52 protein-coding genes, 1 tRNA gene and 2 pseudogenes (1 of these 55 cut by a window edge) are annotated in these 56134 nt (G+C 55.2%); 23 read left to right on the top strand and 32 right to left on the bottom strand.

Annotation, left to right across the window (positions count from 1 at the left end):
* Both ileS and ribF read right to left on the bottom strand, forming a co-directional pair.
* A protein-coding gene (gene ileS / locus AXE65_RS03465; protein ID WP_068388151.1) for an isoleucine--tRNA ligase crosses the window boundary here: on the bottom strand, nucleotides 1–2402 show its 5' portion. The gene continues 427 nt to the left of window position 1, outside the view; the window shows 2402 of its 2829 coding nt (coding positions 1–2402); its start codon is at nucleotides 2400–2402; its stop codon lies off the left edge, out of view.
* Nucleotides 2399–3337, bottom strand: a complete 939-nt coding sequence (gene ribF / locus AXE65_RS03460; RefSeq protein WP_068388148.1) for a bifunctional riboflavin kinase/FAD synthetase — start codon at nucleotides 3335–3337, stop codon at nucleotides 2399–2401. The genes ileS and ribF overlap by 4 nt, the downstream gene beginning before the upstream one ends.
* A 182-nt stretch (nucleotides 3338–3519) precedes the next feature.
* Here ribF and AXE65_RS03455 point away from each other — a divergent pair, with 182 nt between their 5' ends.
* From AXE65_RS03455 to fliS, 3 genes are all read left to right on the top strand, one after another.
* The gene (locus AXE65_RS03455; RefSeq protein ID WP_068388146.1) at nucleotides 3520–4746 is read left to right on the top strand and encodes a flagellin; all 1227 of its coding nucleotides are present in this window, start codon (nucleotides 3520–3522) and stop codon (nucleotides 4744–4746) included.
* 69 nt (nucleotides 4747–4815) lie between these two features.
* Complete coding sequence (gene fliD / locus AXE65_RS03450) at nucleotides 4816–6159, top strand: flagellar filament capping protein FliD (protein ID WP_068388143.1); 1344 nt, start codon at nucleotides 4816–4818, stop codon at nucleotides 6157–6159.
* A gap of 10 nt (nucleotides 6160–6169) precedes the next feature.
* A complete protein-coding gene (fliS, locus tag AXE65_RS03445; protein WP_068388140.1) occupies nucleotides 6170–6556 on the top strand; it encodes a flagellar export chaperone FliS in 387 nt (128 codons plus the stop codon).
* On the opposite strand, the gene cysQ is transcribed toward fliS, so the two are convergent.
* Genes cysQ through waaA form a run of 6 tightly spaced genes read right to left on the bottom strand, consistent with a single transcriptional unit; the run spans nucleotide 6515 to nucleotide 12098 of the window.
* Nucleotides 6515–7378, bottom strand: coding sequence for a 3'(2'),5'-bisphosphate nucleotidase CysQ (gene cysQ / locus AXE65_RS03440; protein ID WP_068388137.1), 864 nt, complete (start codon nucleotides 7376–7378; stop codon nucleotides 6515–6517). The genes fliS and cysQ overlap by 42 nt on opposite strands.
* Nucleotides 7375–7938: an ADP compounds hydrolase NudE gene (nudE, locus tag AXE65_RS03435; protein ID WP_068388134.1), complete on the bottom strand. Its 564-nt coding sequence runs from the start codon at nucleotides 7936–7938 to the stop codon at nucleotides 7375–7377. Before nudE ends, cysQ begins: the two co-directional genes overlap by 4 nt.
* Nucleotides 7939–7986: 48 nt before the next feature.
* Entirely contained in the window at nucleotides 7987–8619 is a 633-nt protein-coding gene (locus tag AXE65_RS03430; RefSeq protein WP_068388131.1) for a LysE family translocator, read from the bottom strand.
* On the bottom strand, nucleotides 8616–8804 hold the full coding sequence (locus AXE65_RS03425; RefSeq protein WP_068388128.1) for a YheV family putative zinc ribbon protein: 189 nt from the start codon (nucleotides 8802–8804) through the stop codon (nucleotides 8616–8618). The genes AXE65_RS03430 and AXE65_RS03425 overlap by 4 nt, the downstream gene beginning before the upstream one ends.
* On the bottom strand, nucleotides 8797–10821 hold the full coding sequence (locus AXE65_RS03420; protein WP_068388126.1) for a M3 family metallopeptidase: 2025 nt from the start codon (nucleotides 10819–10821) through the stop codon (nucleotides 8797–8799). The genes AXE65_RS03425 and AXE65_RS03420 overlap by 8 nt, the downstream gene beginning before the upstream one ends.
* The gene (waaA, locus tag AXE65_RS03415) at nucleotides 10821–12098 is read right to left on the bottom strand and encodes a lipid IV(A) 3-deoxy-D-manno-octulosonic acid transferase (protein ID WP_068388122.1); all 1278 of its coding nucleotides are present in this window, start codon (nucleotides 12096–12098) and stop codon (nucleotides 10821–10823) included. The genes AXE65_RS03420 and waaA overlap by 1 nt, the downstream gene beginning before the upstream one ends.
* 102 nt (nucleotides 12099–12200) lie before the next feature.
* On the opposite strand from waaA, the gene AXE65_RS03410 reads away from it, so the two are divergent.
* The gene (locus AXE65_RS03410) at nucleotides 12201–12530 is read left to right on the top strand and encodes a DMT family transporter (protein ID WP_079214027.1); all 330 of its coding nucleotides are present in this window, start codon (nucleotides 12201–12203) and stop codon (nucleotides 12528–12530) included.
* On the opposite strand, the gene secB is transcribed toward AXE65_RS03410, so the two are convergent.
* The 5 genes from secB to clpB form a co-directional block, all read right to left on the bottom strand.
* Entirely contained in the window at nucleotides 12527–13000 is a 474-nt protein-coding gene (secB, locus tag AXE65_RS03405) for a protein-export chaperone SecB (protein WP_068388116.1), read from the bottom strand. The genes AXE65_RS03410 and secB overlap by 4 nt on opposite strands.
* Before the next feature lie 32 nt (nucleotides 13001–13032).
* Nucleotides 13033–13290, bottom strand: a complete 258-nt coding sequence (grxC, locus tag AXE65_RS03400) for a glutaredoxin 3 (RefSeq protein WP_068388114.1) — start codon at nucleotides 13288–13290, stop codon at nucleotides 13033–13035.
* Nucleotides 13291–13299: 9 nt separating this feature from the next.
* A complete protein-coding gene (locus AXE65_RS03395; RefSeq protein WP_068388111.1) occupies nucleotides 13300–13713 on the bottom strand; it encodes a rhodanese-like domain-containing protein in 414 nt (137 codons plus the stop codon).
* A gap of 566 nt (nucleotides 13714–14279) precedes the next feature.
* Complete coding sequence (locus tag AXE65_RS03390; RefSeq protein ID WP_068388109.1) at nucleotides 14280–15806, bottom strand: fumarate hydratase; 1527 nt, start codon at nucleotides 15804–15806, stop codon at nucleotides 14280–14282.
* Between the two features lie 191 nt (nucleotides 15807–15997).
* Nucleotides 15998–18562 (bottom strand): ATP-dependent chaperone ClpB, encoded by a 2565-nt coding sequence (clpB, locus tag AXE65_RS03385; protein WP_068388106.1) that lies wholly within the window; start codon nucleotides 18560–18562, stop codon nucleotides 15998–16000.
* Nucleotides 18563–18718: 156 nt separating this feature from the next.
* Here clpB and AXE65_RS03380 point away from each other — a divergent pair, with 156 nt between their 5' ends.
* The 3 genes from AXE65_RS03380 to gabT all read left to right on the top strand — a co-directional run bounded on the left by AXE65_RS03380 (nucleotide 18719) and on the right by gabT (nucleotide 22801).
* A complete protein-coding gene (locus tag AXE65_RS03380) occupies nucleotides 18719–19777 on the top strand; it encodes an ABC transporter substrate-binding protein (RefSeq protein WP_068388103.1) in 1059 nt (352 codons plus the stop codon).
* Between the two features lie 125 nt (nucleotides 19778–19902).
* Nucleotides 19903–21351 carry an NADP-dependent succinate-semialdehyde dehydrogenase gene (gabD, locus tag AXE65_RS03375; protein WP_068388100.1) on the top strand — a complete coding sequence of 483 codons (1449 nt, stop codon included), beginning with the start codon at nucleotides 19903–19905 and terminating at the stop codon, nucleotides 21349–21351.
* A gap of 169 nt (nucleotides 21352–21520) precedes the next feature.
* Nucleotides 21521–22801 carry a 4-aminobutyrate--2-oxoglutarate transaminase gene (gene gabT, locus AXE65_RS03365; protein ID WP_068388093.1) on the top strand — a complete coding sequence of 427 codons (1281 nt, stop codon included), beginning with the start codon at nucleotides 21521–21523 and terminating at the stop codon, nucleotides 22799–22801.
* Between the two features lie 90 nt (nucleotides 22802–22891).
* Here the strand turns inward: gabT and AXE65_RS03360 are convergent, their stop codons facing one another.
* From AXE65_RS03360 to AXE65_RS03350, 3 genes are all read right to left on the bottom strand, one after another.
* Nucleotides 22892–23299 carry a PaaI family thioesterase gene (locus tag AXE65_RS03360; RefSeq protein WP_068388090.1) on the bottom strand — a complete coding sequence of 136 codons (408 nt, stop codon included), beginning with the start codon at nucleotides 23297–23299 and terminating at the stop codon, nucleotides 22892–22894.
* Between the two features lie 165 nt (nucleotides 23300–23464).
* Complete coding sequence (locus tag AXE65_RS03355) at nucleotides 23465–24397, bottom strand: CobW family GTP-binding protein (RefSeq protein ID WP_068388088.1); 933 nt, start codon at nucleotides 24395–24397, stop codon at nucleotides 23465–23467.
* A 14-nt stretch (nucleotides 24398–24411) separates the two neighbouring features.
* Nucleotides 24412–25317 (bottom strand): zinc ABC transporter substrate-binding protein, encoded by a 906-nt coding sequence (locus AXE65_RS03350; protein ID WP_068388085.1) that lies wholly within the window; start codon nucleotides 25315–25317, stop codon nucleotides 24412–24414.
* 56 nt (nucleotides 25318–25373) lie between these two features.
* Here AXE65_RS03350 and AXE65_RS03345 point away from each other — a divergent pair, with 56 nt between their 5' ends.
* The 3 genes from AXE65_RS03345 to znuB all read left to right on the top strand — a co-directional run bounded on the left by AXE65_RS03345 (nucleotide 25374) and on the right by znuB (nucleotide 27474).
* The gene (locus AXE65_RS03345) at nucleotides 25374–25829 is read left to right on the top strand and encodes a Fur family transcriptional regulator (protein WP_068388082.1); all 456 of its coding nucleotides are present in this window, start codon (nucleotides 25374–25376) and stop codon (nucleotides 25827–25829) included.
* A 70-nt stretch (nucleotides 25830–25899) separates the two neighbouring features.
* Complete coding sequence (znuC, locus tag AXE65_RS03340; RefSeq protein ID WP_068388080.1) at nucleotides 25900–26619, top strand: zinc ABC transporter ATP-binding protein ZnuC; 720 nt, start codon at nucleotides 25900–25902, stop codon at nucleotides 26617–26619.
* Between the two features lie 72 nt (nucleotides 26620–26691).
* Complete coding sequence (gene znuB, locus AXE65_RS03335) at nucleotides 26692–27474, top strand: zinc ABC transporter permease subunit ZnuB (protein WP_068388078.1); 783 nt, start codon at nucleotides 26692–26694, stop codon at nucleotides 27472–27474.
* A 230-nt stretch (nucleotides 27475–27704) separates the two neighbouring features.
* Here znuB and AXE65_RS03330 read toward each other — a convergent pair whose 3' ends face one another.
* The 5 genes from AXE65_RS03330 to prmB form a co-directional block, all read right to left on the bottom strand.
* On the bottom strand, nucleotides 27705–28904 hold the full coding sequence (locus tag AXE65_RS03330) for an MFS transporter (protein ID WP_068388075.1): 1200 nt from the start codon (nucleotides 28902–28904) through the stop codon (nucleotides 27705–27707).
* A 194-nt stretch (nucleotides 28905–29098) separates the two neighbouring features.
* A complete protein-coding gene (locus AXE65_RS03325) occupies nucleotides 29099–29581 on the bottom strand; it encodes a copper chaperone PCu(A)C (RefSeq protein ID WP_068388072.1) in 483 nt (160 codons plus the stop codon).
* Nucleotides 29578–30780, bottom strand: a complete 1203-nt coding sequence (locus tag AXE65_RS03320) for a multidrug effflux MFS transporter (protein WP_068388069.1) — start codon at nucleotides 30778–30780, stop codon at nucleotides 29578–29580. Before AXE65_RS03320 ends, AXE65_RS03325 begins: the two co-directional genes overlap by 4 nt.
* 10 nt (nucleotides 30781–30790) lie before the next feature.
* Complete coding sequence (locus AXE65_RS03315) at nucleotides 30791–31498, bottom strand: amidotransferase (protein ID WP_068388065.1); 708 nt, start codon at nucleotides 31496–31498, stop codon at nucleotides 30791–30793.
* A 37-nt stretch (nucleotides 31499–31535) separates the two neighbouring features.
* A complete protein-coding gene (gene prmB / locus AXE65_RS03310) occupies nucleotides 31536–32453 on the bottom strand; it encodes a 50S ribosomal protein L3 N(5)-glutamine methyltransferase (protein WP_068388062.1) in 918 nt (305 codons plus the stop codon).
* Nucleotides 32454–32542: 89 nt separating this feature from the next.
* Between prmB and AXE65_RS03305 the strand changes: the two genes are divergently transcribed.
* Both AXE65_RS03305 and ettA read left to right on the top strand, forming a co-directional pair.
* Nucleotides 32543–32619 (top strand) — tRNA-Ile (locus tag AXE65_RS03305).
* Nucleotides 32620–32659: 40 nt separating this feature from the next.
* Entirely contained in the window at nucleotides 32660–34324 is a 1665-nt protein-coding gene (gene ettA / locus AXE65_RS03300) for an energy-dependent translational throttle protein EttA (RefSeq protein WP_068388059.1), read from the top strand.
* Nucleotides 34325–34360: 36 nt separating this feature from the next.
* Here the strand turns inward: ettA and yghU are convergent, their stop codons facing one another.
* Nucleotides 34361–35185, bottom strand: a complete 825-nt coding sequence (yghU, locus tag AXE65_RS03295) for a glutathione-dependent disulfide-bond oxidoreductase (RefSeq protein ID WP_068388056.1) — start codon at nucleotides 35183–35185, stop codon at nucleotides 34361–34363.
* 198 nt (nucleotides 35186–35383) lie between these two features.
* On the opposite strand from yghU, the gene AXE65_RS13235 reads away from it, so the two are divergent.
* Entirely contained in the window at nucleotides 35384–35617 is a 234-nt protein-coding gene (locus tag AXE65_RS13235; protein WP_079214026.1) for a DUF4160 domain-containing protein, read from the top strand.
* 12 nt (nucleotides 35618–35629) lie between these two features.
* Entirely contained in the window at nucleotides 35630–36055 is a 426-nt protein-coding gene (locus AXE65_RS03290; protein ID WP_068388053.1) for a DUF2442 domain-containing protein, read from the top strand.
* Between the two features lie 28 nt (nucleotides 36056–36083).
* On the opposite strand, the gene AXE65_RS03285 is transcribed toward AXE65_RS03290, so the two are convergent.
* A complete protein-coding gene (locus tag AXE65_RS03285; protein WP_068388051.1) occupies nucleotides 36084–38231 on the bottom strand; it encodes a putative bifunctional diguanylate cyclase/phosphodiesterase in 2148 nt (715 codons plus the stop codon).
* A gap of 4 nt (nucleotides 38232–38235) precedes the next feature.
* A complete protein-coding gene (locus tag AXE65_RS03280) occupies nucleotides 38236–41289 on the bottom strand; it encodes a CHASE domain-containing hybrid sensor histidine kinase/response regulator family protein (protein ID WP_068388049.1) in 3054 nt (1017 codons plus the stop codon).
* Between the two features lie 224 nt (nucleotides 41290–41513).
* Here AXE65_RS03280 and AXE65_RS03275 point away from each other — a divergent pair, with 224 nt between their 5' ends.
* The 5 genes from AXE65_RS03275 (at nucleotide 41514) to holA (ending at nucleotide 47677) form a co-directional block, all read left to right on the top strand.
* Nucleotides 41514–42023 (top strand): TRAP transporter small permease subunit, encoded by a 510-nt coding sequence (locus tag AXE65_RS03275; protein WP_068388047.1) that lies wholly within the window; start codon nucleotides 41514–41516, stop codon nucleotides 42021–42023.
* Nucleotides 42020–43342: a TRAP transporter large permease gene (locus AXE65_RS03270; protein WP_068388045.1), complete on the top strand. Its 1323-nt coding sequence runs from the start codon at nucleotides 42020–42022 to the stop codon at nucleotides 43340–43342. The genes AXE65_RS03275 and AXE65_RS03270 overlap by 4 nt, the downstream gene beginning before the upstream one ends.
* A 132-nt stretch (nucleotides 43343–43474) precedes the next feature.
* Nucleotides 43475–46081: a leucine--tRNA ligase gene (gene leuS, locus AXE65_RS03265; protein WP_068388160.1), complete on the top strand. Its 2607-nt coding sequence runs from the start codon at nucleotides 43475–43477 to the stop codon at nucleotides 46079–46081.
* Nucleotides 46082–46094: 13 nt separating this feature from the next.
* Nucleotides 46095–46664: an LPS-assembly lipoprotein LptE gene (locus AXE65_RS03260; protein ID WP_068388042.1), complete on the top strand. Its 570-nt coding sequence runs from the start codon at nucleotides 46095–46097 to the stop codon at nucleotides 46662–46664.
* Complete coding sequence (gene holA / locus AXE65_RS03255) at nucleotides 46661–47677, top strand: DNA polymerase III subunit delta (protein ID WP_068388039.1); 1017 nt, start codon at nucleotides 46661–46663, stop codon at nucleotides 47675–47677. The genes AXE65_RS03260 and holA overlap by 4 nt, the downstream gene beginning before the upstream one ends.
* A gap of 187 nt (nucleotides 47678–47864) precedes the next feature.
* Here the strand turns inward: holA and imm9 (AXE65_RS03250) are convergent, their stop codons facing one another.
* The 8 genes and pseudogenes from imm9 (AXE65_RS03250) to AXE65_RS03215 form a co-directional block, all read right to left on the bottom strand.
* The gene (gene imm9, locus AXE65_RS03250; RefSeq protein ID WP_068388036.1) at nucleotides 47865–48356 is read right to left on the bottom strand and encodes an Imm9 family immunity protein; all 492 of its coding nucleotides are present in this window, start codon (nucleotides 48354–48356) and stop codon (nucleotides 47865–47867) included.
* A gap of 98 nt (nucleotides 48357–48454) precedes the next feature.
* Nucleotides 48455–48811, bottom strand: coding sequence for an Imm9 family immunity protein (gene imm9 / locus AXE65_RS03245; protein WP_068388032.1), 357 nt, complete (start codon nucleotides 48809–48811; stop codon nucleotides 48455–48457).
* A gap of 200 nt (nucleotides 48812–49011) precedes the next feature.
* Nucleotides 49012–49506 (bottom strand): Imm9 family immunity protein, encoded by a 495-nt coding sequence (imm9, locus tag AXE65_RS03240; protein ID WP_068388029.1) that lies wholly within the window; start codon nucleotides 49504–49506, stop codon nucleotides 49012–49014.
* Between the two features lie 39 nt (nucleotides 49507–49545).
* A pseudogene (imm9, locus tag AXE65_RS14400) lies at nucleotides 49546–49994 on the bottom strand (Imm9 family immunity protein).
* Nucleotides 49995–50226: 232 nt separating this feature from the next.
* Nucleotides 50227–50748 (bottom strand): hypothetical protein, encoded by a 522-nt coding sequence (locus AXE65_RS03230; RefSeq protein ID WP_068388024.1) that lies wholly within the window; start codon nucleotides 50746–50748, stop codon nucleotides 50227–50229.
* Nucleotides 50749–50861: 113 nt separating this feature from the next.
* On the bottom strand, nucleotides 50862–51344 hold the full coding sequence (imm9, locus tag AXE65_RS03225) for an Imm9 family immunity protein (protein WP_068388020.1): 483 nt from the start codon (nucleotides 51342–51344) through the stop codon (nucleotides 50862–50864).
* 131 nt (nucleotides 51345–51475) lie between these two features.
* Nucleotides 51476–52213, bottom strand: coding sequence for an ankyrin repeat domain-containing protein (locus tag AXE65_RS03220; protein ID WP_153015372.1), 738 nt, complete (start codon nucleotides 52211–52213; stop codon nucleotides 51476–51478).
* 120 nt (nucleotides 52214–52333) lie between these two features.
* Nucleotides 52334–53068 (bottom strand): ankyrin repeat domain-containing protein, encoded by a 735-nt coding sequence (locus tag AXE65_RS03215; protein ID WP_068388014.1) that lies wholly within the window; start codon nucleotides 53066–53068, stop codon nucleotides 52334–52336.
* Nucleotides 53069–53306: 238 nt separating this feature from the next.
* Here AXE65_RS03215 and arfA point away from each other — a divergent pair.
* The 4 genes and pseudogenes from arfA to AXE65_RS03195 form a co-directional block, all read left to right on the top strand.
* Nucleotides 53307–53438: pseudogene (gene arfA, locus AXE65_RS14130) on the top strand (alternative ribosome rescue factor ArfA); the annotation flags it as partial.
* A gap of 434 nt (nucleotides 53439–53872) precedes the next feature.
* Nucleotides 53873–54109 carry a 50S ribosomal protein L28 gene (gene rpmB, locus AXE65_RS03205; RefSeq protein ID WP_068388157.1) on the top strand — a complete coding sequence of 79 codons (237 nt, stop codon included), beginning with the start codon at nucleotides 53873–53875 and terminating at the stop codon, nucleotides 54107–54109.
* Nucleotides 54110–54120: 11 nt separating this feature from the next.
* Nucleotides 54121–54279, top strand: a complete 159-nt coding sequence (gene rpmG / locus AXE65_RS03200) for a 50S ribosomal protein L33 (RefSeq protein ID WP_068388011.1) — start codon at nucleotides 54121–54123, stop codon at nucleotides 54277–54279.
* 157 nt (nucleotides 54280–54436) lie between these two features.
* Nucleotides 54437–55930 carry an aldehyde dehydrogenase gene (locus tag AXE65_RS03195; RefSeq protein WP_068388008.1) on the top strand — a complete coding sequence of 498 codons (1494 nt, stop codon included), beginning with the start codon at nucleotides 54437–54439 and terminating at the stop codon, nucleotides 55928–55930.
* Nucleotides 55931–56134: the final 204 nt, after the last annotated feature.

The raw sequence follows: 56134 nt of genomic DNA, 5'->3' as shown, positions 1-56134 counted from the left end.
GTCAAGCCTTGGTACCAGAGCGCAAGATGCACGGATTCGCCGCGCTCGCCCGGCAGGTACTGCCAGATTTCATCGGCGGTAAAGGCAAGAATCGGCGCCATCCAGCGTACTAATGCCTCGGCGATATGCCAGAGCGCGGTTTGGCAGGAACGCCGTGCGCGGCTGTCGGCAGAAGTGGTGTATTGGCGGTCTTTGATAATGTCCAGATAAAAACCACCCATGTCCTGCACGCAAAAATTGTGCAGCTTGGAGTAGACATGCCAGAAGCGATACTCGCGATAGGCGTGCTCGATGTCCTGTTGCAACAAAAGGGCGCGGTCTACCGCCCAGCGGTCAAGCGCGAGCATTTCGGCAAAGGGCAGGGCGTTTTGGGCGGGGTCAAAGCCGCTGAGATTAGCGAGTAAAAACCGCGCGGTATTGCGAATGCGCCGGTAGGCATCGGCACTACGCGCCAAAATGGTTTTGGAGACCGCCATTTCGCCGGAATAATCCGTCGTCGCCACCCAAAGGCGCAAAATATCCGCGCCCAAGCTGTTGGTGACTTGCTGCGGGGCAATCACGTTGCCCAAGGATTTGGACATCTTGCGGCCGTTTTCATCCACCGTGAAACCGTGGGTTAAAAGCTGCCGATAAGGTGCTTGGCCGTCGATCGCGCAGCCGGTTAAAAGCGAGGAGTGAAACCAGCCGCGGTGCTGGTCGGAGCCTTCCAGATACAGGTCTGCCGCAGGACCGCTTACGTGCGCAAGCGGGTGCGAGCCGCGCAGCACGTGGTAATGGGTCGTGCCGGAATCAAACCAGACATCCAGCGTGTCGCTGATTTTTTCGTATTGCCCGGCCTCGCTACCGAGCAATTCTTGCGCATCGAGGGCAAACCAAGCCTCAATGCCGCTTTGTTCCACGCGCTCGGCGACCTGCTCCATTAATTCCAGCGTGTGCGGGTGCAATTCGCCGCTTTCTTTATGCAAAAACAGCGGGATAGGCACGCCCCAATTGCGCTGGCGCGAGATGCACCAATCGGGACGGCTGGCAATCATGCCGTGCAACCTGGCCTTGCCCCAAGCGGGGACAAAGTCCGTTTGTTCAATCGCCGCCAGGGCTTTTTCTCGCAAACTTGGCGTGCTGTCTTCGTTATCCATACGGATAAACCACTGCGCCGTGGCGCGGTAAATCAGCGGCGTTTTGTGCCGCCAGCAGTGCATATAGCTGTGTGTGATGCGCTCATGCTTAAGCAGTGCGCCGCTCTCGCGCAGCTTATCGATAATCGCGGAACCCGCCTTCCAGATAAATTGTCCGCCGAACAGCGGTAAAGAATCGGCATAAACGCCGTTACCCTGTACCGGACTGATAATGTCATCACTTGAAAGGCCGTAGGCTTTGGCGGTGCGAAAGTCGTCCTCGCCGTAGGCCGGGGCGGAGTGGACAATGCCGGTTCCGGCATCGAGGGCGACGTAATCGGCCAGATAAACCGGTGCAGTGCGCGGGTAGAACGGGTGGGCAAATTCGATGAGTTCCAGCGCCACGCCTTGGCATTGCGCGATTTTTTGGCCGGATAAGCCGTACCGTGCAAGGCATTCGCTCACCAGTTCTTCAGCCAGTAATAAAAAACGTTCGCCAATATCGACCAGCGCGTAATCGTATTCGGGGTGGAGATTAAGTGCTTGGTTGGCGGGAATGGTCCAGGGCGTGGTGGTCCAAATAACCGCTTGCACGGGTTTGTTGATGGAAGATAAGCCAAAAGCAGCGGCGAGTTTGGCGTTATCCACTGCGGTAAAACCCACGTCAATGGCATCGGATGGTTTATCGGCGTATTCGACTTCCGCTTCGGCCAGCGCTGAGCCGCAGTCAAAGCACCAGTTGACCGGTTTTAAGTCTTTAACCAGGTAGCCCGCCGCAATCATCTTGGCGAGTGCGCGGATTTCCCCGGCCTCGTTGGCAAAGTTCATGGTTTGATATGGGTTATCCCACTGCCCCTGCACGCCCAGGCGGATAAAGTCCGCCTTTTGTCCTTCAATTTGCTCTTTGGCGTAATCACGGCACAGCGTGCGCACTTGTTCGCCAGGCAGATGCTTGCCGTGCTCGACCTCGACCTTGTGCTCAATCGGCAGACCGTGGCAGTCCCAGCCGGGCACGTAAGGTGCGTCAAAACCGGCCAGCGTTTTGCTGCGCACAATGATGTCTTTAAGGATTTTATTAACGGCGTGACCGATATGAATGCTGCCATTGGCGTAGGGCGGGCCGTCGTGCAGGATAAATTTTTGGCGACCTTTGGCCTGCTCGCGGATTTTTTGGTAGAGATTAAGGTTTTCCCAACGCTCAAGCATTTGCGGCTCGCGTTGCGGCAAGCCCGCTTTCATCGGGAAATCGGTTTGCGGCAGGTTCAGGCTGTCTTTGTAGTCGGTCATCTTGGCGTTTTTTGCAAAAGGTAAGTATGGGCGGCGGCAATATCGGCAGCAATCGCCGCTTTGAGCGCATCAAGGCAGGCAAAGCGCTGCTCGTCGCGCAGTTTGTGGTGGAAGGTGACGGCGAGCCGCTTGCCATAAAGATTGGCGGAAAAGTCCAGCAGATGGACTTCCAGATGGGCGCGCCCGTCACCGGCAACGGTCGGGCGCGTGCCGATATTGGCAACGCCTTTGAGGTTTTTTCCGTTTAATTTAACGCTAACCACAAACACGCCATGTAGCGGCGCGTGCCTTCGGCAAAGCTGGATATTGGCGGTCGGCGTGCCGAGTGTGGCGGCGAGTTTTTGTCCTTCAATCACGCGGCCAGTTATCGCAAACGGGCGACCCAAAAGCGCCTTGGCCTGCGCAAAATCGCCCGCTGCAAGCGCGCATCTTACCCGGCTGCTGCTCACGCGCTCGCCTTCAAATAGCACGGTTTGTGCGGCTTCTACGGCAAACCCCTGTTGTTTGCCGATTTGTTCGAGCAGGGCAAAATCCCCGCGACGCTTTGCGCCGAAACGAAAATCGTCGCCCACCTCCAGATGCTTGACCGCCAAACCACGCGCGAGGACTTGCTGGATAAAGTCTTCGGCAGATAACTGGCTAAGACGGCGGTTAAAGGCGAGTATCAGCACTTGGTCGATATTAAGTGCGGCAAACTCGGTCAACTTGTCACGCAGTCTGGAAAGCCGCGCCGGTGCGTTTTCTGGGGAAAAATATTCGCGCGGCTGCGGCTCAAACAACACCACTGCGCTGGGTAAAGCAAAGTCGCGGGCGCGTTCGCAAAGGCGCGACAAAATCGCCCGATGGCCGATATGTACGCCATCGAAATTACCAATAGTGGCGACACAGCCCGAATGTCCTTCGCTTAAGTTGTAAAGGCCACGAACCCACTGCATAACGCGCTCAATAGACGGAAAAGCCCGCAATTATACGCAAAATGCCGCGGGTTTTTGCGCAAGAGAGTCTGTGTTTAAAGTTTGTAAGAGCCGCGCCGATAAGCGTCTTAAGTGATGCAACGTCTGCAAAGTAACGCCGTTGCATGCACCCTTTTATCTTTTAAACCATTGGAGCGTAACACGTGGCTTTAACCGTCAATACCAATATTGCTTCTTTAAATACCCAACGTAACCTGAACACTTCTTCTGGCGCTTTGGATACTTCCTTGCAGCGCCTGTCCACCGGCAGCCGTATCAACAGCGCCAAAGACGATGCCGCCGGACTGCAAATTGCCAACCGTCTGACCAGCCAGATTAACGGTTTGAATGTCGCGGTTAAAAACACCAAAGACGGTATCTCGATGGCGCAGACCGCAGAAGGTGCATTGCAACAGTCCACCAGCATTTTGCAGCGCATGCGTGATTTGGCGCTGCAAGCGGCTAACGGCTCTAACAGCGCCGAAGAGCGTAAAGCGCTGAACGCGGAAACCGCCGAGCTTAAAAAAGAACTCGACCGTATCGCCAATACCACCACCTTCGGTGGCAAAAAACTGCTCGACGGCAGCTTTGGCACCACCACCTTCCAGGTCGGCAGCGCGGCGAATGAAACCATCAGCGTCAAGTTCGACGAAATGAGCACTTCAGCGCTGAAAGCCAGCTACAGCACCGGCAGCATTAAAAAGGACGAAATTGCCGCTTCTGCCAGTGAAGGCGACCAGGCCGAGGCCAAAGCCTTTGCCATCAGCCTGACGGTAGGCGGCGAAACGCGCACCTTCAGCAGCCAATTGGGCGAAGGTGTAAGTGCAGAAGAGCAAGTACAGGGTCTAGCCAATCTGATTAACGATGCCAATATTGGCGTGGGCGCTTTTATCAATAAAGACGGCGATTTGGATTTGGTCACGGCCGCTGTGGCGGCTGACATCAAGCTTGAATACGCCTCCGCCAGCAACGTAGCTGATGCAGAAAAAGCGCTAAAGCCAGTCGATAAAGAGCCCGTGCCCGATGCCAAGTCAGACGCACTGGCTACTGAGGTGACATTGACCACGGCGACCAACAACCGCGTTAAAGACATCAACTTGGCGGATGCCAAGAGCGCCCAGGAAGCGGTCATTATTATCGACCAGTCGATTCAGGCGATTGACGCGCAGCGTGCGCAGTTGGGTGCGGTGCAAAACCGTTTTGAGAACACTATCGCCAACCTGCAAAACATTGGCGAGAACGTCTCTGCGGCGCGTGGTCGTTTGCAAGACACCGATTTTGCCGCAGAAACGGCGAATCTCACCAAAAACCAAATCTTGCAACAAGCCGGCACGGCGATTTTGGCGCAGGCCAACCAACTGCCGCAGGCGGTACTTAACCTGCTGCGTTAAGCGAGACTCCCCGCTCCCCGGCCTCTCCCAAGGGCCGGGGAGCGGGTGGCTTTTTAGGGAGGTAAGCAGATGAGTGGTATTGCAGGTATTGGTTCAGGCATCAATATCGATGAGATTGTTAAAGCCTCGGTCACGGCAGAAGCCGCGCCCAAGGCGGCGCAGCTTAAGCGCCTGGACGATACGGCGACGGCGAAAATTTCCGCGCTCGGTACATTAAAAGGTGCGCTGGCAGAATTTGCAGACGCGCTTGAAGCACTTAAATCAGCAAAACTGTTTAACCAGCGTAACGCCCGTGTTAGCGGCGGACAGGGCATTGAAGTTTCCGCAGACAGCAAAGCCAAACTCGGGCAGTATCAGTTGCAAGTTATTGAGCTTGCCAAAAGCAGCAAAATCGCCAGCGGCGCTGTTAAAGGTGGCGCGGATACCCCATTTAGCGAAGGCGGCAAAATAGACATTCATTTAGCCGATAAAGTCTATTCAATGGAGGTTAAAGCGGGAACTACGCTGGGCGAGTTACAACAGCAAATCAATACCCGGTTTAAAGACCAAGGCATTAGCGCGGGTCTTGTTAATGACCCGAAAAGCGGCGAAAGTCGTTTAATATTTTCTGCCAAAGAAGGCGGCGAGGGCAATGATTTACAGTTTTTGGTGAGTTCCAGCGATAAACAATTAAACGCATTGGGCGATAAAAAAGAAGTTTTACAACAAGCCAGCAATGCCCGTTTTACCATCGACGGCCTGCCAATGGAAAGTGCCTCCAACGACATTAAAGATGTTATTGAAGGGGTGAACTTTAAACTCACTGAAGTGACTGAAAAACCACTTACCCTAACGATCGAAAGTAATCAAGTCGATATTAAAAAGGCATTGCATACCTTTGTAGGCGCCTATAACAAATTACAGAGCACCTTCGGCGAATTAGGGCGCGTGGTGCCGGTTGAAGGCGGTGAGCCTTTGGTCGGCAAATTGACCGGTGATTCCACCCTGCGTCATCTGCAAAATGGGTTAAGTGCGACTTTTTCCACCGCCATGACCGGTGAGCTGCGCGTATTGGCGGATTTGGGCATTAGCTGCGAAAGAGACGGCAAGCTAAAAGTCGATGATAAAAAACTCGATAAAGCCTTAACCGAACAGTACCAAGCGGCCACTGCATTTTTAAGCGGTGAAAACGGCCTGATGAGCCGCCTTGAAAAAAGCATTCAAAGCTATAGTGAAAAAGGCGGCATTTTAGAAACCCGTATTAACGGCGAACAAAAAACCAGAGACAGCGTAAAAAACCAACTGGAAGCGCTTAATTTGCGCATGCAGTCGGTGGAGAAAAACCTCTACGCCAAATTCATCGCTATGGATCGCATGATCAGCCAATTGCAAAAAACCAGCGGCAGCTTGAATGGCCTGCTCGGCATGGTTTAGGAGTGAAGCGATGAACGCACTGCATGCGCTGCGTCAATACCAGCGCAATGGAACAGAGCTGCAAGTGCAGCAGGCAAGCCCGCACCGCTTGATTCAAATGCTGATGGAAGGCGCTCTGGCGCGCCTTGCCGAAGCACGCGGGGCGCTGGCACGCGGTGATATGGCGCAAAAAGGCGAGGCGCTGGGTAAGGCTATTGCCATTATCAGCGCTCTGCACGAGGGGCTTAACTTTAAGGTGGGCGGCAAACTCGCTGCCAATCTGGCTAAGCTGTACGACTATATGACGCGCCGCCTGCTTAAAGCCTCGCGTGAAGACGCAAAGACGCTGGAAGCGGCGCTCCTGGAGACCAGCGCGCTACTGTTGCGTATCAAATCCGCTTGGGATGCCATTGGTTGATAACGCATCCCGTGCAAGCTGCAATACCTCCTCACGCCAAGAGGCGGCAGCGGGCAGGGAGATAAAGCCGGGGTTGAGCAGACTTTCTTTGGGCGAATAGCTAAGCGGCTCGCCCTGTGCATCCACTACCAAGCCGCCTGCACCTTCGAGTACGCCTTGCGCGGCGGCGGTATCCCACTGTGAAGTGGGGGCCAGGCGCGGGTAGAGGTCGACTTTGCCTTCGGCCAGCAGGCACATTTTTAGCGAGCTTGAGGCTTTTTGCCGCTGCACGGCAAAGCGCATCTCGATGGCTTTGATCAAGGCATCTTGCGCGGGATTGCTGTGTGTGCGGTTGGTCGAAAGGGTAAAACCGGTGGCGGGCGGCTGGCCAATAAACAGCATCTGCGCGGCTTCTCCCGGCGGGCAAACAAAGCTGCCTAAACCCGCCCCGCCCCACCAGAGGCAGCCGCTCGTTGGCTGGCCGACCACGCCAAAGACCACGCGACCTTGCTCAATCAGCGCGACATTAACGGTAAATTCTTCGCTGCCTCGGATAAAACTGCGGGTGCCGTCCAGCGGATCAATCAGCCACCAGCGCTGCCAGTTTTTGCGCGTATCGAGCGGAATTTTGCAGTCTTCTTCCGACAAAATGGCAATATCCGGTGCGATTTGGCTTAAGCGTTGAACCAGCAGTTGATGGGCGGCTAAATCGGCCTCAGTCACCGGTGAGTCATCGGCTTTTTGCGTTACGGCAAGCGTACTGCGCCAGTAAGGCAAAATCGCCTCGCCGGCTTCTTTAACCGCCTGGATAACGGCGGGCAGTAAGGGATGGGGATGGCTCATAGTTCACCTCGCTGTTGTAATAAATCACGTGTCAGATAGAGCGCAGCCAAGGCGCGGCCATCGGTAAATTGTGGGTTGCTGAGCAGACTGTACAGGTTGTGCAGGCTGATTTTATCCAGGCGCATCGGCTCTGGCTCGTCACCGGGCAGGCGCTGCTGGTACAGGTCACGCGCCAGCACCACGGCAATGCGCTGGCTCATATAGGCCGGGGACAGGCCAAGGTCGGTTAAATATTCCAGGTTTCTGGCGGCAAAACCGGCTTCTTCTTGCAGCTCGCGGTTTCCCGCTGCCAAAAAATCCTCGCCCGGCTCAATCAAGCCCTTGGGCAGCGAGAGTTGATAATCCGCACTGCCTGCGCAGTATTCCTCGACCAAAAGGGCATGCTCGCGGTCGGCGAGCGCTACCACCATCACCGCCCCCGGTATTTGCCCGCTGCCTACCAGGCGTTCATAACTGCGCTCCACACCATTGGAAAAGCGCAATTCCAGTCGCTCCACGGTAAACAAACGACTTTTCGCCACTATTTGGCTGGAAAGGATTTTTGGGGGGGTGGGCGGCATGGCGAACTTCCTTATAGTCCGTGCGGGCAAAGCGGCATGGTAGCTGATTTATTCGACTATTCCGTTCGCAACCTGCCAAAACAGTCTGAGCGAAAACGCTATTAACAAAAAGCCCATTGCCGTTTCCAGCGTGCGTGATAGGCGCAAAAAGCGCTGGTGCAATTTAGGCTGGGTAAATAGCAGGCTGACCAGTACAAACCAGAGCGCGGTTGCCAGGCACATCCAAAGGCCATAGAGCAGGCGTACGGAAAGCGGCGTTTGGCTGCTGACCACGCTGGTAAACAGGGCGAGGAAAAAAAGCGGGGCTTTGGGATTGGTGGCGTTGGTCATAAAGCCCAAGGCAAAAGCGCGGGCGGGATGGGCGGCGCTGGCCTTATGGTTATCGGCCGTTTGTGCTGTGGTTTTGCACGGGCGGATAAACATCATCCCCAAATACAGCAACCAGCCCGCGCCCAAGAGTTCGGCGCTGCGCATCAGCCAGGCGCTGCTTTGCAGCAGTGCCGCGACGCCGATCAAGCTGTACAGCACATGTACGCAAATCCCCGCGCCAATGCCAAGGGCAGTCAATATGCCGATGCGCCGCCCAAAGTGCAGGCTCTGGCGCAAGATCACGGCAAAATCAGGCCCCGGCAGGGCAACGGCGAGCAGGTGCAAGGCGGCGACGGCGAGAAACTCGCTCATGGCACAAATTTAACCGGCTGCACTGGCTGTGGGGCAGGGGCGGGCGGCGGTGTTTCATCCAGTCGCCGGTAATGGCCGCAGCGTACGCATTCGCGCTGGTAAATGCCGTTTTCTTGCCAGACGCGGATGCTGTCCATTGCTGCGCAATCAGGGCAGACGGCACTGGCGATAAAGCGCTTAATCATCGGTTAATCCCGAGTGACGCAGTAGCGCGTCGATGGAAGGTTTGCGACCACGAAAGCGCACAAATAAATCCATCGCTTCTTCGCTGCCGCCGCTTGCCAAAATGGCACCCCGAAAGGCGCGTCCGGTCTCTGCATTAAACAGACCATCCTCTTCAAAACGGGCAAAAGCATCCGCCGAGAGCACTTCTGCCCATTTATAGCTGTAATAACCGGCGGCATAACCACCGGCGAAGATATGCGAGAAGCTGTTGGCAAAGCGGTTCCAGCTCGGTGGAATAAGTACCGCGATGCGCTTGCGCACTTCATCCAGCACTTGCTGCACGCTTTTGCCGTCTTGATTTTGGTGCAGTTCAAGGTCGAACAGGGAAAACTCCAACTGCCTTAGCATCATCAATGCGGACTGAAAATTGCGCGCGGCCAGCATGCTGCTGAGCAATTCAGTCGGCAGCGGCTCGCCCGTTTGATAATGGGAAGAAATCAGCGAAAGCGCCTCGCTCTGCCAGCACCAGTTTTCCATAAATTGGCTGGGCAGCTCGACCGCATCCCAAGCCACGCCGTTGATACCGGAAGCGTCCAATTGGTCAACTTCACTTAATAGATGATGCAGGCCATGGCCAAACTCATGGAACAGCGTGATGACGTCATCATGGGTTAAAAGCGCAGGTTTGCCCGTTGCCGGCGGGCTGAAGTTGCAGACCAGATAAGCATCCGGGCGTATCAGTGCGCCGTTTTTATCGCGGCGGCGGTCTCGCGCGTTATCCATCCAGGCGCCGCCGCGTTTGCCTTCGCGGGCGTACAGGTCAAGGTAAAAGCGGCCAATCGGCTCGCCTTTTTCGACTATGGCAAACAGGCGAACGTCTTGATGCCAGCGCTCAAAGTGCTGCAATTCGGTCACTTCAATCCCATAGAGCTTATGCACTATGGCAAACAGGCCAGACAGCACCTTATCGATGGGGAAATAAGCACGCAGCGCTTCTTGCGACAGGCTAAAACGGCGTTGTTGCAGTTTTTCGCTGAAGTAACTGATGTCCCAACTTTGCAGGTCGCTTTGGCCTGATGCTTCGGCAAAGGCTTTAAGTTCGGCTAAATCGTTTAGCGCAAAGGCGCGGCTGCGCTCGGCGAGGTCTTGTAAAAAGCCGATCACTTGCTGCGGCGATTCGGCCATTTTGCTTTGCAGGGAAAGTTCCGCGTAATGGGCAAAACCCAGCAGCTTGGCCTCTTCTTCGCGTAGCCTTAGGATTTGCTGCATCAGTGGGCCGTTATCGAATTGACCGGCATTTGGCCCTTGATCTGAGGCGCGGGTCGCGTGGGCGCGGTAGACGGTCTCGCGCAAGGCGCGGTTATCGGCGTAGGTCATTACCGCGTGGTAGCAGGGGTATTCCAGCGAAACCCGCCAGCCTTGCTGGTTTTTGCGCTCTGCGGCTTGCTGCATCTGCGCTTTGGCAAGCTCCGGCACGCCACAAAGCTCGGCTTCATCGGTAATCAGTTGATGCCAGTGTTCGGTCGCGTCGAGTAATTGATTGGAAAAACGGCTGGTGAGTTCTGCCAGCTCTTGCTGGATTTGCGCAAAGCGTTGTTGCGACTCTTGTGGCAAATCAATGCCGGACAGGCGAAAGTCGCGCAAGCTGTTTTTAACAATGGTTTGTTGGGCAAGATTTAAGCTTTTGTCCTGCGAAAGCGCTTGGTACGCCGCAAATAGCCGCTTGTTCTGCCCAAGTTCAGTGCTGTAGGCGGAAATTTTCGGCAGGCAGTTTTCATAAGCCGTGCGCAGTTCTTGGTTGTTGCATACGGCATTTAAATGCGAAACCGGACCAAAGGCACGGGAAAGCTTGGCGTCTAATGCTTCCAGCGGCTGTACCAGTGATTGCCAGGTCGGCGGATGGGGTTGGTTTTGCAGCAGTTCGTCGATATTTTTGCGGTTTTCGGCGAGGATGCTGTCAATCGCCGGTTCCACATGGCAAGGTTTAATGGCAGACCAAGGCGGTAGGTCAAAGTCGCTCAGCAAGGGATTGCTCATCAGGGTTCCTTCAAAAGTGAGTGCAGCCCATCGAGCAGGCGATTGAGTGCACCTTGATTGGCTATGAGTACGGATTGTGCGGCTTCTCGCATCTGCTGCGCCTGCTTTGGGTTATCCCATAAAGTGGCGAGCGCTGCGGCTAAGGTTTCGGCATCAGTGACGTATTGCAACGCGCCCGCTTGCTTAAGCTGCGCGGCAATGTCGGCAAAATTAAACAGGTAAACGCCTGATAGCAGCGGCTTGCCGAGCGCGGCAGGTTCCAGCAGATTATGTCCGCCGCGAGGCACCAATGAGCCGCCGACTAACGCCAAATCCGCCAGTGCGTAGAGAAATAGCAGCTCGCCCAGCGTATCGCCCAGCAGCAGTTGGGTGCTTTCGTCCACCGGCTCGCCTGCTCCGCGGCGTTTTACGCTAAAGCCTTGTTGCTGGCAAAGCGCATGAACGCTGGCAAAGCGTTCGGGGTGGCGCGGCACCAAAATCAGCAAGGCATCGGGACGCTTTTGCAGCAGTGTTTTATGCGCGGCGAGTGCGATTTCATCCTCGCCCGCATGGGTGCTGGCGGCAATCCATAGCGGACGGTTTTGTGCTTGCCAGTCGCCGCGCAGTGCTTGTGCGCGTTCGGCGATACCTTCGGGCGGGCGGACATCAAACTTGATCGAGCCGGTCACGTCTACCCGCTCAGGCAAGGCGCCCAGCGCCACAAAGCGCTCGGCCTCAACCTGGCTCTGTACGGCAAGCCAACTGAGTTCGCTGAGCATAGGGCGGGTTAGGCGAGCAAAGCGTGCATAACCGCGTGCTGAACGCTCGGACAATCGCCCATTGGCGAGCACAACCGGGATATTCAGACGAGCGCATTGGTGGATATGGTTAGGCCAGAGTTCGGTTTCCATCAAAATGGCAAGCCTTGGCCGTAGTCTGCCGATAAAACGGCGCGCCGCCCAAGGCAGGTCATAAGGCAGATAACAATGCTGCACGCGCTCGCCAAACAGGGCGCGAATCCGCGCGGAACCGGTCGGCGTCATGCAGGTTAGGGTAATCGGCAGATGCGGATAACGCTCAAGCAAAGTCTGAACCAAAGGTGCGGCGGCGATGCTTTCGCCCAAGGAAACCGCATGCAGCCAAATACCGTCGGGCTGGGTTTTGGGCAGACACAAGGCAAAGCGTTCAGGCACACGCTTGGCATAATCGGCCGCACGCAAAGCACGAAAGAGCAGCCTTAAGGCAATCAATGGCAGCGCCAAGTGCAGCAGCAGGTTGTACAAATAACGCACAAGCATGACTAAGGGCTGAGAGGGGTAGGGGGTAAGGACATCACAAGGTTTGGCTCTAATACAAGGGAGTCTCTACAATGGCGCAGGTATTTTATGGACATAGCATCAATGAGCCCCTATCTCTACCTGACCATTGCGATTGTTGCCGAAGTGATCGCCACCAGTTCACTTAAAGCCATTAAGGGATTAGCTACGCCCTTGCCGCTTTCGCTTGCCGTGGCAGGCTACGGGATTTCCTTTTGGATGCTGATATTAGTGATGCGCAGCCTGCCGGTAGGGATTGTTTATGCCATCTGGTCAGGGCTTGGCATTGTCTTGGTCAGCATTGTTGCGCTGTTTATCTATAACCAAAAACTCGACCCCGCCGGCATTATCGGCATGTCGATGATTATCGGCGGGGTAGTGGTGATCAACCTGTTTTCCAAAGTCAGCCACTAATTGGCGGCTTGTTCCTGTTGGCGGCGCTGCATTTCCTGTGCATAGAGCGCATCAAAATTAACTGGCGCGAGCATTAACGCCGGGAACGAACCGCGAATAACCAGGTTATCCAACGCCTCGCGCGCATAGGGGAATAAAATATTCGGGCAAAATGCCGCCAATGTATGGTGCATGGCGGCATTATCCAAACCTTTAATCAGGAAAATACCGGCTTGTTGCACTTCGGCAATAAAAGCCACTTCTTCGCCGGTTTTAACGGTAACCGAAAGGCTTAATATGACTTCATGAAAATCATCACCCAATTCGGTTTGTTTGGTATTTAAGGAAAGCTCAACCGCCGGTTCCCATTTATGTTGGAAAATTTGCGGCGCTTTGGGCGATTCAAAGGATAAATCCTTAATATAAATGCGCTGTACGGCAAACTGTGTTTCATTGTTTTGCGCATTGGCGCCGTTGCTGTTGTCGGTCATTTTGGTTATTTCCTTGGGGGATAAAAAGTCAATCAGTCGGTCAATAGCCTATCCAATTGGCCGCTGCGTTCTAAAGCATATAAATCATCACAACCGCCAATATGCTGCTCGCCAATCCAAATTTGCGGCACAGTGCGCTTGCCTGATTTTTGCATCATCTGCGCACGTAATTCGGGCTTGCCGTCCACGCGAATTTCATCAAAGGCCAGATGTTTTTGCGTGAGCAAGGCTTTGGCGCGGATGCAGTACGGGCAAAAATCGCTGGAATAAATCAGCACCTGTTGAGGCATGGTTTTTTCCTAGCGAACAACGGGCAGGCTGTCGGCCCGCCAACCGCCAATCCCGCCTGCTAGTCTACTCGCCTTATGCTCGGCCTGATGCAGCGTGCGGCAGGCGCTACCGGCGTGTTGCCCGGCGGCGTCGACCACAATCAGCGTTTTGCCCTTGTATTTCTCAAGCTCGCCAATACGCCCGGCCAGCGCGGCATAGGGGATATTCACCGAGCCGGTAATATGCCCGGCGGCAAAGTCCTTATCGGGTCTTACATCCAGCACCACGCCTTGTTCTGAGTTAACCAGCGCGGTCAACTCGCGGCTGCTCAAACTCTTACCGCCGCGCCTTGATTCAGTGACAATCAGCAGCAACAACAACGCCGTAAACGCCCCGCAAAGCAGCGGATGGTTCAAGACAAATTCCAACAATTGGGCGGGCATGCAAGGCTCCACAGACAAAAAACGGCGGCGAGTATAGCACAGAGATTGACCGGCTCAGATGGCAAGGCTTTAACCAATGACTGCCAAAGAAATAAAGGCCATGCAGTATGAGACTTACTTGTTGAGTTAATAGCGATAATGGCAACCAGGATAAGATTAACCGATAAAGGGCAATTAACCTTTAGTAAGCAATTGATGGAGCCTATTAAGGTTAAAGCTGGTGAGGCGGCAGAAAAAATAAAGTGGATATTATAAGCCTTGCTGGCCGCCTAAAAACGGACATCCACTTGGCGGACGAAGAAATACAGCAAGCTATTATTCAGGGGTATGTTGAAAGTGGTATGGGTGGTATTAATTAAAATGAAAATAATAGTGAGTAGTGACCATATCATCTTTGCTTCTTTCGATAAAAAAGCGGTACGTTTGCTTATGGCGCAAGGCGTACCGGCTTTAATTCCTTGATTGGCCGACTTTATAGATGGCCAACCACTATAAATAAGTTAAAGAGGGCTTTGTTGTGCTGGTAAAAATACCACTGCTCTATGTTCGTCCTGTTGGGTGGCGATTTAAACCGTGATTTCATGCGCCAGGTTTTCCTGGATTTTCTGCCGCCAAATCGCAGGCCCGGTGTTGTGTACCGAAGTGCCTAAGCTATCGACGGCAACGGTAACCGGCATATCTTTAACTTCAAACTCGTAAATCGCTTCCATGCCGAGTTCAGCAAAGGCGAGCACGCGCGATTGTTTAATGGCTTTGGCGACCAAGTAAGCCGCGCCGCCGACGGCCATCAGGTAGACGGCTTTATGGTCCTTAATCGCTTCAATCGCTGCAGGGCCGCGTTCGGATTTGCCAATCATGCCCAAAAGGCCGGTGCTTTCCAGGATTTGGCGGGTGAATTTGTCCATGCGTGTGGCGGTTGTAGGACCTGCCGGGCCTACTACTTCGCCTTCGACCGGGTCGACCGGGCCTACGTAGTAGATAAAGCGTCCGTTTAAATCCACCGGTAGCGGCTCGCCTTTATTCAGTAAATCGACCAGGCGTTTGTGCGCCGCGTCGCGGCCGGTGAGCAGTTTGCCGGATAACAGCAGGGTTTCGCCGGGTTTGAAGGATTGCACCTGTTCACGGGTGATGGTATCGAGATTGACCCGCCTTGCGCCGGGGCCGACTTCCCAGACGATTTGCGGGTAGGCGGAAAGTGGCGGCGGGGTTAATTGCGCCGCGCCGCTGCCGTCCAGCACAAAATGCGCGTGGCGGGTGGCGGCGCAGTTGGGAATCATGCAAATCGGCAGGGACGCGGCGTGGGTCGGGTAGTCCATGATTTTGACGTCCAAAACCGTGGTTAAGCCGCCTAAACCCTGCGCACCAATGCCGAGTTGATTGACTTTGTCGAACAGTTCCAGACGCAGTTCTTCCGTGCGGTTTTGTGCGCCGCGTGCTTGCAACTGGTGAATATCGATAGGGTCCATCAGCACTTCTTTGGCCATCAGCGCGGCTTTTTCTGCCGTGCCGCCAATGCCGATACCCAGCATGCCGGGTGGACACCAGCCCGCACCCATTTGCGGCACGGTATTAAGTACCCAATCGACGATGGAATCCGATGGATTGAGCATGGCGAGCTTGGATTTATTCTCCGAACCGCCGCCTTTGGCGGCAATGCGCACATCGAGCGTATCGCCGGGCACCAAGCGGCAGTGGATAACGGCGGGCGTGTTGTCTTTGGTATTGCTGCGCTTGCCTGCCGGGTCTGCGAGGATGGAGGCGCGCAGCGGGTTATCCGGCAACAGCCAAGCGCGGCGCACGCCTTCGTTGACCATATCTTCAAGGCTCATGCTGGCATCAGCGAAGCGCACATTCATGCCCACTCGCAAAAATACGGTGACGATGCCGGTGTCCTGGCAAATCGGGCGGTGGCCGGTGGCGCACAGGCGCGAGTTGACCAGAATTTGCGTCATGGCGTCCTTGGCGGCTTGCGACTGTTCGCGCTGCCAAGCCTCGTGCATGGCTTCGATAAAATCGAGCGGATGGTAGTAGGAGATAAATTGCAGCGCATCCTTAACGCTCTCTATCAGGTCTTCTTGGCGAATAACGGTCATGTCTAAACTTTTATACCTCTTGGAGAACGGAAAAACAGAAGCCGGTCAGATTAAGTGTGGCATTTAAGCGGCTAATTAACTAGGCTTTGTTCCCGTTTCAAACGTGGCGAAGGCGAAGCCAGATTTGCAGCAATAAGCGAGTCACGCCGCGGCGCACAAATCTGCCCCGCCCTGCGGGCTGCTGCGGTGTTTTAGGCAAAGAGAATATCCCCGTCTTTCACTGTTGCCTTAATGGTGCTGCCTGTTTGGAATTTTCCGGCGAGGATTTGCTCTGCCAGTGGGTTTTCCAAATCGCGCTGGATGGCGCGTTTAAGCGGTCTTGCGCCGTAGATGGGGTCGTAGCCGGCGAGGACTAGTTTATCCAGCACTTCGGTGGAGCATTCCAAGGTTAAATCACGTTCGGCTAAACGTTTGCAGAGGCGATCAAGCTGGATGCGGGCGATGCCGGCAATCTGCTCCCAAGCCAAGGGTTCAAACACCACCAACTCATCAATACGGTTGATAAATTCCGGCCTAAAGTGCGCCGATAGGGCATCCAGCGCCGCCGCGCGCTGCGCCTCTTTGTCGCCTGCGAGTTCCTGAATGCGCACTGCACCCAGGTTGGAGGTCATCACCGCCACTGTGTTGCGAAAATCCACGGTGCGCCCGTGGCTGTCGGTCAGGCGGCCGTCTTCGAGCACTTGCAGCAGGATGTTAAATACGTCCGCGTGGGCTTTTTCGACCTCATCCAGCAAGACGACGGAATAAGGCTTGCGCCGTACCGCTTCGGTCAAATAGCCGCCTTCTTCATAACCGACATAGCCGGGCGGTGCGCCAATCAAGCGGGCGACGGCGTGTTTTTCCATAAACTCGGACATATCGATACGCACCAGCGCGTCTTCGCTGTCGAACAAAAACTCAGCCAGCGCTTTGCACAGTTCGGTTTTGCCGACGCCGGTTGGCCCTAAAAACAAGAAGGAGCCACTCGGGCGATTCGGGTCAGCAAGACCTGCCCGCGAGCGGCGCACGGCGTTAGCAACGGCGGTGACGGCTTCATTTTGCCCAATCACTCGCAGGTGCAATAATTGCTCCATTTTCAGTAGTTTGTCGCGTTCGCCTTCGAGCATTTTGGCAACCGGAATGCCGGTCCATTTGGAGACCACTTCGGCGATTTCTTCTTCGCTGACTTTATTGCGCAGTAGTTGACCCGGCGCCTGCCCTGCGCTTTCTCCGCTGGCAAGGCGGCGCTCCAAATCGGGGATCACGCCGTATTGCAGCTCGGCCATGCGCGCGAGGTCGGACTTGCGCCGCGCCGCGTCCAGCTCGGCGCGCGCTTGCTCGATTTGCTGCTGGATTTGCGCGGTGGACTGCACTCCGGCTTTTTCGGCCTTCCAGATTTCTTCCAGATCGGCGTAGTCCTGCTCCAGCTTGTCGATGTCTTCGACCAGTTTGGCAAGGCGCTGTTTGGCCGCTTCGTCCTGCTCTTTTTTCAGCGCTTCACGCTCGATTTTCAGTTGGATTAAACGGCGCTCAAGCTTATCCAGCGCTTCTGGCTTGGAGTCAATTTCCATGCGGATACGGCTGGCCGCTTCGTCGATTAAATCGATGGCTTTATCCGGCAACTGGCGGTCGCTGATATAGCGTTGGCTTAAGTGGGCGGCGGCAATTAAGGCGCTGTCGCTGATGGAGACGCCGTGGTGCACTTCGTAGCGCTCTTTCAGGCCGCGCAAAATGGCGATGGTGGCCGATTCGTCCGGTTCATCCACCAGCACTTTTTGAAAGCGCCGTTCAAGGGCTGCGTCTTTTTCAATGTATTTGCGGTATTCGTCCAGCGTGGTGGCGCCGACGCAGTGCAGCTCGCCGCGGGCGAGCGCGGGTTTGAGCATATTGCCCGCGTCCATCGAACCTTCGGCCTTGCCTGCACCGACCACGGTATGAATTTCGTCGATAAACAAAATCACCCGGCCTTCTTGTTTGGCGAGTTCGGCCAGCACGGCTTTTAAGCGTTCTTCAAACTCGCCGCGAAATTTGGCTCCGGCAATCAACGCGCCCATATCGAGCGAGAGCAGGCGTTTGTCCTTTAAACCGTCCGGCACTTCGCCGTTGACTATGCGTTGCGCCAGTCCTTCGACAATCGCGGTTTTGCCGACACCGGGTTCGCCAATCAATACCGGATTGTTTTTGGTGCGCCGTTGCAGTACTTGAATGGTGCGGCGGATTTCATCGTCGCGGCCAATCACCGGGTCGAGCTTGCCTTCCTCGGCGCGGCGGGTCACGTCTGTACAGTAGTTGTCCAGCGCTTTACGCGCGTCTTCGGCATTCGGGTCATTAACGCTTTGCCCACCGCGCAGATGGTTGATGGCGTTTTCCAGCGCTTTTTTTGTCACGCCTTGCGAAAGCAATAGTTTGCCGAGACGAGTGCTCTCATCTAACGCGGCGAGTAGCACCCACTCGCTGGAAATAAATTGATCCCCTTGCTTTTGCGCGAGACGGTCGGCCTGATTCAGCAGGCGCAGCAAGTCCTGCGACGGGTTCATATCGCCGGTGGGATGTTGCAGTTTGCCCAAGCCATCGAGTGCGTTATCCAGCGCTTTTTGCAGTGCGCCAAGGTCAAAGCCGACTTGCGACAGCAGCGGCTTGATCGAGCTGCCTTGCTGATTCAGCAGCGCCTGCATCAGGTGCAGCGGGTCAATGGCGCTATGGTCGCGGCCAATGGCGAGGGACTGCGCATCGGCAAGCGCAAGTTGCAATTTGCTGGTCAAACGGTCTGTGCGCATGGCGTTTTCCTCAAATTTCAGAAAAGTAGTGGAAATTTCTCTGATAAATGGTGGGTATTTGCAGCGGCTTCAAGGGCGAGTTTTGCGACAAATCGGCACTATTGGTTTGACTGTGCTTCAATGGCGGCGGGCATAACAAATCCAAGGAGACCCCTTATGAAAAATCCCTTTTTCAGCTTGGCCGCGGCTTTACTGATAAGCAGCGGTCCACTGGCGGCGCAAGAAAGCATTAACTTGGTGACCTTTGGCGGCGCTTATGGCGATGTGATCCAGCGGCATATGGCGACGCCGTTTGCACAACAAAGCGGCCATAAAGTGCTGCCTGGTGCTTATAGCGGCGGCCTCGCCGAAATCAAGGCGCAGGTTACGGCAGGAAAAGTGATGTGGGATGTTGTCACCATTGAAGAGGCTGACCTCGAACGCGCCTGTTCGGAAGGCTTGCTGGAAATTATCGACCCCGAGCAACTGTCGAGCGCGCCGGATGGTACACAGGCCACGGCGGACTTTATTGAGGGCAGCCTTGCGCCCTGCGGCGTACCGACCATTCTTGGCTCAACCGTATTTGCCTATAACCGGGACACTATCGGCAAGGTCGTGCCAAAAACGCTGGCCGACCTGTTTGACGTACAAAAAATCCCTGGTAAACGCGCCTTCCAGCGCCGCGCCACGACCTTGCTGGAGTGGGCGCTGCTTGCTGATGGCGTGCCGCGCGATAAGGTTTATCAAGTGCTGGCAACCGAGCAGGGGCTTGCCCGCGTGTTTGCCAAACTCGATAGCATCCGCGAGCACATTGTCTGGTTTGAATCCTGGTCGCAATCGCCGCAGCTTTTAAACGACGGCGGCGCGGTGATGGTGCAGGCGGTCAATGGGCGCATTTACAACGCGATCAAACAAGACGGCAAACCCTTTGTGATTGTCTGGGACGGCAATGTTTACGGCTTTGACCGTTTCGCCATCCCCAAAGGCTCGCCACGGCGCGAGGCGGCGTTGCAATTTATTGCCTTTGCCACCTCGACTGCGCCGCTGTCCGGTATGGCCGATATTGGCTATAGCTCGCCGCGCCGCTCATCCAGCCTGCTTGCCGCGCCTGACCTGCTGCCCTTTTTGCCGGCCACGCATACCCAAGTAGGGCTTCATATCCATACCGATTTTTGGGCGGATTACGGCGCAATGTTGGATGAAAAGTTCAGTGAATGGTTGTTAAAAGGGCAGTAAATCCATACCTTGGCTTTTCACTTGAAGCGTCTACAGCATTTCAATCATGATGTGCGGCTTGAAGCACAGCACAAGCATTCAGTTCGCCGCCCGTTTTGGATGGCCGTTTCTTAAAAGGAGCAATTATGCAATTACAAGATCAATCCCTGTTTCGCCAGCAAGCCTATATCGATGGTGCTTGGCTTGATGCCGACAGCGGACAAACCATTTCCGTCAATAATCCAGCGACCGGCGAAACCTTGGGCACGGTGCCGAAAATGGGCGGTGCCGAGACGCGCCGTGCGATTGAAGCCGCCGAACGTGCCTTGCCCGCTTGGCGTGCGCTGACCGCTAAAGAGCGCAGTGCCCGTTTGCGCAAATGGTTTGAGTTGATGCTCGAAAATCAAGAAGACTTAGCCCGCCTGATGACCTGCGAGCAAGGCAAGCCCTTGGCCGAATCGCGTGGCGAGATTGCCTATGCCGCCTCCTTTTTGGAATGGTTCGCCGAAGAAGGCAAACGCATTTACGGCGATACCATCCCCGGGCATATGGCAGACAAACGATTAATTGTCATCAAGCAGCCGATTGGTGTCACCGCCGCCATCACGCCGTGGAACTTCCCGGCCGCGATGATTACCCGTAAAGCCGGGCCTGCGCTTGCCGCCGGTTGTACGATGGTGGTCAAACCCGCCTCGCAAACGCCTTATTCGGCGCTGGCGCTGGCGGAATTGGCTGAACGAGCGGGTATTCCGGCGGGCGTGTTTAGCGTCGTCACCGGCAGCGCGGCCGCTGTCGGCGGTGAGCTGACCGGCAACCCGATTGTGCGCAAGCTGAGCTTTACCGGCTCAACCGACGTAGGCCGTCAGCTGATGGCCGAATGTGCCAAGGACATTAAAAAAGTCTCGCTGGAACTCGGCGGCAACGCGCCCTTTATCGTATTTGATGATGCCGATTTGGATGCGGCGGTCGAAGGCGCGTTAATCTCCAAATACCGCAACAACGGGCAAACCTGTGTTTGCGCCAACCGCCTCTATGTGCAAGATGCGGTCTATGAGGCGTTTGTGGAAAAACTGCAAGCCGCCATTGCCCGCTTAAAAATCGGCAACGGCTTGGATGACGGCATTACCACCGGTCCTTTGATTGACGCAAAAGCGGTCACCAAGGTGCAAGAACATATCGCCGACGCCACCGCCAAAGGTGCGAAAGTCGTCAGCGGCGGCAAACCGCATGCCTTGGGCGGCACTTTCTTTGAACCCACGATTTTGGTGGATGTGCCGAAAAATGCACTGGTCGCCAAGGACGAAACCTTCGGCCCGCTCGCGCCGCTGTTTCGTTTTAAAGACGAGGCAGAGGTTATCCAGATGGCCAATGACACGGAGTTTGGTCTGGCCTCGTATTTCTACGCCAAGGATTTATCGCGGGTATTTCGTGTAGCTGAAGCGCTCGAATACGGCATGGTCGGCATCAATACCGGGCTGATGTCCAATGAGGTCGCGCCCTTTGGCGGGGTCAAAGCCTCCGGCCTTGGCCGCGAAGGTTCCAAGTACGGCATTGAAGACTATGTGGAAATCAAATACCTGTGCTTGAGCATCTAAATCACTCGCGAAGCAAGGCGTGAAAGAGCACGCGGCGCTTCGCTTTAAAGCCGTAACAGCGGCTGATCAAACTGAGGCAGCGGCGGGTAAAAACGGTCGATAAGCGTATGCCGCGCTTTTGCCCGCCTGTGAGCTTCGCGCCGCGATAGCGGCCATCAAAGGAAAAACTATGAGCAATAACAACCAAACCCTGCTGCAACGCCGCCATGCCACGGTTGCCCGTGGCGTTGGGCAAATTCACCCGATTGTCGCCGAACGTGCAGAGAACGCCACGGTTTGGGACGTGGATGGGCGCGAATACATCGACTTTGCTGGTGGCATTGCCGTGCTTAACAGCGGCCATCTGCACCCGAAAGTCATTGCCGCCGTACAAGAGCAATTGGGCAAACTCTCGCACACCTGCTTTCAGGTGCTGGCCTACGAGCCTTATATCGCCCTGTGCGAAGAAATCGCCAAACGGGTACCTGGCGATTTCGCCAAGAAAACCCTGCTGGTTTCCACCGGTTCCGAAGCGCTGGAAAACTCCATCAAAATCGCCCGCGCCGCTACCGGTCGCGCCGGAGTGATTGCCTTTACCGGCGCTTATCACGGCCGCACCATGATGACGCTGGCGCTAACCGGCAAGGTCGCACCCTACGCGGCAGGCATGGGGCTGATGCCGGGCGGCGTGTACCGCGCGCTTGCGCCTTGTGCGCTGCACGGCATCAGTGAGGATGCTTCCATTGCCAGCATCGAACGCATCTTTAAAACCGATGCCGATGCCAAGGACATTGCCGCCATCGTCATCGAACCGGTGCAAGGGGAGGGCGGTTTCTACGTCAACTCGGCAAGCTTTATGCAAAGACTGCGCAAACTCTGCGACAGCCACGGTATTTTGCTGATTGCCGATGAAGTGCAAACCGGCGCAGGTCGCACCGGCAGCTTCTTCGCCTGCGAGCAATTGGGCGTGGTGCCGGATTTAACCACCTTCGCCAAATCGGTCGCCGGAGGCTTCCCGCTCGCCGGCGTGACCGGCAAGGCCGAAATCATGGATGCCATCGCTCCGGGCGGGCTGGGCGGCACTTACGCCGGTAGCCCGATCGCCTGCGCCGCCGCGCTCGCCGTGCTTAAAGTCTTTGACGAAGAAAACCTGCTGCAACGCGCCAAGGATTTGGGGCAGACCCTGCAAAACCGTCTGCGCGAGCTTGGCAAACAGCACAAGGTCATAGGCGACGTGCGCGGCTTGGGCGCAATGGTCGCAATGGAGCTGTTCGAGAACGGCGATTTAAGCAAGCCCGATGCCGCGCTCGCGGGCAAGCTGGTCGAACGCGCCCGCGATAAGGGGCTTATCCTGCTGTCCTGCGGGGTTTACGGCAACGTGATCCGCTTCCTGATGCCGCTGACCATCCCTGATGCACAGCTTGAGCAGGGCCTTTCCATCGTTGGCGAGTGCCTCTCAGAACTGGCTTAAGTTCCTCCTTGCAACACCGCCTTGGCTGCCGTTAAGTAGGCCGCCAAGGCTTAACGTTTTGCTCCTCTGGTCAAACGAATCGGATCGAATTCAGACTGCGGGGACGACAGTTCCCTGAGCCAAGGCACAAAGCTTGCGGCTCTCTCCATCCTCCGCGTATATCTCGCACTGACAAATGGCCATCCGCTTTCCAGTGCTGCGTGCCTGAGCGTTGGCGATAAGCCTGAGACCAACGCCAGGGCGGATATAGTTGATTTTGAATTCAGCCGTCAGCGCGTTGCCCCGCAAAGCGATACCACCTGCGAAGGTGATGGCGTTATCGGCCAAGTAGCTGATGACACCACCATGCACGAAACCGTGCTGCTGCAGATGGTGATCTTCGATGGTGAGGGAAAGCTGTGCGCTGTCGCCTGTGCAGGCAGTCAGCTTTGCGCCGATGAAACGACTGAAGGGCTGGCTGGCAAACACTTGCTGCGCGAATGCCTGAATATCTTCCATTAGCGGTCTCCTGGGGTGCTGAGGCGCACCACAAAACGAACCCGTTGAAAAGCACCGAACAACAAACACCGCACTGATGCGCGACCCAGCAAGGACGGGCTTGCCGCGCTATTTGGTCAAGGGCGCAATGCCAAAAATGCCAAAATCAGTTTGATGTAAGTTCTTTTAGGTCTCAAGTAAACAACTTTCCAGTTTGTTGATTAAGGTATTTTGTCCGTTAAAGTCACTTTGCGCGATAAAAACCAAGTGCATGGGCTGTTCATTTTGCTGGGCTGGATGAAATTCGCAGCGTCCGCCTACCTGTTGCAGCCAGAACGGGCGAGCCTCGTTATCCAGACGTATCAAGCCTTTGAGGCGTAAAAGTGCGGCGGGCAGCTCGGCAAGCCATCGGCGCAGGCGGGTGCTGTCGAAACGGCCAGCGCTTTGCCAATGCCAACTGCTAAACAGTTCGCTGTGTGCCTTTGCGTGGCTGTGCGCGGTTTCGCTGGCGGATGGTTCGTCATGACGGGGCGTGCGCCAGAGTGCGTCCGGAAGTTCAGCCTGCACGCATTCATGCAGTAGGGCGCGTGGGTTTTGCCGGGTAAAGCGTTGGCGCAGCTCGTCAAGTTGCGCGGCGCTGGCAAGGTCGGTTTTATTGAGCAGCAATACATCGGCGGCGGCGGTTTGGGCGCGGGCAAGGCGGGCGTAGTCGCCTTCCAAGGTTAGATGATGGCTGCTATCGACCAGGGTGATCACGCCGTCCAGCCGTAATAGCTGTTTTAACCGCGGGTAGGCCAGCGTCTGGATAATGCGCTCGGGGTCGGAAACACCGGAGCATTCAATCAGGATGCGTTTTAGTTGTGGCCTGCGCCTGGCAAGGCTTTCAAGCTGCGCGAGCAGGTCATTTTGTACGCTGCAACAGATGCAGCCGTTTTGCAGGCTGTAGACGGCATTGCTGGCTTCGCCAAGCCGCTCGGCATCAATATTGAGTGCGCCAAAGTCGTTGACGATAACGGCCGATCCGTCCATATCGGGCGCACTGAGCAGGCGGTTAACCAAGGTGGTTTTACCCGCGCCCAAAAATCCGGCGAGGATGATAACGGCGGTTCGATGATCCATAGTCTTTTGTTCGGTTATGAGCGCAAAAGGCAGCCCGTCAAGTCGCGGCTCAGGTTTTCCATCAGCGTTTCGTAGCCGCGGGCGTTGACTTTAATCGCACTGCCCAGCGCATCTAAGGGTTCAAGGCGCAGCGGCAGTCCGGCGATCAAAGTTTCGGCCAAGCGCGGGCGCATGGGTGGTTCGTAGAATACACAGCCAGCTCCTGCCTGCTGCAAGCGTTCACGCATGGCGGCGACTTGGCGCGCGCCGGGGGTGACTTCCAGCGCAATGCTGAAAACCCCTGCGTGTTTGAGGCCGTAAGCGGCCTCGAAGTAGTCAAAGGCGCGGTGGAAGACAAAAAACGGCCGGCCTTCGGCGGCGCTTAACTCGCCGGACAGGCGCTTATCGAGGGTATCAAGACGTTCGCTAAAAGCCGCAAGATTAGCCTGATAGCGCGGCGCATGGGCGGGGTCGAGCGCGGCCAAATCGGCGGCCATGCGCCCTGCAATCACCCGCGCATTGGCGGGCAGCAGCCACAGATGGGCATCGATCATGCCGGGGCGATGGTTGGCATCGGCGTTGCTGTTTCCATCGGCGGCAAACTGGCGCAGCTCAAGGCCAGCAAGCTGCTGCACGGCTATGCTGGCTTTATCGCGGCTGCTGAGCACGCGCGGCAGGAAGTTTTCAAGGTTTGGGCCAATCCAGTAGAACAAATCCGCTTCGGCGACTTTCCTCACCTCAGACGGGCGCAGCGCATAGGCGTGCGGCGAGGCCCAGGGCGGCAGCAGCACATCGGGCGTGCCAAGGCCGTCCTGCACGGCGGCGGCAATCAACTGTAGCGGCTTGATGCTGGTCAGCACGCGCACCTTGGCGTGGGCACTTAGCGCCAGTAACAGGCTGAAAAAAACCAGTGGTAAACGAAACAAGGCGAGGGACTTCATGCAGCGGCAAATGTTATAAGATAGCGTCTTTTCACCCTCTACCGCCAGTTTCGTTTATGAATGCTACGCGCCCTCCCAGTTTGTCTAGCAATCTCGCCGCCGCCGAGCAACTCTGCGCACAGCGCGGGGCGCGTTTAACCACGCTGCGCCGCCGCGTGCTGGAGCTGGTTTGGGGCAGCGAAAAACCGCTCGGTGCCTACGATATTCTCGCCGTGTTAAGCGAGGCCGACCGTCGCCGCGCAGCGCCGCCCACCGTTTACCGCGCCTTGGGCTTTTTGCTGGATAACGGCTTGGTGCACCGCATTGCTTCGCTTAACGCCTTTATCGGCTGCTCGCATCCACCGCACCATCACGCCGGTCAGTTCTTTATTTGCCGCAACTGCCACAGCGTGATGGAGATGGAGCAAGGTAGCATCCACCAAGCCATTGCCGCTGCCGCGCAGTCCTTTAGTTTTGCCATCGAGCAGCAAACGGTAGAAGTCTCAGGTCTGTGTGCCACTTGCAGGGCCTGATACCTGGCAAAACGCCTTTACTCCCTTCGCCCGCTTGCGGGAACGGGGAGGGGATAAAGGTGCCGCGCTGATGCCCTTGGTTCAGTTGGATGGCGTAACCCACGCCTTTAACGGCAAAACGGTGCTGGATAAGGTGGCCTTGCGCGTTCGCGCCGGGGAAATCGTCACGCTGATTGGCCCCAACGGCGCGGGCAAATCCACGTTGGTGCGCGTGGTGCTGGGGCTGCTTAAACCCGCTCAAGGACAGGTGCAGCGCAAGCCGCGGCTACGTATTGGCTATATGCCGCAAAAACTGTATCTGGATGCCAATCTTCCATTATCTGTACTGGATTTTTTGCGGCTGTTGCCGGGGATTACCCGAGATAAAGCGCAAACTGCATTGGACGAAGTGGGCGCAGTGAGCGTATCGAACAACCCACTACACCAGCTATCCGGCGGTGAATTGCAGCGTGTGCTGCTGGCGCGGGCGCTGCTGCGCGAACCGCAGCTTTTGGTGCTGGATGAGCCGGTACAGGGTGTTGATGTGAATGGGCAGGCCGAACTGTACCGCCTTATCAGCCGTCTGCGCGACCGTTACCAGTGCGGCGTGCTGATGGTCTCGCACGACCTGCATCTGGTCATGCACAGTACCGATTGGGTGGTTTGCTTAAACCGCCATGTTTGCTGTACAGGTCATCCGGCACAGATTACCTTGGAGCCTGCCTATGCCGAACTGTTCGGTGAACTGGCCGTTTATACGCACCATCACAACCACCGGCACGCCATCAGTGGACAAGTGCGCAATGTATAACGGGCTTTTAATCCTAACCCCCTCGCCCGCCTGCAGGGTAGGGGAGAGATACCCTTGCCTGGCCGATTAAGCATGCCTGTTTTTTTACAAAACGCGCTGCTGGCAGGCTTTGCACTGGCACTGGTGGCCGGGCCTTTAGGCTCTTTTGTACTGTGGCGGCGGCTCGCCTATTTTGGCGACACCCTGTCGCATGCGGCGCTCTTGGGTATCGTCCTGGGCTTTTTATTGGACATCGCGCCGACGCTGGCCGTAACAGTTACCTGCCTGTTGCTCGCTGTACTGCTTTTATTGCTGCAACAACGGCAGAAACTGGCGGCAGACAGCGTGCTGGGCATCCTTGCGCCCAGCACCTTATCGCTGGGGCTGGTGCTGCTGAGCTTTATGCGCGATGTGCAGGTCAATATCGAAGGCTACCTGTTCGGCGACCTGCTCGCGGTATCGCGTGGCGAACTGATCCCGATTTTGGGCGGCAGCGCCTTGGTGTTGCTGCTGCTGGCACTGCTCTGGCGGCCGCTGCTGCGCCTGACCTTGCATGAGGAACTGGCCGAAGTCGAAGGGCTGCCGGTCGCCGCACTGCGCCTTGCGCTGATGCTGATGCTGGCGCTGGTGATTGCCCTTGCCATGAAAGTGGTCGGCATGCTGCTGATTACCGCCTTGCTGTTGATACCCGCCGCCGCCGCTCGCCGCCACGCCAAAAGCCCGCTGCAAATGGCCGTCCGCGCCAGCCTTATCGGCCTTTTCGCAGTCGCGCTCGGCATCAGCCTGTCCTGGTTTGCCGACACGCCAGCCGGTCCTTCCATCGTACTTTGCGCCGCGGCGTTGTTTTTACTATCGCTGCTGCTGCCAAATCGTTAGCAGATACAGTCGCTTCCTTTCAGGAAGCGCTGCTTTACTAAACCGATTCAGAAAAACTTTAGTGAGCCTCTGAACAAGTCGAGCGGCAAGCAGGTGCTACGGTTCGGGATGGGCTGCAAGGCGCAAACCACAGCGATAGCCGCAGCTCTGGCGAGGATTTGCAACGCGGCAGAACGCCCGAATCCGTAGAGACATGCGGCGCGCTGAGTTGTTCAGAGGCTCCCTTGCTTTTACGCCGCCGCCTGCCGGTTTTTGCGCTCAAACACCGCCAGCGCCAATTGCGCCAGCAGCACCACTGCAACTATCGGCGATAAATACAGGTTGATGATGTCCCAGCCCGCCGTATTGAGCAGGTGGCCGGAAAAGAAGGACGCGGCGGCGACGGTGCCGAAAATCATAAAGTCGTTGAGCGCCTGCACCTTGGCGCGTTCCGCAGGCTGGTAGCAGTCCGTCACCATAGCCGTGGCACCGATGAAGCCAAAGTTCCAGCCCAGCCCCAGCAAAATCAATGATCCCCAGAAGTGCAGCAGTTCCAGCCCGCCCAGCGCGAGCAGGCCGGAGGCGGCAATCAGCACCAGGCCCGTCGCCGTCACGGCGTTGTTGCCGAAGCGGTCGATCAGTCGTCCGGTGATGAAGCTGGGACCGAACATGGCGAGCACGTGCCATTGCAAACCCAAGATGGCGGTGCCGCGCTCGAAACCGCAGGCCACCATCGCCATGGGCGCGGCGGTCATGATAAAGCTCATCAAACCAAAAGAGACGACCCCGCCCATCACGGCGACGATGAAGCGCGGAGCGCGGATGATTTCACTTAATGGCCGACCGGTGTCACGTTGCTGCTGCGGGCTCAATTTGGGCAGGCGTAGCAGCGCCAGCAGTGGCACAGAGAGCAGCGCCAGAAAGGCAAAGCCCAGAAAACTGGCGGCAAAAGGCGTAGCGGGCAGCATGCCGTCGGTGAGGATGATGGTTTGCGGGCCGATGACCGCCGCCAGCAGCCCGCCGACCATGATCCACGAAATCGCGCGGGCGCGGCGTTCGGGCGCTACCGCATCGGCCGCCGCAAAGCGGTAGCTCTGCACGCACGCGCCGTAAAACCCGCACATCGCCACGCCCAGAGAAAAATACAAAAAACTGCCAGCAACGATGCCCCATGCCGCCAGTGTTGAAGCCAGCATGCCGATGATCGCCCCCAGCAAATAAGCCGCGCCGCGCCCGAAGTGGCGCATGGCCCAGGCGGCAGGGATGGTGGACAGCGCCACACCAAGCTGATACAGGCTGACTGGCAGGGTCGAGAGCGCCGGATTGCTGCTCAACATCTGCCCCACCATACCGCCCAGCGCGATAATGATGGAAGGCGATGCGCCGCCCAGCGACTGCACCGCAACCAGCAAGCCCAGATTGCGGTTATCGGATGGGGTGGAAACGCTCATGGGCTTCTCCGTGCCGACAATGGGATGAAAAATGAGGGGGGGGAAAATGAGAAGAAATACAGGGAAAATACCGTTGCGAGCATAGTACGCGCGATATTTTTAAGGATGCTCTGAATAAGTGCCTGCGCCACAGGCGTTGCGGCGTCGGGCGGTCTGCCGTGCTCGCTTGGCCGCTCGACTTATTCAGAGCGTCCTTAGTGTTCGTGTTCGTGATGCTCGTGCTCATGCCCTTTGGCTGGGCTTGCGTTTTTTTGCACAACGACTTCCACTTCCACCTTGCCGGCGCGGGCGAACTGTAGGGTGAGCGGGAAGCGTTCGCCGTCTTGGTAGTGTTTGCTGGGTGAAAACAGCATCAGGTGCAGACCATTGGGGGCGAATTTCACTTCTTCCCCGGCGGGGATGCGGACTTCAGCGACTTGCTGCATGCTCATCAGACCGTCTTTGTGGACGTGCTCGTGCAGTTCCACGCGCGCAGCTGCCGGGGTTTCGGCAGAGAGCAGGCGGTCGTCCTGCTGGCCGCGATTGTCGATGGTCAGATAAGCCGCCGCCGTTTGCGCATTCGGCGGGGTTTCGCGTGACCAAGGATGGCCGATATGCAAGTCGCCCGCTTCGTAGTGATGCGCCAAGGCGCTCAAGCTGAAGAAAACGGACAATAAAAGGCTTTGTAGCAGTTTCATGATGCGGCTCCCGATGAATTAAGCAAACGGCGACGTTCCAAGCGGTGAGTCAACTGTGCCATAGCCACAGCGGCCAATGCACAGAGGGTAATGACGACGCCTAGCGGCAGTACGCTGCCATTGTGCAGATGGTGCAATAAGGCAACTGCCCCTGCGGCCAGACAAAATTGTAGCGAGCCAAGCAGTCCCGAAGCAATGCCCGCGTTATGGCCTTGGCCGGACATGGCGCAAGCGGTGGTATTGGGCAAAATGCAGCCTAGGCTCGCTATGCACAAAAACAGCGGGGCGAGCAGCGGCCACAGGTTATTGGGTTGCCAAGCCGTTACGCCAAAGAGCAGCGCGGCAAAACCCAAATGCAGCCAAAGTGCGCGGCGCAGCCAATAGTCTGGCGAATGGTGATAAAGCAGCTTGGCATTGAGTTGGCCGACGAGGATAAATCCCGCGGCATTGCTGCCAAACAGCCAGCCGTAGTGTTCCGGCTTTACGCCGTAGAACTCGATAAATACAAAGGGGGAACCGGCGATATAGCTGAACATGCCGCCGAGAACCAAGCCGCCGGTTAACACATGGCCAATAAATACACCGTCGCGCAGCAAATGCAGATAGCCGGACAGCGCATGGCGCAGCGGGCGGCGTGGTTCGCCTTGCGGCAAGGATTCGGGCAGCCAGCGAATAACCGCCAGTGTGCACAGCGCACCAAACAGGGTTAAGCACCAGAAAATCGACGGCCAGCCGAACAGGCTCAGCAACGCCCCACCGCCGAGTGGCGCAAGAATGGGCGCGACTCCCATCACCAGCATCAGTTGCGAAAACACCCGCGCACAGGTCAAGGTGTCGCAGTGGTCACGCACCACCGCGCGCGGTATCACCATGCCGACACAACCACCGAGCGCCTGTACAAAACGCGCGCCAATCAGCCAGTTCAATGAAGGCGCAAGCGCACAAGCCAGCGAGGCGGCGCAAAACAGCAAAAGCCCGGCGAGCAGCGGCGGCCTGCGACCAAAGCGGTCGGCCAGCGGTCCGTAGAGCAACTGGCCGATGGCGACGCCGGCAAAATACACGGCAAGGCTGATTTGCACATGCTGGGTATCGGTGGCAAAGGTTTTGGCGATTTGTGGGAAGGCGGGCAGGTAAAAGTCAATGGCGAGCGGGCCAAAGGCACTTAAGCTGCCCAAAATCAGCAAGAAACGCAGTGGCATAGGTTAAGCGTTACGCCATGCAAAAACGGATCATCCACTCGGCAATCTGCGCGCCCTGCTGCTCCTTGGCGAGGCTTTCGATACCGGCTTGGTAGACCGTCTCGCCGAATGCCTCGCGGCGCAGATTAAGCAGGTCGCGCGAATACTCGTGGGTAAATTCGGGATGACCCTGAAAGCACAATACTTGCCCTCCGATGCGATAGGCGGCATTGGGGCAAAAATCGCTGCTCGCCAGCAACTGGGCACCCTCTGGCAATTGGGTCACTTGGTCTTGATGGCTGACCAAGAGATTAAAAGTCTCGCTCGCGGGCTGCATCCAAGGTTCTTGGCTGAGTACGCGGTATTGGTGCACGCCCACGCCCCAGCCCTGGCTTGCCCGTTCGGCCTTACCGCCCAAAAGTAATGCCATCAGCTGATGACCGAAACACACGCCCAGCAGTTTGTCGCCGTTTTGATAACGGGCAAGCAGATAAGTGCGCAGTTTGCCAATCCAGTCATCCTGGCCGAACGAGTCCGCCTTGCTGCCGGTAATCAAATAAGCATCAAAGCGCTCGCTATCGTCCGGATAATGCCCTTGCACCACATTAAAACAGTGGAAAGTGGCGCCAAGCGGCTGACGGCTGAACAGTTGCTGGAACATGGTTCCATAACTCTTATATTGTTCAATGAGTTGTGGGCGAAGGATGTCAGTTTCCAGAATACAAATGCGCACGGTCATGGCAAATTCCTGTTATTGGAAGGGCAAATAGCGCGGCCTATTCTACGCGCTCGCGCAGTAGCGCCTGATACTCGCGGCATTGTGCCGCAGCCAGCAGGAATACGCCGTGGCCGCCTTCGGCAAATTCGAGCCAGGTGAAGTCGATTTCTGGATAAAGCGCTTCGACGTGCCGCTGGCTGTTGCCGACTTCGACAATCAGCGTGCCTTTGGGAGTGAGATGGTCTGCTGCTTCGGCCAGAATGCGGCGTACCAGATCCAGCCCGTCGGCACCTGCGGCCAGCGCCATGCGCGGCTCGTGCTGGTATTCGGCGGGCATGCTGGCAAGGTCTTCGGCATCCACATAGGGCGGATTGCACGCAATCAAATCAAAGCGCTGGCCGGAAAACTCGTTAAAGCCATCACTACAGACCGTGTACACACGACTTGTCAACGCGTGTTCGTGGATATTTTGTTTGGCCACTTGCAGCGCCGCAAGCGACAGGTCAGACAGGCAAACCTCAGCCTGTTCAAAGGCATAGGCGCAAGCAATGCCGATGCAGCCGCTGCCGCAGCACAGATCGAGAATCCGCGCGGGCGGCGAGGCCAGCCACGGGGCAAACTGCTGGCCGATCAGTTCACCCATCGGCGAACGGGGGATTAACACACGCGAATCCACCTTAAAGGGCAGTCCGCAAAACAGCGCCTCGCCCAGCAGATAGGCGGCCGGCACGCGCTCTTTAATACGCTTTTGCAGCAGGCTTTGCAGATGCCTTCGTTCGTCATTATCCAAACGGCAGTCAAGGTATTTATCGGCGGTTTCAAACGGTAGATGCAATGCGCCCAAGACTAAATAGCGCGCTTCATCCCAAGCGTTATCGGTGCCGTGACCAAAATGGAGTTTCGCCTCGCTAAAGCGGCTGACCGCCCAGCGGATGTAGTCACGCAAAGTGCGAAGCTCTGAGCAGGAGTGCGTCACAGTCAAGTTTCCCTTTAGCAAAACGGGGCATTTTAAGCGTATTACTACTTATTCGACGAAAAATCGGCTATCATCCGCGCCCTTCTTGTGGGCCTGTAGCTCAGTCGGTTAGAGCAGAGGACTCATAATCCTTTGGTCCAGGGTTCGAGTCCCTGCGGGCCCACCACAATTTCAGCATCCAGCGTTTTTCCTCGCAGACAATTTTTATGGCGCAATACGTCTACAGCATGCAGCGGGTGAGCAAGGTTGTGCCGCCCAAGCGTGAAATCTTGAAAGATATTTCCCTGTCGTTTTTCCCCGGCGCAAAAATTGGCGTGCTGGGCTTAAACGGCGCGGGCAAGTCCACTTTGCTGCGCATTATGGCCGGGGTGGATAAAGAGTTTGAGGGTGAGGCTCACCCCATGCCCGGCATTAAAGTCGGCTATCTGCCGCAAGAGCCGCAGCTTGATGCCAGCAAAACCGTGCGCGAGGTGGTCGAAGAGGCGCTCGGTGAAGTCAAGCAAGCAAAGGCACGTCTTGATGAGGTCTACGCCGCTTACGCTGAACCCGATGCTGATTTTGACGCGCTGGCGGCCGAACAGGCACGCCTTGAAGCCATCGTACAAGCGGCGGATGGGCACAATGTCGAACGCCAACTGGAAGTCGCCGCCGATGCACTGCGTCTGCCGCCTTGGGAGGCGAAAATTGAGCACTTGTCCGGCGGGGAAAAACGCCGCGTGGCACTGTGTCGCTTGCTGCTGTCCGCGCCGGACATGCTGCTGCTGGATGAGCCAACCAACCATTTGGATGCCGATTCGGTCGCTTGGCTTGAGCACTTTTTGCATGACTTTGCCGGCACTGTGGTTGCCATTACCCACGACCGTTATTTTTTGGATAACGTCGCCGGTTGGATTTTGGAACTTGACCGTGGCCGCGGCATTCCGTTTGAGGGTAATTATTCAAAGTGGCTGGAATCCAAAGCCAGCCGTTTGGCGCAAGAAGCCAAAACCGAAGCCGCGCACGCTCGCGCCATGAAGGCGGAATTGGAATGGGTGCGCCAAGGCGCAAAAGGCCGCCAGGCCAAATCCAAGGCAAGGCTGGCCCGGTTTGAGGAAATGCAGTCACAGGAATTCCAAAAACGCAGCGAAACCAACGAGATCTATATTCCGCCGGGGCCGCGTCTGGGCGATAAGGTCATTGAGTTGCACGAGGTCAGCAAGTCTTATGGCGAGCGTCTTTTGATTGACAAGCTCTCGCTGGCCATTCCCAAAGGCGCGATTGTTGGCGTGATTGGCGGCAACGGCGCGGGTAAATCCACCTTGCTGCGCATGATTAGCGGGCAAGAGCAGCCGGACAGCGGGCGCATTGAGCTGGGCGATACCGTGCAGCTTGCCAGTGTGGCGCAGAGCCGCGATAGCCTGGAAGACGGCAAAACCGTGTGGGAGCAGGTTTCCGGCGGGTTGGAGCAAATCCAGATTGGCGCCTATCAGATACCGTCACGCGGCTATGTCGGGCGCTTTAACTTTAAGGGCGCAGACCAGCAAAAGTTTGTTAAGGATTTATCCGGCGGGGAACGGGGTCGTCTGCATCTGGCATTGACCTTAAAACAAGGCGGCAATGTGCTGCTGCTCGACGAGCCGTCGAATGACCTTGACGTGGAAACCCTGCGTGCGTTGGAAGAAGCGCTGCTGGACTTCCCCGGCGTTGCCGTGGTGATTTCCCATGACCGCTGGTTTCTCGACCGTATCGCCACCCATATTCTGTCCTACGAGGACGATGGAAAGGTGCAGTTTTTTGCCGGTAACTACAGCGAGTTTGAAGCCGACCGCAAAAAACGCTTGGGCGAAGCCGCCGCGCAACCGCACCGCGTGCGTTATAAAAAGCTGGCTTGAAGTCTCTCCCCCAACCCTGGGGGAGAAATTAACGGTTTAATCCAAATCGCGGGCATCGTGCCGTTCGGCAATATTGCCGGCATCTTCACCCCAGGTGCGATTAACCCGCCCGCCGCGCTTAACGGCCGGGCGCGTCGCAATGGTTTTCGCCCAACGGTTTAAATGCTCATATTCGTGCACCGAGAGAAACTGCGCCGAACCTTCATACAAATCACCCAATACCAACTGGCCGTACCAAGGCCAGATCGCCATATCGGCAATGCTGTAGTCGTTTCCGGCGATAAAGGGATGTTGCGCCAATTGTTTATCCAGTACATCGAGCTGGCGCTTGGCTTCCATGGCAAAGCGGTTGATCGGGTATGGCTGTTTTTCCTCGGCATAGCAATAAAAATGCCCAAAACCACCGCCCAAATAGGGCGCAGCGCCCATTTGCCAGAACAGCCAATTTAAGGTTTCGGTACGAGCTTTAAGGTCTTTTGGCAGAAATTCACCGAACTTTTCCGCGAGATAGAGCAAAATCGAGCCGGATTCAAAAACACGTATTGAAGCCTTGGTATCAACCAATGCCGGAATTTTCGAGTTGGGATTGACCGCGACAAACCCGCTGGAAAACTGCTCGCCCTCGTTAATCCTGATCAGCCAGGCATCGTACTCGGCACCTGCGTGACCGCGCGCGAGCAACTCTTCCAGCAAAATGGTGACTTTTATCCCGTTCGGCGTAGCCAATGAGTAAAGTTGCAATGGATGCTTGCCAAGCGGCAAGATTTTTTCATGGGTAGCGCCAGAGACAGGGCGGTTGATATTGGCAAAACTGCCGCCGGATGGCGCAGGTTGCCAGACGGCGGGCGGGACGTAGGACATAAGCCGCTTTCCTTCAAGAGCAAGGCAGAGACGGCGAATATAGCGCCGCGCGCCGGGCTTGTCATGAATGCCTTGGCACGCTCCTTGGCTCCTCTTACGCAAGATTTTTAAGGACACTCTGAACATACGCAGACGCTACAGGTAGCAGGCCATAAAGCAGCGTTTGTGCCAGTGAATAATCTGCACTAGCATAACGGCATGACTACCTTGGAGCGACGCGGCCATTGGAAGCTATCGGTTTATGGGCGTGAACATGGCATGCCACATGTTCACGTGACCGGATCGAACTTTCGTGCATCGCTGGCTATCAATAGCGGCGCGGTACTGGTGGGTAGCTTGCCAGCAGAAGTATTGCAGCAGGCGCAAGCATGGCTGCAAGTCAACAGGGCGGACGTGTTGGCAAGTTGGCGCGCTCACAATCCCGGCCTGTAAGGAATACTTAATATGCTAACGATTAAACAGGTTGAGCCGCTGGACGGTTTCCGGCTGCGTGTGCGCTTAAGCAATGGTAAGACGATAGAGCCTTGCATTGCAGAGTACCTGGACGCACCTTGCTATGAAGGCTTGCGTGATAGCTACCTCTTGGCACAAGTGGATGAATGGGGGCATGCGGTCGAGTGGCCGGATGACGTGGCTATTGGACTTGAGGCGCTTTACCGGCTAGCCAGGGAACAGGCGGGTAAGGCTTATCCCGTGGCCGCCTTCAATCAGTGGATGCGTCGTAATGGCTTATCGGCAAACGAAGCGGCTAAGGCGCTCGGCTTGTCGCGGCGCACCATTATTTACTATCACACGGGCGCAAAGCCCATTCCGCCGGTGGTGGGGCTGGCTTGTGATGGCTATAACGCAAGGCTTAAGCAGGCGGTTTGAGCGGTAGTGCCGGACTTGTTCAGGGTTTTTAGCCTTTGTCCAGCGGCAGCTGGTTCCAGCTAAGTTGTCTTGGGACTTGCAGCGCCTGCTCCAGTGGCAGTGCCGGGGCGACCAGCCAGCCTTGCAGGGTGGAGCATTGGTGTGCCAGCAGCCACTTTCGTTGTTCTTCGGTTTCTACCCCTTCGGCAATCACTTCCAGTTCCAGGTGCTTGGCGAGGTCGATAATGGTGCTGATGATGGCGGCATCGCGGCGGGAGCTGAGCATATTGGCGATAAACAGGCGGTCGATTTTTAAGCTGTCAACATCGAACTGGCGCAGATAAGCCAGTGATGAATAGCCGGTGCCGAAATCATCCACCGCGACTTTTACGCCCAGCTCGCGCAACTGCGACAAGTGTTTTTGGGTGGTCTGCATATCACTCATTAAGGTGCTTTCGGTGACTTCCACTTCAAGCTGGCTGGAGGCTATGTTGCGGTCGTGTAAAAGTTGTGTGAGGTTCTCGACCAGTTGCGGCTGCGCAAATTGCACCGGGCTTACGTTGAGGCTCAGCACAAACCCGCTGCCCAATTGCTCGCGCAGCTTTTTAAGATGGCTTAAGCCTTCGGCAAAAATCCATTCGCCCAGCGGGTTAATCAGATGGGTTTCTTCCAAGAGCGGGATAAATTGCAGCGGCGAGATATTGGCGGTGTTGCCCTGTGTCCAGCGCAGCAGGGCTTCAAAGCCGCGCAGCGCGCCACTTTGCAGGTAAAACTGCGGTTGGTAGAGCAGGCTGAACTGTTGTTGCTCGACCGCTTGGCGCAGGCTTTGTTCCAGTTTCAGGCGCTCCTTGGCACGTTGGGTCATTTGCGGCGAGTGGAAGTGGTAGCCGGACCTATTCTGCTTGGCTTCATACATGGCCATATCCGCCGCCCGCAGCAGACCTTCCACGGTATCGCCGCCTTGCGGGTAGCAGACGATACCGGCACTGGCGCTGATGGAAAAAGCTTCATTGCCCAGCTGATGGCGTATCGAAATTAACCTCAGCAATTTGTCGGCGATTCGCGCCGCATCGCTTTCCTGGTTAAGGGCATCGAGCAGGATGGTAAATTCATCGCCGCCAATGCGCGCCAGTGCGTCGTAAGCGCGTAGTTCGGTTTTAAGCTGCTTGCCTACTTGGCAGAGCAGTTCATCGCCGACCGCATGTCCCAGCGAATCATTGATGCGTTTAAAGCCGTCGAGATCCAGATAAATCACGGCAAATGGGTTATTGCTGCGTTTCGCACGCTCCAGTGCGGATTCTGCGGCGAGGTAAAAGCCACGGCGGTTGAGCAGGCCGGTTAACGGGTCACTGATAATCAGCGCTTCAAGGCGTGTTCTTAGCTCGCGTTCGACGGAAATATCGCGGGCAATAATGACCATTGCCCGCTGCGGCGGTGGCAGCGGTGCACAGGACAGCGCGACCGGCAGAGGACTGGCGCCTTCTTTGCGCTGTAGTTCGGCTTCGTACAGGCGGTAAACCTGACGCTTTTGCCAATGCTGGTAAAAGGAGGAGGCCTGCCAGTCTCGTTCGCTTTTGGGCTCTGCAATCAGGGAGCAAAAGGCGGTTTTTTGCAGACGCTCGACTGTGCTGTCGGTAAATTCGGCCATGGTGGGGTTGGCGTACTGAATTTGCCCGTGTTCATCGACCACCATGATGCCTTCGGCGGCGTTGTTAAGTACCGAGTCGCTAAATGCGCGTTGGCGTTCGAGCTGTGCACCGATGCGCTGCAATTCGCGACGGTTGCTTTCGTAGGCGAGCAGGTTTTTGACTTTAAGCAGCAGTACCGGCGGGTCAAAGGGTTTGAGGATAAAGTCCACCGCGCCGCTGCTGTAGCCACGCAAAATCAGTTCTTGGGTACGGGCAATGGCAGAGACAAAAATAATCGGTGTGTAGCGGGTTTTCGGGCTGCTGCGCATCAGTTCGGCCACTTCGTAGCCGTCCATGCCGGGCATTTGTACGTCGAGCAGTACCAAGGATACGTCTTCGGCGAGCAGGCAGCGCAGCGCTGCTTCACCGGAATTGGCGCTGCGCAATTGCCAGTGTTTGTCACCGCCTAGCAGTGCGCGCATGGCTTCGAGATTGGCTTCGAGATCATCGACCACCAGCAGTATCGGTGCCGAGGTGACTGGACTTTTGCTTGAGGGTAAGGCGGGCATGCGTTTAGTTTCCAGTCCGTGGTGGGTGCAGCAGCCAATGTTCCAACACGCGGCGTAGCTGCTCAGGGTCTACCGGTTTGGCAAGGTAATCGTCGGCACCGGCGGCGAGGCATTTTTCGCGGTCGCCTTTCATTGCGTGGGCGGTCAAGGCAATGATGGGGATGGTGCAGTCGTGCTCGGTTTTCAGCAAGTTGGTGGCGATGTAGCCGTCCATCACCGGCATGGACATGTCCATCAAAATCAAATCCGGCGCTGATTGCTGGAATTGGGCAATGGCTTCTTCGCCATTGCTGGCGGTGTTGATGTCAAAGCCAAATTCATCGAGCAGGGCGCTCATCGCGTAGAGGTTGCGGATGTCGTCATCCACCAGTAGCAGGCGGTGGCCTTGCAGACTGAGATGTGGCTCGCTGGCGGCGCTTGCGGGTTCACTACGCTGTTCTTCTGGCGCGACTTCAGCGCTGATACCCGCCAAAAAGCCCTGTACCGCTTGCCCCAGCAAATCGGTGTCGTCGCCTTTTTTGCGTACCACAGCGGCGCTGTAGCTACAAAGACGCTGCAAGCCCTCGTGCGAGACATCCAGGCCGGTATTGATCACTATGCGCGTGCCTTGCAGCGGGCGGTGCTCGTTCAGGCTGTCGAGCAGGCTGAAACCGTCGGCATCGGGCAGGTTTAAATCCAGCACCAGCACGGCAAACGAGCCTTTTATCCAAGCCGCTAGCGCTGCCTTGGCGGTGCTGGCGGCGGTGACGTTAAAGCCGAATTCGGTTAAACGCGCGCGGTAGTGTTCGCGCTCGGCTTCAACGTCTTCGACCAGTAGCAGTGGCGTGCCTTCGCTCTTTTGTGTGTCGTCTTTCAGGCTGATAAAGAGCTCCTCCAGCGAGTCGCGCTCAATCGGCTTGGTGAGGTAGTGAGTGCCCGGTTCGTCGAGCCGATCCGGCTGCGGCAGGCAGGAGATGATATGCACCGGTGTGTGGCGGTGTGCGGGCTGTGCGCGCAGCCTTCTGAACAGTTGCCAGCCACTGATGTCCGGCAGCAGGATGTCCAGCACGACAGCGGCAAAGGGTTCGGTTTTCAACAGTTCCAGCGCTTGCAGGCCGGATATGCAGTGCACGCTGGCAAAGCCGTGGGCGTGCGCCTGTTCGGCGATCACCTCGGCGAAGTGGGTGTCGTCTTCGACAATCAGTAAGGCTTGGCCTTCACCTTCACGCTTGGGCGAAGGCAGTTCGCTTGGCAGCAGGGCGGGTACCACCTGCATCGGCAACTGTACGCTAAAGGTTGCGCCTTGACCCAGGGCGCTTTGCAGTTCGATGCTGCCGCCTAAGGCTTTGGTGAGCTGGCGGGTAATGGCAAGGCCAAGGCCGGTGCCGCCGTAGCGCCTGCGGGTCGAGCCGTCCAGTTGCTGAAACGCTTCAAACGCTTGTTTGTGTTTATCCGGCGCAATGCCAATGCCGGTATCGCGCACGGTAAAGTTCATCAGTACGCTGCCGTCTTTGCGTTTTTCGCCGGCGCTGACCAGTACCTGTACCTGTCCGTGGTCGGTGAATTTGATGGCGTTGGATAACAGGTTGCGCAGTATCTGATGCAGGCGCACCTGGTCGGTAAAAACACGTTGCGGCACGTCACTTTGGCTGTCCAGTTTGGGGATGTACAGGTGCAATCCCTTGGCTTCAGCGAGTGGGCGCATGGCGGCATCCAGGTCCACCAGTAAATCCTGCAAATTAAGCGGCTCCATGGCAATTTGCATGCGTCCGGCTTCGACCTTGGCTAAATCCAGCACATCGTTAATCAGCCCCAACAGGTCACTGCCTGCGCGGTAGACAATATCGGCGTGACGCGCTTGCTTGTCGCTCAAATTGCCGCTGCTGTTCTGACGCAACTGGTCGCTTAATATCAGGATGCTGTTAAGCGGCGTGCGCAACTCGTGCGACATGTTGGCGAGAAATTCGGTTTTGTAGCGGTTGGCGAGTATCAGTTGTTCGGCCTGTTCATGCAGATGTTGCGAGACTTTTTCACTGGCGTACATTTGCCGGTCTCGCTGCCAGACAAAAGCACCGGTCAGTAATGCTACCAGCACGGCGGTAGACAGCCCCATCAACAGCACCAGATCTTGGCTGCGAGAGACCAGTACTTGTTCGTATTCCGGCGTACTGTGGATGGTCAGACGCCAAGTGCGTCCGTACAGCGGTAAATCCAACTGCACCGAGAGTGTGGGCTGCCAGCCGGGAGGCGCATTCAGAGGTTGTGTTTGGCTGCTGTCAAAAATTTGCCGATTGGCTTTAACATCGTGGGCGGTGATATGAAACAGTCGCAAGCGTGAGCCAAAAATACCCTCGGCAAGTTCATTACTGCGAAAGGCCGCATCGGTCATGCCAAGGTGAGCGGTGCGGCGTTCTTCTGCTGTAGCAGGCACCATGCCGTTACGGTAAACCGGGTAATACATGATTAACCCTAGTCGCTTGCTCGGTTCATCGGGGGACAGCTCGTATAAATCCAGCGGTTCGGACAGCCCCGCACGGCCTTCATCAACGGCCTCAAGGATGGCCTGTTTTTGTTGTGGATGGGTTAATAAGTCCAGCCCAAGTACGGCGCTGGTGCTTTCGTTAAGCGGACTGATAAATTTAATGGGCAGGTACTGAGGGCGCCTACCTTCAGGAAATATCCGAAAGTCTCCATAAGTATGCGCCAGAAAGTCGCTTTGCTCGGCGTCACGCAGATAACGCGCCCATACCACTGAGCTGATGCCTGGGTATAGCTCCTGTACGCGCAACTGGTCGGTGACCTGCTTCCACTGCGCCAAAGACAGTTTGTCGGCATCCTTGCCCACAAAGGCGGTCGATACGCCGCGCAGCACCATTTCGTAAGAGCGCATGCGTGCCTGTAAAATCTCGCTCAGTGCCTGTACATTCAGTTCAAAGCGGTGCTGGTGTTCATGCTTTTGGTATTGGTCGAGCAAATACCAGCACCAGACCACAATGCTGCTGATGCCAAACAGCATCGCCAGTGCTGCCAGCAAGGTGCGCCAGAGCTTGGGGGGGGATAAGGGCTTATCCGACTGCATGGAACGATTCCCTGTATTGTCTGGCTTGCCGCGAGCCAAGTTTCCATTCTTGCCAATGGCAAGTCTTAACTGCCTACTGTAAGTAATTCCTGCTGCCAGCGCCAACTTGTGCGTTGTATCTTGCCTTAGGGTCTTGGCTTAGGGTTGCGGGCAGGGCGGCCTGTCCCATACAGTAAGAGCTTGGGTTGTCGATAAAAACATGATCAATAATAAAAGGAAAAACCATGCCTGAACTTGTTTGCCGTTATGTGCGCTGGGTCGATGGCTTTAATCGGCGCGTGGGTTTGCTGGCCATGTACCTGATTTTTGTTATCACGGCGATTTTGTTCTACTCATCCCTATCGAAAATGCTGCGCCTGCCCGCCAACTGGACGCTCGAATCGGCGCAGTTTGTGATGGCCGCCTACTACATGTTGGGCGGTGCCTTTGCCATGCAGAGCGGCGACCATGTGCGGATGGATTTGTTCTACAGCAATTGGTCTATCAAAAAACGCGCCGCTTTTGACGTGCTGACCATTACCGCGCTGCTGGTATTTTTAGGTTTTATGCTCTACGGCGGCATCAGCAGCAGTATTTATGCCATTGAATTTAAAGAAAGAAGTTTTAGCGCTTGGCGCCCCTATATGGCACCGATAAAAATCATCATGACCTTTGGCGTGCTGATGATGCTGGCGCAGGCGAGTTCCGCGCTGATTAAAGATATTGCGGTACTGCGCGGGAAGCCCATCCAATGAGTTACGAGCTGATAGCGATAACCATGTTCGCCGGCATGATGGTGCTGCTGTTGACCGGGCAGCGCGTGTTTGCCGTGATTGGCTTTGTCGGCGTGGTCGCCGCCTTTTTGCTGTGGGGCGACGGCGGTTCGCAAATGGGCTTTGCCTCGGCGATGAAGCTGGTCAAGTGGTATCCCATGCTCACCGTGCCGATGTTCGTGTTTATGGGCTATATGCTGTCCGAATCCGGCATTGCCGAGGACATGTACAAGGCCATTCATGTCTGGATGGGTTCGCTCAACGGTGGTCTTGCGCTGGGTACGGTTGGGCTGATGGTGATTATTTCCGCCATGAACGGCCTGTCGGTGGCAGGGCTTGCCATTGGCGCTACCATTGCTCTGCCGGAGCTTTTGCGCCGTGGCTACGATAAACAGATGATGACCGGCGTAGTGCAGGGCGGCAGCACCTTGGGTATTTTGCTGCCGCCTTCGGTGGTGCTGATCCTCTACGGCATGATTGCGCGTGTGCCGGTCGGCCAGCTTTGGCTGGCGGGCGTGCTGCCCGGGCTGATGATGGCGGTGCTGATGGGCCTTTATGTTTGGCTGCGCTGCCGAATCAATCCCAAACTGGGGCCTGCGCTACCGGCAGAAGAACGCAATGTGCCGTTTGCGCAAAAAATCCGCCTGCTCTCTGCCGGCATTGCCCCGCTCGGTATTTTTGCGCTGATGATGTGGCTGTTTTTAAGCGGTCGCGCGAGTTTGGTGGAAAGCTCCGCCGTCGGCGCAATTTCATCGGCCTTGATTGCCTGGTTTCGCGGGCGCTTAAGTTTCAAACTGTGGAACGAAGTGCTGCAAAAAACCCTTGGCATTACCTGCATGTTTATGTGGATTTTGATTGCCGCGCTCTGTTTTGGCGCAGTATTTGACGGCCTGGGTGCGGTTAAATCCATCGAGCGCTTCTTTTTGGGCGACTTGGGGCTTGCGCCTTGGCAAGTGCTGGTGCTGATGCAGGTCTCCTTTTTGCTGATGGGCATGTTTTTGGACGATACCGCCATGCTGGTGATCGTCGCCCCGCTCTATATCCCGCTGGTGCAAAAACTGGGCTTTGATTTGGTCTGGTACGGCGTGCTCTATACCATTACTTGCCAGATTGCCTATATCACCCCGCCCTTTGGCTACAACCTGTTTATGATGCGCGCACTGGCCCCGCCGGGGATTGGGTTATCCGATATTTACCGCTCCATCTGGCCCTTTGTCGGCATTATGCTGCTGACCTTGCTGCTGATCGGACTGCTGCCCGATATAGCGACTTGGTTGCCAAATACTTTCTACCAGAAATAAACGCCTTGGCTCCCCTTGCCCGCTTGCGGGGAAGGGGTTGGGACACAGTAAGCCCTGCACAGCACAAGGCGACTCGGGTATGCTGGCGGACTTTTCACAAACTGCCAGCCTTTTCCCGTCATGTCCGAAATAATCCCAGAAGACTACCAACCGCAAACCCTCGAAGCCGCCGTGCAAGCGCATTGGGAGCAACAAAAATGCTTTGAGGTGCACGAGGACGAAAACAAAGAGCCGTTTTATTGCCTGTCGATGCTGCCTTACCCCAGCGGCAAGCTGCATATGGGGCATGTGCGCAACTACGCGATCGGCGATGCGATAGCGCGTTACCAGCGCATGTTGGGCAAAAACGTATTGCAGCCGATGGGTTGGGATGCCTTCGGCATGCCGGCGGAAAATGCCGCGCTGCAAAACAAACGCCCGCCAGCCGAATGGACTTACGCCAATATCGAGCATATGAAGGCGCAGCTTAAGCGGCTGGGGCTGGCGATTGACTGGTCGCGCGAAGTCACCACTTGCAAAGAAGACTACTACCGCTGGGAACAGTGGCTGTTTACCCGTCTGTACCAAAAAGGGTTGATTTACCGCAAAAACGGCACGGTCAACTGGGACCCGGTCGACCAAACCGTGCTTGCCAACGAGCAAGTGATTGACGGACGCGGCTGGCGTTCCGGCGCGTTGGTGGAAAAACGCGAAATCCCCATGTATTACTTTCGCATCACCGACTACGCCGAAGAACTGCTAAGCGGCCTGGATGAGCTGCCCGGCTGGCCGGAATCGGTAAAAACCATGCAGCGCAACTGGATTGGCAAATCGCGCGGGATGGACATCAGCTTTCCCTATGACCAAGCCAGCATAGGCCGTGGCGGGCAGCTTAAAGTCTTCACCACCAGGCCGGATACGCTGCTGGGCGCGACCTATGTCGCCGTAGCCGCCGAGCATCCGTTAGCCGCTCAAGCTGCGCAAAACAACCCCGAGCTGCAAGCCTTTATCGACGAATGCAAAAAAGGCGGCGTGTCTGAGGCGGCGCAGGCCAGCCAAGAGAAAAAGGGCATGGCGAGCGGCCTTTTTGTGCGTCATCCGTTAACCGATGAGCGCCTGCCCGTTTGGGTCGCCAACTACGTACTGATGGGTTATGGCGAAGGCGCGGTGATGGCCGTTCCGGCGCACGATGAGCGCGACTTTGCCTTTGCCTGCCAATACGGCCTGCCGATCAAACTGGTGATCCGTACTTCAGCCGGTGAAACCACGCCCGCAGCTTGGCAAGAGGCTTACGCCGAACAAGGCACACTGATTAACTCGGGCGAGCTTGATGGGCTTGGCTTTGCTGATGCCTTCGATGCCATTGAAGCCATGCTCAAAGCCAAAGGTCTGGGCGAGGCTCGCGTGCAATACCGTCTGCGCGACTGGGGCATCAGCCGCCAGCGTTATTGGGGCTGCCCGATTCCCATTATTCACGACGAACAGCTAGGCGCATTGACCGTTCCTGCTGAAGACCTGCCGGTGCGCCTGCCAGAAAACCTGCTGCCGGACGGCAGCGGCTCGCCGCTCGCCAAAATGCCGCAGTTTTATCAGTGCCAGAGCCCTGCCAGCGGCAAACCCGCGCGGCGCGAAACCGATACGATGGATACCTTTGTCGAATCCTCCTGGTACTACGCACGTTACTGCTGCCCGCACTACAGCGAAGGCATGCTCGACCCCAAGGCCGCTAACTACTGGCTGCCGGTTGACCAATATATCGGTGGCATTGAACACGCGATTTTGCACCTGCTCTACGCAAGGTTCTTCTACAAACTGATGCGTGATGAAGGGCTGGTCAATTCCGACGAGCCTTTTAAAAACCTGCTCACCCAAGGCATGGTGATTGCCGAAACCTACTACCGCGAGCAAGCCAATGGCGCGAAAGACTGGTTTAATCCGGCGGACGTGGAAGTCACCCGCGACAGCAAAGGCAAAATCAAAAGCGCCGTATTGAAAAGCGACGGCGCATTGGTCGCCATCGGCGGCATGGAAAAAATGTCCAAGTCGAAAAACAACGGGGTAGACCCACAAGCGATGATGGAGCAATACGGCGCGGACACCTGCCGCTTGTTTATGCTGTTCGCCGCGCCCCCGCAGGCTTCGCTGGAATGGTCCGATGCCGGTGTCGAAGGCGCCAGCCGCTTTTTGCGGCGCATTTGGCGGCTGGCTTATCGCCATATCAACAGCGAACCGGCCGGTTCACTGGATATAAAAAATTTGGATGACGAGCAAAAAGCCGTCCGCCGCGCCATTCACAGCGCCATCAAACAGGCCAGCTACGACATCAGCAGTGAACACAAATTCAACACCGCCATTGCCCAAGTGATGGGGCTGATGAACGTGCTGGAAAAAATCTCAGGCGAGGGCGCACAAAACCGCGCGCTACTGCAAGAAGGCCTGGTCACCGCGCTGCTGCTGCTCGCGCCGATTTGCCCGCATATCTGCCAGGCGCTCTGGCAACACTTAGGGCAGACGGGCGATATTATCGATGCCGCTTGGCCTGCCTGTGATGAAGCCGCATTGCTGCAAGAGCGCCTGCAACTGGTGATCCAGATCAACGGCAAACTGCGCAGTTACTTGGAAGTTGCCGCCGATGCCAGCCGCGAGCAGATTGAAAGCGGCGCATTGGCCGATGAAAAAACCCGGCACTTTTTGCAAGGGCTTACCGTGCGCAAGGTCATCCTTGTGCCGGGCAAGCTGGTTAATATCGTGGCTAACTAAAGGTCTTAACGGCATGAAAAAATACGCCTTACTCTGTGTGATCGGCCTGCTCAGCGCTTGCGGTTTTCATCTGCGCGGCATGGATGCCAGCCAATTTGCCATCAGTGAAATCGCCATCGAAGCGCGTAACCGCTATGGACAGACGGCCAAGCAATTGCAAGAAGCGCTGCAAAAACGGCAAGTAGAGGTTCGCGCTGGCGCTTTCCCTACGCTGGTTTTAGTGGAAGAAAAACAGAGCTCACGGGCGCTCGGTCGTGGCGGCAGCGCACAGACCAACGAAATCGAACTGCTGCTTGAGCTTGACTGGCAACTGCTGGGCAAAAACCGCCTGTTATTAAGTGAAGACTCCCTGCAAGTTCGCCGCATCTATCTGCAAGATGACAACAATATTGCCGCCGGCAGTGGCGAGCAAGACCAGTTGGAAGTCGAAATGCGCCGCGAACTGATCGAGCAACTGCTGCTGCGCCTGCAAGCCTTAACACCGCAAACCTTGGATAGCTGGCAGCGCCGCGCCGAACAAAAGCAAGCAGAGGAAGAAGCCTTGCGCCGCCAGCGCGCCTTGGATGCCGCCGAGGCGCAGTGAAACTTAATCTGCCACAATTGCCCAAACAACTGGCGGGCGGCACGCTGGCACCGCTCTATGCCATCAGTGGTGACGAGCCGCTGCTGGTGCAAGAAGCGCTTGATGCCATCCGTGCGGCCTGCAAGCAGGCGGGTTTTAACGAACGCCAAGTGCTGAACGCAGACAGTGGCTTTGATTGGGGCAGACTCTACGAGGCAGGCGCGAGCCTCTCCCTGTTTGCCGAAAAAACGCTGCTCGATGTGCGACTGCAAAGCGGCAAACCTGGCGACAAAGGCGCGGCGCTATTGCTCGAATACTTAAATCAACCGCCTGCGGACAAAATCCTGCTGCTGACCCTGCCCAAGCTGGACAGCAACACGCAAAAAAGCAAATGGTGCAAAGCGCTCTTTGAGCACAAAAGTGCTTGCTTTGTACCCATCTGGCCGCTTGAGGCCGCCGCGCTGCCGCTCTGGATACAACAGCGCCTTAGCGCATCCGGCATCAGCGCCGATAAGGACGCGGTAGAACTGCTCGCCGCACGGGTAGAAGGCAACCTGCTCGCCGCCGCGCAGGAAATCGAAAAACTCAAACTGCTTGCGCCAAACAGTCATCTGGACGCAGCAACGGTGCAAAGCGCAGTAGCCGACAGCGCCCGCTTTGATGTCTTTGGCCTGATCGATAGCGCTTTAAACGGCGATGCCGTACACACACTGCGCACCCTGCACGGACTGCGCAACGAAGGCGTAGAGAGCATTGTCATCCTCTGGGCATTGGCGCGGGAAATACGCATTTTGGCAAATCTAGCCGCCGCGCAAGGCTCGCTCAATCAAGCCTTCGCCAATATCCGCCCACCGATACGCGAAAAACGCCGCCCACTTATCACCCGTGCCCTGCAAAGAAAGCCTCCGCTCGCTTCAATGCGGGTGCAAGCGGCTCAAATCGACGCGCAAATCAAAGGAAGAGCCGCAGGCGATCCGTGGGTGGGGCTTACCGAACTCTGTCTTGCGCTCTCCGGCAAGCCGCTTAACCTTTAGGCAACCTTAATAACAAGTCCGGTTTTGGTTTTGTAACGAATGAATCGGTATCTGTTATTTGGCAAAACCTCACCCAACCGCCCGCTATCGGGCGGTTTTGGCCGGTTTACCCCGGTCAGCGTGCGCACCAGTCCTGTCGGTGCCAATAAACGCTTGCGTACCATCAGGCGATATGAGTGGAGAGTCATTATAAATCTTGAAATTTTATTTTCTTACCGTAACAAGTGAACCCTTTGGTAAAGCCAAGGTCTATCGCCTTTATTGCTGACGCAATAATATATTGGTCAAGATTGTCATATTTATGATACTCAGGATCCAAAGGATGGAAGCGGTCGCTTCTTATTGGAAGAAAATCGCCAACTCTTCCATCTTTGGCAGACGGCATGCCATAAGGTGCTTGCGTATTATCGGGGATGGGCATGGCAATCGAAATTTCGTATTCTCTATCTGAAGGATACCGGAAAAATTTTTTAAAAACCCCAATGAGATCTGTGTGCCGGTAATTAATGAAGAAAGTTAGCCTCCATCCCGATAGGTCTTCCATGTTGATTCTTGGCAAAATAGACTCAATATAAGTCTTTATTTTTTTTCTAATTGAAGATGTGTCAACAAAATCATTGAGCCCAAGGACTTCAAGCCCCATACTGACTCCTACTTGTTTAACTTTTTTATCTTTCATTTTTATATCTCCTGAATTTTTTATATTTCATTGCGGATTACCTTGTTTTTTACGATTTGTCAAAAAATCCCCTCGTCGCTGAAAGACCATGCGAGTCATTATAAATCTTGAAATTTTATTTTCTTTCCATAACAAGTGAAACCTTTGGTAAAGCCAAGGTCTATCGCCTTTATTACTGCCGCAAGAATATATTGGTCAAGATTGTCATATTGATCATACTCAGGATTCAAAAGATGGGAGCTGTTGCTTCTTCCTGGATGAAAATAGCCAATTCTTCCATCTACGGCAGGCGGCATGCCATAAGGCGCTTGTGTATTATCGGGGATGGGGATGGAAAATGAAATTACGTATTCTCTATCTGAAGGATACCGTAAAAATTTTTTATAAATTGCAATGAAGTCTGTGCATCGGTAAGCAATGCTGAAAGATAGCTTCCATCCCGATAGATCTTCCATGTTAATTCTTGGCAAAATAGACTCAACATAAGTATCTATTTTTTGTTAATTGAAAATACGTCAGCAAAATTAAGAAGCCCAATGACTTCAATCCCCATATTGACATTTACTTGTTTAACTTTATTATCTTTCATTTATATGTTCCCTTGATTGTTTATATTTCATTAGTATTTCTATACGGGGAGAGTCCTATGCGAGCATTATAAATCTTGAAATTTTATTTTCTTACCGTAACAAGTGAAACCTTTGGTGAAGCCAAGGTCTATCGCCTTTATTGCTGACGCAAGAATATATTGGTTAAGATTGTCATATTGATCATACTCAGGATATAAAAGATGGCTGTGTTTGCCACTTGCTGAACGACAAAAAAGGCTAATTTTTCCATCTTCGCCAGTCGGCATGCCATAAGGCGCTTGCGTATTATCGGGGATGGGGATGCCAATCGAAATCACGTATTCTCTATCTGAAGGATACCGTAGAAATTTTTTATAAACGCTAATGAAGTCTGTGGGTAGGTAGCTAATGTGGAGTTGTAGCCTCCATCCCGATAGGTCTTCCATGTTTATTCTTGGCAAAATAGACTTAACATAAGTGGCTATTTTTTTGTCAATTGAAAATACGTTAGCAAACTTACGAAGCCCAATGACTTCAATCCCCAGGCCGATGCTTACTTGTTTAACTTTTTTATCTTTCATTTATATATTTCCTTGGTTGTTTATATTTCATTAGTATTTCTATGCGGGGAGAGTCCTATGCGAACATGATAAATCTTGAAATTTTATTTTCTTCCCATAGCAAGTGAAACCTTTGGTGAAGCCAAGGTCTATAGCCTTTATTGCTGACGCAAGAATATATTGGTTGAGATCATCATATTGATCATACTCAGGCTCCAAAAGATGGGATTGCTTGCCTCTGTCTCTTATTGAACGAAAATGGCCAATCGTTCCATCTCGCCCAGGCGGCATGCCATAAGGCGCTTGCGTATTATCGGGGATAGGGATGGTAAGTAAATCACGTATTCTCGATCTGAAGGATACCGTAGGAATTTTTTATAAACCGAAATGAGGTCTGAGCATACGGAATTAATGTGTAAAAGCAGCCTCCATCCCGATATATCTTCAATGTTTATTCTTGGCAAAATAGAATCAATATAAGTATTTACTTTTCGCTCAATTGGGCCCATGTCAGCAAAATTCCAAATCCCAGGGACTGATATCGGCATGATGGCTCTTACTTGTTTAACTTTTTTATCTTTCATTACGGGTACTGTTCTCAAAAGCAGATTGGCAGTGCCTAAGCAATAGGCAAAGAGGTCGATTTTGTAATGTTGTGTGGTCATAAAAGCCTCTATTGCCCTCAATGCCCTGCTGCAAATAGCGTGAAAAAAGAATAAAGCATAGCGACGAGATCGAACCCTAGTCTTCCCGATCAAAACCAGGGATCTCATCGCCATATTTAACATTTATACCAATGAAAATGGCTTCTATATAAGCCTGGTCGTAAGGGGCTAGTGCCATTTCTACTTCTCTGTATTGCTCATCACTATCAGGATAGACGACGTCTTTTGCATCGGCATCATACCAAAGCTTCTTGGTGCCTATTTTAAAGAATCCATATTTAACCGGGTGAATAATGTCTGTGTGATAATCGGTTAGCACCATAGGTCTTGTGTTGAAATATGACTTATGGAAGTGATTCACAAGACTTAAAATCATGTCGTGAATTTTTATTTCTTCTTGCTTGATATCTTCCGACCACTCATCCAATCGGCAGACTCGATTGTAAATGTCGGCGAGCGGCAAGTTAATACTCTTTGGATTGCTGCGGGTATTACAGTCATATTTTACGTATCCGAATACGCCGTTTACGCCGTCTCGGAATGGAACGAAAAAAATGCTGCCTAATTTGAAATCTGTAACTTTTGGTTTACTTTTCATTTTCATATCTCCTTATTTGTTTGTATTTTATTGCGTATTCTCTTGTTTTTCGATTTACCAAAAATCCCCTCGTCGCTGAAAGGCTATATGAGGGCAGGGTAATGTGCGAGTCATTATAAATCTTGAAATTTTATTTTCTTACCGTAACAAGTGAAGCCTTTGGTGAAGCCGAGGTCTATCGCCTTTATTGCTGCCGCAAGAATATATTGGTCAAGATTGTCATATTTATCATACTCAGGATCCAAAAGATGGGAGCGGTTGCTTCTTGCTGGACGAAAAGAGCCAATTGTTCCATCTCTTCTAGGCGGTATACCATAAGGCGCTTGCGTATTATCGGGAATGGCGATGGCAATCGAAATTACGTATTCTCTATCTGAAGGGTATCGTAGAAATTTTTTATAAACCCCAATGAAGTCTGTGCATGCGTAAGTAGTGTGAAAAGTCAGCTTCCATCCCGATAGGTCTTCAATATTTATTTTTGGCAAAATAGACTCAACATAAGTAGCTATTTCTTTTTTAATTGAAGATATGTCAGCAAAATTACCAAGCCTGGGGACTGCAATCCCCATGCTGAACCCTACTTGTTTATATTTCATTTTTATATCTCCTGGCTTTTTTATCTTTCATTACGGGTACTGTTCTCAAAAGCAGATTGGCAGTGCCTAAGCAATAGGCAAAATTGTCGGACGGCTCCATGTCTGACCTGATTATGGATGATCGGGATAAGTCAGCGCGTCTGGCTGGGCGGAACGAGTGGGGTTTCGCCGCGCGCGCGCATTTGCTCGCGCACTTCAAGCGGAGAATCAGGCGGCCATTGGGCACCTTTTTCTATCATCAGATCGCGTAGTGCCAGAAATTGGGTGTGCACAGGATGACCCGATTGACCGTCTTTGACTTCCAGATACACCGCCCAAGCGGGCGTGACACCAATGACCGTGTACGCATTGAAATCCGCACCTTGTTGCAATAAGTAAATGGCAACATCGGGTTTGAACCTGGTGATGGCCTCAAGCAAGGCAGTTCTGCGCACGCTGGGAATACGGTCGTCAAGACGGGTGCCGCGTTGCAGCAACAATTTGACGTGCGCCAACCCACCAGCCACCCCACGATGGAGCATCGGCGGTGGGTTGTCGGCGTAATTTGGTGATAGCCCACCGTCAAGCACGGCCTCAAGATAGCGCGTGTCGTCCTGCATCATAAAAGCAAGGTCCAGTGCCGTACCGATGCCGTTGGCGGCTTGTTTCTCCGGGTCAACGCCCAATTCCACCAAGGTACGAATGGCATCAAAGTTCTTGCGGGCAATGGCGAACCACAGCAGATCCATATCTTGGTCGCCTTTCTGGCTCAAGTCCTGGCCGCGCGCCAGTTGTTTTAACTGGGCCATGTTGTTCTGTTCGATGGCCTGAGCCATCAGCAGATAGCGATCCTTGAAAAATTCTGTGGCGCGGATACGTTTGTTCGTCAAAGGGCTTCCTGACAGACAAGCACTCAGCAGCGCGGTGAGGCAAGCAACAAGGCCAGTCGTAAAACGAAAAAAGGGACGTTTCATGGGCAGGCTTTCCTCCATACACAGGCAAGCACTTGTTCAGCGCGACTGGCTGGGCGGAACGAGTGGGGTTTCGCCGCGCGCGCGCATTTGCTCGCGCACTTCAAGCGGAGAATCAGGCGGCCATTTGGCACCTTTTTCTATCATCAGATCGCGTAGTGCCAAAAATTGGGTGTGCACAGGATGACCCGGTTGACCGTCTTTGACTTCCAGATACACCGCCCAAGCGGGCGTGACACCAATGACCGTGTACGCATTGAAATCCGCACCTTGTTGCAATAAGTAAATGGCAATATCGGGTTTGACCCTGGTGATGGCCTCAAGCAAGGCGGTTCTGCGCACGTTGGGAGTACGGTCGTCAAGACGGGTGCCGCGTTGCAGCAACAATTTGACGTGCGCCAACCCGCCAGCCACCCCACGATGGAGCATCGGCGGTGGGTTGTCGGCGTAATTTGGTGATAGCCCACCATCAAGCATGGCCTCAAGATAGCGCGTGTCGTCCTGCATCATAAAAGCAAGGTCCAGTGCCGTACCGATGCCGTCGGCGGGTTGCTTCTCCGGGTCTACGCCCAATTCCACCAAGGTACGAATGGCATCAAAGTTCTTGCGGGCAATGGCGAACCACATCAGATCCATATCTTGCTCGCCTTTCTGGCTCAAGTCCTGACCGCGCCCCAGTTGCTTTAACTGGGCCATGTTGTTCTGTTCGATGGCCTGGGCCATCAGCAGATAGCGATCCTTGAAAAATTCTGTGGCGCGGATACGTTTGTTCATAAAAGAATTTCCTGGCAAACAAGCACTCAGCAGCGCGGTGAGGCAAGCGATAAGGCACGTCGTCAAACGAAAAAAGGGACGTTTCATGGGCGGGTTTTCCTCGATAAGGTGTTCAGAGTGTCCTTAGCCGCTGCTTTCTCCCCTCGCCCGCAAGCGGGCGAGGGTAATACCGCATTGATTTTGTGTTCGCCAAACGCCATGCTGCGCGACCCTTTAGATTCAGCGAGGAAGACTTAAGGTGACAGATAAAGCCAAGCGAATAAACCACGCCAAAGCCCTTATCGCCAAGCCACTGTTTCGCAGTCGGCAGGAAAAACCGAAAAAAGGCAAAGGCAGCTACCAACGCAAAGCCTCCCGTAACTGGGAGGCTTTTTGCTTTCTGGGGCAGGGTCTGTTCCCGCTTCAAACGTGGCCGCGACGGAGCCAGATTTTGCGCGCAGCAAGGCGCGAGGAGAGAAATTTGCTCATGCAAATGAACGACGAGCAACACCGCAGCGCACAAAATCTGGCCCGTCCCTTCGGGCTGCGCGCAAAATTTCGCCATACGTTGTTGCAGCCTTTGCCAAGGTTGTACACATTGGCTGCATGCTGCGCCTAGTCTGGCGAAATTTTGAGCAGCAGCGCGGCTCGCGTTTGAAGCGGGAGCAGACCCTAGGGCAAGGAAAGCCAATTTTTCCTTGCCGAAGACTTAGCTTTCTGCTATAAATTCGCGCCTATTTTTCGGGTGGCTTGTCTGCCGCTTTATTTATTTTCGCCGCGACCCATGCCGGGTTCGGCATGCGCTGCAAAAGGGCTGAAACTGTCATGTCTAGAGTTTGTCAAGTCACCGGCAAGGGGCCAATGAGTGGAAACAACGTTTCCCACGCCAACAACAAAACGCGCCGTCGTTTTTTGCCGAACCTGCAATACCACCGCTTCTGGGTTGAATCTGAAAACCGCTTTGTGCGTCTGCGCGTCTCTGCCAAGGGCATGCGTGTGATTGACAAGCGCGGGATTGATACCATCCTCGCTGAGCTGCGCGCGCGCGGCGAAAAAATCTAAGGGAGAACACCATGCCTCGTGAACTGATTCGTCTGGTCTCCAGCGCCGGAACCGGTCATTTTTACACCACCGACAAAAACAAGCGCACCACGCCGGATAAAATCGAGATTAAAAAATTCGACCCGGTACTGCGCAAGCACGTGATTTACAAAGAAGCCAAAATTAAATAAGGCTTCTGTTGCGTCAAAAACCCGCCATCGGCGGGTTTTTTGTTTCACTCTCCTGCAAGTTAAGCAACGGGAGTTGAAAAATACGTAGCTTAAAGGTTAGTGTCAGCGTTTTTCGCGCCCGCGGCTTTTGCGGGTAAACAACAAGAGGATGATAACAATGAGTGGGCTTACCTTTGCCGATTGGCAAAAACGTGCCGAAACCCTTCAGATTGAAGGCCGCGCCTATATTAACGGCGCTTACACGGCGGCTGATTCCGGCGAAACCTTTGCCTGCATTAGCCCGATTGACGGGCGCACGCTGGCACAAGTTTCAAGTTGTGACAGCAGTGATGCGGATCGTGCGATTGCCAGCGCCCGCGCTACCTTTAACAGCGGTACTTGGTCGCAGATGGCTCCCGCCGAGCGTAAACAGGTTTTGTGCCGTTTTGCCGATTTGCTGGAAGAGCACGCCGAAGAACTCGCGCTGCTGGAAACCTTGGACATGGGCAAGCCCATCAGCGATGCGCTTGCGGTCGATATTCCAGGTTCGGCAGAGGCCATCCGCTGGAGCGCCGAAGCCACCGACAAGCTGTATGACGAAATCGCGCCCACTCCACGCGAGCAGTTGGGGCTGATTACGCGCGAGCCGGTTGGCGTGGTTGCTGCCGTGGTGCCGTGGAACTTCCCGTTGATGATGGCTTGCTGGAAACTGGGACCTGCGCTCGCCAGCGGCAACTCGGTGGTGCTCAAACCCTCGGAAAAATCCCCGCTGACCGCCATTCGCATTGCTGCGCTTGCGACCGAGGCGGGTCTGCCGAACGGCGTGCTCAACGTGCTGCCTGGCTTTGGTCACAAGGTCGGCAAAGCGCTGGGGCTGCATATGGATGTCGATACGCTGGTCTTTACCGGCTCCACCCGCACCGCCAAGCAACTATTGGTTTACGCAGGCGAGTCGAACATGAAGCGCGTTTGGCTGGAAGCCGGCGGCAAAAGCCCGAATATCGTCTTCGCCGATGCCAAAGACCTGGAAGAGGCCGCCGCTGCCGTTGCGACCGGCATTGCCTTTAACCAAGGTGAAGTCTGCACCGCAGGTTCCCGCCTGTTGGTGGAAAAATCCATCAAGGAGCGCTTTTTGCCGATGGTGGTTGCGGCCATCAAGGCTTGGAAGCCCGGCAACCCGCTTGATCCACAAACCAACGTAGGGGCGCTCGCCGACAACCAGCAGCTCAATACCGTACTGTCTTATATCGAAGCGGGCAAAGCCGAAGGCGCGAAAGTGCTGGTGGGCGGCAACCGCGTGATGCAAGAAAGCGGCGGGCTGTACGTTGAGCCAACGATTTTTGACGGGGTGACCAACTCGATGAAAATCGCCCGCGAAGAAATCTTCGGCCCGGTGCTGTCAGTGATTGAGTTTGACGGCGTAGAAGACGCCATCCGCATTGCCAACGACACGCTCTACGGACTGGGTGCAGGGCTTTGGACATCCAACCTGTCCAAGGCGCATCAGACGGCGCGGGCGCTGCGTTCCGGCAGCGTCTGGGTGAATCAGTACGATGCCGGTGATATGACCGCGCCCTTTGGCGGCTTTAAGCAATCCGGCAATGGCCGCGACAAATCCCTGCACGCTTTTGACAAGTACACCGAACTGAAAGCGACCTGGATCAAGCTCTAAGGCGCTACACCGGCAAAGCCGCATTTGAGGGTCTGCGGCTGGCGCGTCACCTAGGGTCTGTTCCCACTTCAAACGTGGCCGCGACGGAGGCAGATTTTGTGCGCAGCAAGGCGCGAGAAGCGAAATTTGCTCATGCAAATGAGCGACGAGCAACACAGCGGCGCACAAAATCTGCCCCGTCCCTTCGGGCTGCGCCCAAAATTC

This window comes from Ventosimonas gracilis (assembly GCF_001580025.1).
GTDB classification, from domain to species: Bacteria; Pseudomonadota; Gammaproteobacteria; order Pseudomonadales; family Pseudomonadaceae; genus Ventosimonas; species Ventosimonas gracilis.
Note: the sequence above shows the minus strand (reverse complement) of the source record. Positions and strands in the feature narration are given on the sequence as shown.

Excerpts from the sequence above, each read along its gene's own strand:
- ribF (WP_068388148.1), bottom strand. The coding sequence starts at position 3,337 with ATGCAGTGGGTTCGTGGCCTTTACAACTTAAGCGAAGGACATTCGGGC.
- fliD (WP_068388143.1), top strand. The coding sequence starts at position 4,816 with ATGAGTGGTATTGCAGGTATTGGTTCAGGCATCAATATCGATGAGATT.
- fliS (WP_068388140.1), top strand. The coding sequence starts at position 6,170 with ATGAACGCACTGCATGCGCTGCGTCAATACCAGCGCAATGGAACAGAG.
- cysQ (WP_068388137.1), bottom strand. The coding sequence starts at position 7,378 with ATGAGCCATCCCCATCCCTTACTGCCCGCCGTTATCCAGGCGGTTAAA.
- nudE (WP_068388134.1), bottom strand. The coding sequence starts at position 7,938 with ATGCCGCCCACCCCCCCAAAAATCCTTTCCAGCCAAATAGTGGCGAAA.
- AXE65_RS03430 (WP_068388131.1), bottom strand. The coding sequence starts at position 8,619 with ATGAGCGAGTTTCTCGCCGTCGCCGCCTTGCACCTGCTCGCCGTTGCC.
- AXE65_RS03425 (WP_068388128.1), bottom strand. The coding sequence starts at position 8,804 with ATGATTAAGCGCTTTATCGCCAGTGCCGTCTGCCCTGATTGCGCAGCA.
- AXE65_RS03420 (WP_068388126.1), bottom strand. The coding sequence starts at position 10,821 with ATGAGCAATCCCTTGCTGAGCGACTTTGACCTACCGCCTTGGTCTGCC.
- waaA (WP_068388122.1), bottom strand. The coding sequence starts at position 12,098 with ATGCTTGTGCGTTATTTGTACAACCTGCTGCTGCACTTGGCGCTGCCA.
- AXE65_RS03410 (WP_079214027.1), top strand. The coding sequence starts at position 12,201 with ATGAGCCCCTATCTCTACCTGACCATTGCGATTGTTGCCGAAGTGATC.
- secB (WP_068388116.1), bottom strand. The coding sequence starts at position 13,000 with ATGACCGACAACAGCAACGGCGCCAATGCGCAAAACAATGAAACACAG.
- grxC (WP_068388114.1), bottom strand. The coding sequence starts at position 13,290 with ATGCCTCAACAGGTGCTGATTTATTCCAGCGATTTTTGCCCGTACTGC.
- AXE65_RS03395 (WP_068388111.1), bottom strand. The coding sequence starts at position 13,713 with ATGCCCGCCCAATTGTTGGAATTTGTCTTGAACCATCCGCTGCTTTGC.
- AXE65_RS03390 (WP_068388109.1), bottom strand. The coding sequence starts at position 15,806 with ATGACCGTTATTCGCCAAGAAGACCTGATAGAGAGCGTTAAGGATGCG.
- clpB (WP_068388106.1), bottom strand. The coding sequence starts at position 18,562 with ATGCGCACAGACCGTTTGACCAGCAAATTGCAACTTGCGCTTGCCGAT.
- AXE65_RS03380 (WP_068388103.1), top strand. The coding sequence starts at position 18,719 with ATGAAAAATCCCTTTTTCAGCTTGGCCGCGGCTTTACTGATAAGCAGC.
- gabD (WP_068388100.1), top strand. The coding sequence starts at position 19,903 with ATGCAATTACAAGATCAATCCCTGTTTCGCCAGCAAGCCTATATCGAT.
- gabT (WP_068388093.1), top strand. The coding sequence starts at position 21,521 with ATGAGCAATAACAACCAAACCCTGCTGCAACGCCGCCATGCCACGGTT.
- AXE65_RS03360 (WP_068388090.1), bottom strand. The coding sequence starts at position 23,299 with ATGGAAGATATTCAGGCATTCGCGCAGCAAGTGTTTGCCAGCCAGCCC.
- AXE65_RS03355 (WP_068388088.1), bottom strand. The coding sequence starts at position 24,397 with ATGGATCATCGAACCGCCGTTATCATCCTCGCCGGATTTTTGGGCGCG.
- AXE65_RS03350 (WP_068388085.1), bottom strand. The coding sequence starts at position 25,317 with ATGAAGTCCCTCGCCTTGTTTCGTTTACCACTGGTTTTTTTCAGCCTG.
- AXE65_RS03345 (WP_068388082.1), top strand. The coding sequence starts at position 25,374 with ATGAATGCTACGCGCCCTCCCAGTTTGTCTAGCAATCTCGCCGCCGCC.
- znuC (WP_068388080.1), top strand. The coding sequence starts at position 25,900 with ATGCCCTTGGTTCAGTTGGATGGCGTAACCCACGCCTTTAACGGCAAA.
- znuB (WP_068388078.1), top strand. The coding sequence starts at position 26,692 with ATGCCTGTTTTTTTACAAAACGCGCTGCTGGCAGGCTTTGCACTGGCA.
- AXE65_RS03330 (WP_068388075.1), bottom strand. The coding sequence starts at position 28,904 with ATGAGCGTTTCCACCCCATCCGATAACCGCAATCTGGGCTTGCTGGTT.
- AXE65_RS03325 (WP_068388072.1), bottom strand. The coding sequence starts at position 29,581 with ATGAAACTGCTACAAAGCCTTTTATTGTCCGTTTTCTTCAGCTTGAGC.
- AXE65_RS03320 (WP_068388069.1), bottom strand. The coding sequence starts at position 30,780 with ATGCCACTGCGTTTCTTGCTGATTTTGGGCAGCTTAAGTGCCTTTGGC.
- AXE65_RS03315 (WP_068388065.1), bottom strand. The coding sequence starts at position 31,498 with ATGACCGTGCGCATTTGTATTCTGGAAACTGACATCCTTCGCCCACAA.
- ettA (WP_068388059.1), top strand. The coding sequence starts at position 32,660 with ATGGCGCAATACGTCTACAGCATGCAGCGGGTGAGCAAGGTTGTGCCG.
- yghU (WP_068388056.1), bottom strand. The coding sequence starts at position 35,185 with ATGTCCTACGTCCCGCCCGCCGTCTGGCAACCTGCGCCATCCGGCGGC.
- AXE65_RS13235 (WP_079214026.1), top strand. The coding sequence starts at position 35,384 with ATGACTACCTTGGAGCGACGCGGCCATTGGAAGCTATCGGTTTATGGG.
- AXE65_RS03290 (WP_068388053.1), top strand. The coding sequence starts at position 35,630 with ATGCTAACGATTAAACAGGTTGAGCCGCTGGACGGTTTCCGGCTGCGT.
- AXE65_RS03285 (WP_068388051.1), bottom strand. The coding sequence starts at position 38,231 with ATGCCCGCCTTACCCTCAAGCAAAAGTCCAGTCACCTCGGCACCGATA.
- AXE65_RS03280 (WP_068388049.1), bottom strand. The coding sequence starts at position 41,289 with ATGCAGTCGGATAAGCCCTTATCCCCCCCCAAGCTCTGGCGCACCTTG.
- AXE65_RS03275 (WP_068388047.1), top strand. The coding sequence starts at position 41,514 with ATGCCTGAACTTGTTTGCCGTTATGTGCGCTGGGTCGATGGCTTTAAT.
- AXE65_RS03270 (WP_068388045.1), top strand. The coding sequence starts at position 42,020 with ATGAGTTACGAGCTGATAGCGATAACCATGTTCGCCGGCATGATGGTG.
- AXE65_RS03260 (WP_068388042.1), top strand. The coding sequence starts at position 46,095 with ATGAAAAAATACGCCTTACTCTGTGTGATCGGCCTGCTCAGCGCTTGC.
- imm9 (WP_068388036.1), bottom strand. The coding sequence starts at position 48,356 with ATGAAAGATAAAAAAGTTAAACAAGTAGGAGTCAGTATGGGGCTTGAA.
- imm9 (WP_068388032.1), bottom strand. The coding sequence starts at position 48,811 with ATGGAAGATCTATCGGGATGGAAGCTATCTTTCAGCATTGCTTACCGA.
- imm9 (WP_068388029.1), bottom strand. The coding sequence starts at position 49,506 with ATGAAAGATAAAAAAGTTAAACAAGTAAGCATCGGCCTGGGGATTGAA.
- AXE65_RS03230 (WP_068388024.1), bottom strand. The coding sequence starts at position 50,748 with ATGAAAAGTAAACCAAAAGTTACAGATTTCAAATTAGGCAGCATTTTT.
- imm9 (WP_068388020.1), bottom strand. The coding sequence starts at position 51,344 with ATGAAATATAAACAAGTAGGGTTCAGCATGGGGATTGCAGTCCCCAGG.
- AXE65_RS03215 (WP_068388014.1), bottom strand. The coding sequence starts at position 53,068 with ATGAACAAACGTATCCGCGCCACAGAATTTTTCAAGGATCGCTATCTG.
- rpmB (WP_068388157.1), top strand. The coding sequence starts at position 53,873 with ATGTCTAGAGTTTGTCAAGTCACCGGCAAGGGGCCAATGAGTGGAAAC.
- rpmG (WP_068388011.1), top strand. The coding sequence starts at position 54,121 with ATGCCTCGTGAACTGATTCGTCTGGTCTCCAGCGCCGGAACCGGTCAT.
- AXE65_RS03195 (WP_068388008.1), top strand. The coding sequence starts at position 54,437 with ATGAGTGGGCTTACCTTTGCCGATTGGCAAAAACGTGCCGAAACCCTT.